Genomic DNA, 57,671 nt, shown 5'->3' on the forward strand with positions numbered 1-57,671 from the left:
ACCTATGACCAATTGGTTAAAAGCCAACTGCTCTACCGACTGAGCTAACGACCCACAACTCACTGACAATATAAACCATAGTTTAAAATCAGCAAGTTAGGAAAGTTGAATTGGTGGGTCGTATAGGATTCGAACCTATGACCAATTGGTTAAAAGCCAACTGCTCTACCGACTGAGCTAACGACCCATTCAACTTGGGGCGCATTATACGCAGCTTTTCAGGATGCGCAACCCCTTTTTTTAAACTCTTTTTCGTTTTTTATCAGAAACTTAATTCGAACGCTGGTTCTTATTTACGTTACGAATTGCACGGGTCTTTTTACGCTGTCGTTCGATACGGTCTCGGTTATCGATACTGTCGCGCACACGGCGCTTTTCCAGTCCCGCCATCTCAGACAGCTGATCAATTTCCTGCTGCGTCAGCTCGATCCACTCACCGGCACGGGCACGCTTATCCAGGAAGATACTGCCATAACGCACACGTTTCAGACGGCTTACGGTCAGCCCCTGAGACTCCCACAGACGACGAACCTCACGGTTGCGGCCTTCCATAATCACAACATGGAACCAGGTGTTGATACCTTCTCCGCCGAATTCCTGTACATCGGTGAAGTTCGCCATGCCATCTTCCAGCATCACACCTTCCACCATCGCCTTAACATGCTCAGGTTTCACATCACCCATCACACGTACCGCGTACTCACGCTCAATCTGCTGAGACGGGTGCATCAGGCGGTTCGCCAGTTCACCATCAGTGGTAAACAACAGCAGACCACTGGTGTTGATATCCAGACGACCAATGGAGATCCAACGCTCACCTTTCAGCTTCGGCAGACGATCAAATACGGTACGACGACCCTGCGGATCGTGACGGGTACACAACTCACCTTCCGGTTTGCTGTACATGATCACACGACGCGGTACTTCTTCTTCCGCCACCAGTTTCACCAGACGACCATGAACGGTCACGCGGTCGTTGATAGAAACACGGTCACCCAGTTTCGCCGTCTGGCCATTAATGGCCACTTCACCGGTCTCGATCAGGCGTTCCATTTCACGACGGGAACCCATACCGGTACGGGCCAGAACTTTTTGCAGTTTTTCAGTTTTTACTTCGTTGATATCTTTCACAGAATTAACCTTTTATTCACTATCCGGTATCGGTGGCTGTTCTTCCGCCGATACAACTTGTCTTGTTTCATCATCCGGTGCCGTTTCAGAAACCACACCCGCAGAATTGCTATCTTCGGCCCCTGCAGCATCTGGCACATCGACCTGCCCTGCCTTTTGGTTCATTCGTTCATCAAAACGCTGGCTCAGTTCCGAAAAAGTAAGAATCTCCGGCAGATTATCCAGATCCACATCTGAGCCTTCGCTCTCATCATCGTCATCTTCCTCGTTAGCAGTCAGCCCCTGAGCTTCCATTTCCGCCCGGGCCTCCTCCATCATCTGACGACGCTTCTCTTCCTGAGCGGCCAACATTCGGGCTTCTTCATCAGCAATCGCCTGCTGCTGCTCTTCCTGCATGCGGTCACCCAGTTCCCGAATCTCGTTCAGGGTCGGCAACGCATCCAGTGTTTTCAGATTAAAGTAATCCAGAAAATGTCGGGTGGTGGCGTACATCGCCGGACGACCCGGCACATCGCGGTAGCCCACAACACGCACCCACTCACGCTCCACCAGTGTCTTCATAATAGAACTACTGACACTGACACCACGAATCTCTTCAATATCCCCACGGGTTACCGGCTGGCGATAAGCGATCAGTGCTAAGGTTTCCAGCAGGGCACGGGAATACTTTTGCGGACGCTCCGTCCAGAGACGGGCGATACGTTTGGCATGTTCTTTACGGGCCTGAATACGCCAGCCACTGGCCACTTCAACCAGTTCAATACCACGACCCTGATAATCATCAGCCAGTTGGCGCAGAACATCCTTCAGCACACCTTTGGCAGGACGCTCAAAGTCATCAAACAACTCGGCGATCTGATCCAGCGCCAGCGGCTGATCCGATACCATCAATACCGCTTCAATAACGGGTTTCAGCTGCTCAGTTTTCATCCGTTACCTCTTCAGGGGCAGCGCCTTCAAAGGCGGCTCCATCATCCTCTTCAATATCGTCTTCCGTTTCGGCTTCGCTCTCTGTACCCGCCTCCGTCAGAATTCGGGAGCGGACATGAATCGGGCTGAAGGGTTCGTTCTGAACCAGTTCAATCGAGCGGGCTTTGATCAGTTCCATGATCGCCAGAAAGGTCACCACCACGCCCATGCGCCCCTCGTCCAGGGTAAAGAGACTTTCAAAGGGATAGAACCTGTCTTCGGTGAGCGATTCCAGAATCTGACTCATGCGCTCACGGGTCGACAGCGGCTCCATCTCAATATGGTGATGAGTCTGCAGCTCAGCCCGCTGAACCACCTGCGCCATCGCCATCAGAATCTCCTGAAGATCCACCTCCGGCGGCGCGCGGTACACCTCAAACTCAGGTGCAGCCAGCTGAACTGGGGTCACATCCCGCTCAACACGGGGCAGGGCATCCAGTTTTTCCGAGGCATCCTTTAACTGCTCGTACTCCTGCAGGCGGCGCAACAGCGTAGCCGTAGGATCCTCTTCATCCTCTTCTGTATCCTCATGATGCCGGGGCAACAGACTGCGGGATTTAATCTCCGCCAAAAGCGCGGCCATCACCAGATACTCACCGGCCAGTTCGATCTGTAGCTCGCGCATCAGATCCACATATTCCATGTACTGACGGGTGATCTCCGCAACATTGACACTGAGAATATCCAGATTCTGACGACGGATCAGATACAGCAGCAGATCCAGTGGGCCTTCAAAGGCTTCCAGAAAAACCCGCAGGGCTTCCGGTGGAATATAGAGATCCTGCGGCGGCTCGGTAACGGTTTCATCACCGATACGCGCCCAAAAATCCAGCTGTTCCGGTTCAACGGCTATAGACACAGGCTCAACACTCCCTGTTTAACGTTTACAGCCCTAACCCTCTGATGACAGACGGCAAAAAGCCTCAGCGGCTTAAGCTGATCATCATTCACAGGTGCTGAAAAAAAGTGTCTGTTGCAGTCAACCATCTCGGCCGTCTGTCTCCCGGTGATATGCCGCTTTGTCAGCCGAAGGTCGTTAAGGCTGAAAGGCAGATTGAAGAAGTAAATCTATAAATACGCAGCGCTGCATTCTAGCACACAAAAAGGCTCCGACCAGTTCATGTATTCAGCCTGATAATGAAAAAAACCCGTCACCAAAGATCCGCTGGCACGGGGCTTTTACGCATAAGGGAGATGCAAACCGGATATTTTTTACCAACAACGTCTGCTAACCGTTTGACCCTGCAGGAAAAAGTTTCGATCTATCGGCCAGCCTCAGGATTCAAATACGGTGACATCCCCTTTGCCCACACGGATGATCTCTGGTGGCATTTCACGAACATCCACCACAGAAGTCACTTCCATAGAACAGGCTCCACCATCAATGATCAGGTCCAGCGCGTGTTCCAGTACATCACGAATCTCATAGGGATCGGTCTGGGGATGCTCGTCTTCCGGCAGAATCAGGGTGGTACTCATAATCGGCTCACCCAAATGCTCCAGCAGCGCCAGCGTGATGGCGTGCTCAGGAATACGGACACCGATGGAGCGGCGCTTAGGATGCAGCAGCAGACGCGGTACTTCCGTCGTTGCATGCAGGATAAAGGTATAAGGTCCCGGCGTATGAGACTTCAGCAGCCGGTACAGGGTGTTATCCACCTTGGCATAGGTCGAGATATCTGACAGATCACCGCACACCAGTGTGAAGTTATGCTTCTGATCCAGCTGGCGGATACGCTTGATGCGTTCCACCGCTTTCTTGTCGCCCAGATGGCAACCCAGTGCGTAGCCGGAGTCCGTGGGATAGGCAATCACACCGCCTTTACGAATAATCTCAACCGCCTGACGGATCAGACGTTCCTGAGGATTATCCGGATGAATCTGAAAAAATTGGCTCATGGTCACATCCTCATCAATCGTTTCTTTGCTCTGAACTCTTATGCCTTGCGGGGCTGAACAGGCTCATCCTGCCACAACATCCAGACAGGGTTAACCGTCTCCGGCAGATGATTGGTTTTACCCGGCTTCTGCCACTGGTTCAGAAAATGGAAGTCACTACCAACACTGGCCGCCAGATCATACTCTTTTGCCAGCTGCGCCATATAGTTGGTCTGATCCCGGGACTGCTGAGAGCCGGAGACCACCTCCATCGCATCACCACCTGCGTCTTTAAAGGCTTTCAGCAGCGCGCGGCGTTTCATATTAGTCATTTTGTAGTGCAAAGGATGAGCCACGACAGCAACACCACCAGCGGCTTTAATCCACTCTACAGCTTTTTCCACCGTCGGCCAGAGGCTTTTCACATCGCCTTTCTTTCCGGCACCCAGATACTTCTTAAAGGCTTCCGGCATAGTTTCAACCACACCTTCATCCACCAGCACCTGAGCAAAGTGAGGACGGCCCAGCTCCGCACCTTTCGCCACCGCTTCAGCCTTTTGCAGAAAGTTTTCCACACCTAAAGAACTGAGTTTTTCGGCAATAATCTCCGCTCGTTTCTGACGCGCCGCCTGCTGCTCTTTCAGGCCATCTACCAAAACCGGATTATCGATATCCAGATTCAGACCAACAATATGTACATTGCAGCCACTCCAGGTGGTTGAGATCTCAACACCTGCGATCAGACCGATACCCGCAGCCTCAGCCGCCTGACGGGCTTCAGGAATACCCTGGACCGTATCATGATCCGTCAGCGACAGAGTGTGTACACCTTCGCTGGCAGCCAACTGTACCAGCTCAGTGGGCGATAAGCGCCCGTCAGAGCAGGTAGAATGGCTGTGCAGATCAAATCCGGACCAATATGCGTTCATGGAAAACCTTTTGCAGAAAAAACACTCAAAATATCTCAGTTCTGTCCCAATCTGATTTCCGGCTTATAAAGCACAGCAGGCAGACATCGAACAGACACTTATTTGGGGGCATCGCTGTAAAATAACAGCCCAACATGCGAAGATTGCCCAAACTTAAATCCCCGCGATGTTCTGACAGAACCCGGGAATATCTGCTTAACGTCATAATCGTTAAGCTCAATAACCGAGTATGAAAGACTCCGTCTGATAACACCATGAAATTACTCTTAGATTTTTTCCCGATCGCCATCTTCTTTGGGGTTTACCACTATACCAAGGATATGATTCTGGCTACCGCTGTTCTGATTCCGGCAACGATTATTCAGATCGCTATCTCCTGGTTTAAAACCCGGAAGATTGAAAAGATGCATATCGTCACCCTGGTGCTCATCATTGTCATGGGTGGCGCAACGGTACTACTGCAGGATAAAAGCTTTATTCAGTGGAAACCGACCGTGGTGAACTGGCTGTTTGCCGGTGCCTTTCTGGGCAGCTACGTGATCGGCAAGAAGCCACTGATCCAGCGTATGATGGAAAGCCAGATCAGCCTGCCCTCAGCTCAGTGGAACACCCTGAACGCCTACTGGATCATCTTTTTTCTGGCCATGGGTGGCATCAACATCGCTGTGTTCACCTTCTACAGTGAAGAGACCTGGGTAAACTTTAAGCTGTTCGGCATGCTGGGGCTGACACTGGCATTTATTATTATTCAGGGTATCTGGTTGGCAAAACATATTAAAACCGACGACGATGCTTCGGATAGCACGACTACCGACACCAGCAACAAAGAACTCCCTTAATTATTCTGAGCCGAATCCCAGAGATTCGGCCATCGCAAGAGACTGAGGAATACAATCCATGCTTTACGCATTTATCTGTCAGGACAAAGAAGGCACTCTGACCCAGCGTATGGAAGCCCGTCCGGCACACCTTGAGCGTCTGCAGAAACTGCAGGATGAAGGTCGCCTGATTCTGGCAGGCCCACACCCGGCTATCGACAGTAACGATCCCGGCGAAGCAGGCTTTACCGGTAGCCTTGTGGTCGCTGAGTTTGCATCTCTGGAAGATGCACAAAGCTGGGCTGATGCTGATCCTTACTTTGCGGCTGGTGTTTACGAGAAAGTAACCGTTAAGCCGTTCCGCAAGGTTCTGCCATAAACCGGCAATCGGCGGCTTCGCCTGAGCAGGAAAAAGCCCGTCAAAAAGGCGGTCAAAAATACTTTACAGAAGTCTGTTTTCTAACCGACTGAAAAAGCAGAAAATTCAAAAACGGGTTTGCAATTTGCGCCCGTTTTTGCATTCCGGGCCTTTGTTATAACTGCATGAATTTCTGACGATTTTTGACTTTTCCAACAGTTTCTGTGGATAACTTTGTGGATCTAAGCAGGATACCCAGCGCAAACGGTTGCACGGTATAGCAGAGCCTCAGATTGTCTATTTTTTAACCATTTTTATGATCATCACTTTCTCAGAATAAGCTAGTGTCGCTTTCTCAGGCAGCAGCACAAAATAGTTACTAACGGCACAGTTACCAACAGCGCAAACCTACCACATCCGGATCACACCTCTATGGCTAACAATCACTACCAGACCCTGAACCACGCCGAGCTTAACTGGGATGAAAACCAGCTGCCGATCTCTCAGGCTTTTGATGATGTTTATTTCTCTAAAGCCAGTGGTCTGGATGAAACCCGCTATGTCTTTCTGCAGCACAACCGTCTGACGGAACGCTGGCAGGATGCTGAGTTTAGCCAGCGTCCTTTTGTGATCGCCGAAACCGGATTCGGCACCGGCCTCAACTTCCTCTGCGCCTGGCAGGCGTTTGAACAGTTCGCCCCAAAAGATGCCCGCCTGCACTTTGTTTCTGTGGAAAAGTTTCCCCTGAGCTTTGATGACCTTAAGCAATCCCTCAATCTCTGGCCGGAACTGAAACCGCTGGCGGATCAGCTGATCGAGGCTTATCCCCTGCCGATCCCCGGCAGCCACCGCCGTCACTTTGATAATGGCCGTGTACAGTTGACCTTGCTGCAGGGGGATGCCAGCGAATGTTTTTCTGGCCTTGAAGCGACTATCGATGCCTGGTTTCTGGACGGCTTTGCACCGGCGAAAAACCCGGAGATGTGGACACCGGAGCTGTTTCAGGCGATCCGCCGTTTAAGCGATCACGGCACCACAGTGGCCACCTTTACCGCCGCCGGTATCGTGCGCAACGGTCTGAAAGCAGCCGGTTTTGAAGTGAAAAAGGTGAAGGGCTTTGGCCGCAAACGCCATATGGTTTGCGGTGAGCTGATTCTGGATGCCGAGGGCAACGCGGTGCAAAGCGTTAATCCGGCACCGGATGTGATTCCCGTAGAGCCTTTGCCGCTGGCAACCCCATGGCAGGAGACACCCTGGTTCCGCCTGCCTGAAAACAGCCGTCAGCAGAAGGCGCAACATATCGCCGTGATCGGTGCCGGTATCGCAGGCAGCACCACCGCCTTTGCACTGGCGCAGCAGGGCTTTCAGGTCAGCCTGATCGAACAGCACGACAGCGCAGGACAGGAAGGCTCCGGCAACCGTCAGGGTGTGCTCTATATTAAGCTGGGCACCGAACCCTCTGCCCACAGCCGTTTCTATCTGAGTGGCTTTGAGTTCTCACGCCACTATTTTACGGCCTTACAGAACCGGCTGGCTCAGACCGATTTTAGCCAGCTTATCTGGCAACCCTGTGGCGTGCTGCAGCTGGCTCATACCGAGAAAGAGGTGAAGCGCCAGCAGAGCTTTATGGCGCGTAATCAGTTCCCGGAGCAGCTGCTGCAGGCGGTGACCGCAGAACAGGCGTCTGAACTGAGCGGCACCACCCTGCACCAGAGCGGCCTCTGGTTTCCACAGGCAGGCTGGGCACGACCGAACCTAATCTGCCAGCATTTGAGCCAGCACGACCATATCCGTCTGATCACAGGTCAGTTTGTGGATAAGCTGCAGACGACGGAAACCGGCTGGCAGCTGCTGGATCAGACAGGTAACGAAATCTTAACCGCCGATCAGGTGGTGATCGCCTGTGCCGCCAGCGCCAAACACTTCGATCAGACCGCGTGGCTCCCCACCAAAGCGATTCGCGGCCAGACCACTTATCTGGCCACGCAACCCGAAACACCGGAACTGAACACCGTGATATGCCACGAGGGTTATATCGCCCCCGCCATCGACAATACCCTGTGTCTGGGTGCCAGCTTTAACCTGAAGGATGAAGAAACCGAACTGCGCGACAGCGACCAGCAGCACAACCTTGAGCTGATGCAGCAGACGATGCCGCAGTTTTCCGACCAGCTGGCCGCAACCGGAGTCGATACCGAAACGCTGAACGGCAAAGTGGGTTTCCGCTGCGCCAGCCCCGACTATGTGCCCCTGACCGGCCCGGTTCCAGTTTATGAGACGATGCTGGAGCGCTTTACCCTGCTGCGCCATGACGCCACGAAAGTGCCTGATGAGCTGCCACAATATTACGACGGTCTCTGGCTCAACACAGGGCACGGCTCCCGAGGCCTTGCCAGTGCGCCGCTGTGCGCTGAAGTGCTGGCCGGTTATATTGCCGGACAACCCATGCCGCTTGAGCGCGAACTGATCAACGCCCTGCAGCCCAGCCGCTTTATTATTCGCGGCCTGATTCGTGGTCGTCTGTAAGACCAAGTTATGACATCAGAAACAGGGACAGTCGCCATACAACTAGGGCTGATTGTTTTAGCCCTCGCCGCTGTACTGAGTATCCTGATCGGCAGCTTACGGGCGGGCATCTCCCCGATGCCCAGCTCCCGCAAAGCCCATAAGGCTGTCTTATCCCTGCTTGAGCAGAACAGAAACGTCGATAACGGACGCGGCCTGACCCTGATCGATTGTGGCTCCGGCTGGGGGCATCTGGTCTTCCAGCTCGCCCGCCGTTATCCCGAGGCGAAAGTGATCGGCTACGAACTCTCCTTTATCCCCTGGCTGGTCAGCCGTCTGCTAGGTCGCTTTTTGCTGTTAGATAACCTGATAATCTACCGGAAGAGTTTTATGGACAGGGATCTGCCGGTGCCTTTAGGTCAGGGTGATCTGCTTTTTACCTATCTCTACCCAAAAGGCATGGCAAAGCTTGCGGATCGTCTTAAGGAGCACGCTGCAAAGCGACCCGAAGCCAACATCCGGTCTCAGCAACTGATCAGCATCTGCTTTGCCCTGCCGGGGGTTGAAGCGGAAGAGCGGCAGATTCTGACGGATCTTTACCGAACTCATATCTACCGCTACGCACTGAATCGTTAGCCCCCGCAACAGGATTCAGCCTCAGACATCAAGAAAACGGATTGGCTTACCTTTTGGTTTACCCATAAGCCGTTCATCCCGAACCACCAGTTCGCCAGCAACAACCGTATGAATAGGCCAACCTGTTACGGTTTTACCATCGTAAGGACTCCAGCCGCTACGACTGGCAATCCAATCATTACGGATCACCCGCCGGGCCTTCAGATCGACCAGAGTCAGATCAGCATCATAACCCAGGGCGATACGCCCCTTACCCTCCATGCCAAAAATTCGGGCAGGTCCGGCACTGGTCAGATCCACCAGACGCTGAAGCGTAAGACGCCCGGCATTCACGTGATCCAACATCACCGGCAGCAAAGTCTGCACACCGGTCATACCACTGGGCGAATCCGGGTAAACACCAGCTTTCTCCTCACGGGTGTGGGGTGCATGATCACTGCCGATTACATCCACTACACCGCTGTTAATCCCTTGCCAGAGTGCATCCTGATGTCTTTTATCCCTGACCGGTGGGTTCATCTGAGCCAAACTACCTAACTGCTGATAACAATCAGGTGCCTGCATCGTCAGGTGATGCGGTGTTACCTCTACCGTAATTCGCCATTTATGATTGGCCAGAAAGGCGATCTCTTCCGCTGTAGACACATGCAGCACATGCAGGCGACGTCCGATATCTTCTGCCAGGGCTACAATACGCTGAGTTGCATGAAGAGCACTGGTGACATCACGCCAAAGCGGGTGAAGGCAAACATCCTGGCTCTCCTCAACAAGGTGTTTTCGTGCTCTGAGTCGGGCCTCATCTTCTGCGTGCACTGCCATTCGCCGACGCCCGTGCGTCAGAATACGGCGCAGAATGGTATCGTCATCGGCTAAAAGGTCACCGAAAGAGCTTCCCATAAAGACCTTAACCCCGGCACATCCCGGCAGGGTTTCCAGCTCGCTCAACTGTTCTGCATTAACCGCGGAGCCCCCAATGTAGAAGGCATAGTTACACCAGGCTTTCTCCTTTGCCGCATCCAGCTTAGCCTGCAGATCCTCCGCCCAAAGCGTCAGAGGATTGGTATTGGGCATCTCGAAAACAGAAGTGACTCCACCCAGCACAGCCCCAAGGGTGCCAGCCTCAATATCTTCTTTATGGGTCAGTCCCGGCTCACGAAAATGTACCTGACTATCCACCACACCCGGCAGCACGTGAAGTCCATCGGCCTGAATGACCGTATCGGCCTGCCACTTACCAGCCAACGGCCCAAGCGCGACGATACGACCATCGCGACAGGCTACATCGATTCGTTCGGCACCATTTGGAGTCATAACGCTGCCGCCACATATCAGAAGATCAGCTGAGCGGATTAGGGTTTCATCAGAAGTATCACAGTTCATTCCAGATCTTCCTGTAACCCTGAACGAGATCATTGTTAGTCCGGGCTACGTCTTCGGAAAACTCACTGGCCGAGACTGAAACCTGAGACAATTGTGAGAGATCGGTTTTAGCGCCGATCTGCATGCAGGACTGCACGTAAAAACCCGGGGGCAAGTGACAGTCATCCACAACAGCGTTGTGGCGGACGACACATTTGTCATCCACGGTGCAGTTAAAAAGCACACTGTTAAAACCGATAAAAACGCCACTGCCAACATTACAGGGGCCGTGAACAATAGCCCGGTGTGCGATAGAGGTACGCTGGCCTATGGTGACCGGAGCACCGGACTTGGAATGAATAACAACACCATCCTGAATATTGGAGTGAGCCCCGATAATAATCGGTTCAATATGCCCTTCGTTGTCCATCTCATCCGCTCTGATCACTGCATAAGGGCCGATAAAGACATTCTCTTCCACCACAACCAAACCACATAAAATAGCGGTCGGGTCCACAAATGAGCTGGGATGAACCACAGGTCGATCACCTCTGGGATTTTTTCGAATCATGAAATCTGTACCTCAGGTCAGGGATAGCAGGAGACTATGCGCTTTTGGTAAAAGCGACGGCATCGTGAGGATGCAGGCTTTCCAGATGCCGGACATGCACGGTCACGCCGGGATAGTCATCACGAAGCGCATGCTGTATGCGTCTGGCAGCATCTTCGACGTACATCAGATTCTGACCATTCAGCAAGGCAAATGCCTGCTCATCAGCCCGCTTCACAGCGGTTTGCACCGGTGTCGCCAGTGCCGCTTCGATGTGATCAATCAACCTCATCAGCCCCAGAGATTCCTGATCAGAAGGAATACCGATCTGAACACGGGCTTCACTGCGCTGGCTATGGGGTGTGGCATAGGTTCCGTGCTCTTCCAACCAGGCCGCTACGGATTCAGGGCTCACCTTACTGCCGGAAAAGGCCTCCCTGAAGTTTCGTGCGATCAGCTGGCGAGCCAGCGCAGCTGAACAGGGACAGGTGGATGAATAGTCCACCTGAACATCGGCTCTGAGGGAAAAAACACCCCGAACCAACAGAGCATTCAGCCTTACCGGATAAGCTTTCCAACCCGCCAGTTCCGGTGTGCTCAGCGCCGTTCTTCTGGCCAGCAGCTTAAACTCGATACCGAGGCGCGCACTGTCTGTGCCGCAATCCTGATGACTGGCGATCATCTGCTGAAGTAGTTGCCGGATTTCCAATGGATTCACCAGTGAGGTCTGAGCAAAAGAATCCAGCATCCGGTAGAGGCGGGACATATGAATTCCCTTAACCGTGACCGCGGGCAAATTAACCTGTGCATCCACTAAAGCGTGAACCGAACCAGCGCAACCGGCTTCTGACAACGCAAGCGGTATATCAATACCGCTCATGCCAACCCATTCCAGAGGTGAGTGAATATTTGATACTTGGTGACGTGCCACATCGGGCAGTTCCTGATTCATGCTATGCCTTAATTTTTCAGAGCAGCTTGTTTCGAACGATTAAAGGAATTCCGGATGATTAACAGCGATTAACGGCACTGTTCGAGGCTGGTCATCAGTCGTCTGAGTAGCTTGGTGTAGTGGCCTGACGCATCGTTAATATCGACACCCAGGGGATCCATGACACCCAGCGTTTTGACCTCTGTATCGCCAAAAATTGTATCCAGCATGCGAGGGTTGTATTGAGGTTCAGTGAAGGCGCAGCTTACATTTAGCGCTGCAACCCTGTTCTGGATTTCCCGGACCCGAGCCGGCCCCGGATCGGTTGCATCCAACAATGAGATCGCTCCTGCAGCAACCAGATTAAAACGACGCTCAAAATACTGGTAGGCATCATGGAAAACGATAAAGTTGATTGTTCCCAGTTTTTCCGCACGGACGGTAAGCTCTTCAATCAGTTGATCCAGCGAGGCCTTCAGTTTTGCCGCATTGGCCAGATACTGTTCGCGGTGATCCGGGTCTACACCGGACAACTCTCGCGCAATAATATCGGCCCAGACTTTCGCATTAACCGGATCTAACCAGGCATGGGGGTCATAGACACCATGATGATGATCGTGGTGATCTTCTGACTTGCCCTCATGATCGCCGGCTTCGTGATGCGCCTGTTCATCATGGTGTTCCTGCTCATCATGGTGCCCCTCATCGTTATGAGGTTCGTTGTCATCATGATGATGAGCTTCAAAGGTGGCCCCTTCTCTGAACCGATGACGAAGCGTCTCAGGCTGCTCCATTAAGGCGACCTTGCGTGCATCCGGAGACAAACTCTCCAGAGAGCCTTCCAGCCAGGGTGTCAGATCTTCACTGATCCAAAAAACCAGATCAGCCTCTGACAATGACCGTGCATCTGAGGGCCGTAGCGAGTAACGATGAGGAGACGCCTCTGGCTGAACCAGAAGCTCAGGTTTTCCGACACCTGCCATAACCTGAGTAACTAAAGAGTGTAAAGGAGCGATATCAGCAACAACTTTTGGGGATGAAGCCCATGAATTGAATGCCAGAAAGCTCAGCACAATGCCGGTATAAACGGATAAATGTCGCATTAACTTTTCCTTTGGAATATTTGGCTTAGACGTGACCTATTAAATGTTATGTTATAACATAACATTTGATTTGAATACCTGCCTGAACCCGGTAGCAGGCAGTTAATTCCAAACAAACATCATCCGCCAAACCTGATAAGGGTGCTTAATGCTGATCGAAGCCCGGAATCTCGACATACAAATTGGCCAGAAAGCTATTCTGCAGGGCATCAACCTGACGATCGAACAAGGCCAGATCATCACGATCATAGGCCCGAATGGTTCTGGAAAGTCCACGCTTCTCAAGGCTCTTATCGGAGCCCTGCCACCATCACAGGGGAAAATTATAAGATCCCCCAACCTGTCCATTGGCTACGTTCCCCAGCGGCTGCATATTGATCAGACACTCCCCTTAACCGTGAAGCGATTTCTGAATTTACCTCTCAAATTCTCCAGCGCACAGACCGAAGACGCAATCAGAGATGCGGGTATAGCGAGCTACATGAATCAGCAGATTCACAGCCTTTCCGGTGGACAGTTGCAGCGTGTTCTGCTCGCCAGGGCACTATTAAACAATCCGAATCTCTTACTGCTTGATGAACCAACACAGGGTCTGGATCGCAAGGGCACTGCCGATTTCTATCGTCGACTGGAGCTTCTGCGACAGAAATTAAACTGCGCCATCATCCTGGTGAGCCATGACTTGCTGGTGGTCATGCGTCAGTCAGATCGGGTGATCTGTATTAATGGACATATCTGCTGTCAGGGCGCACCGGAAGAGGTCGGCAGCTCGGAAGCATTTCGTGAACTCTTCGGCATTGAGGATGATGTCGATTCCCTTGCGCTCTACAAACACCATCCCTTAAATCAGACACAGGAAACCCGTCATGCTGGATGATTTTCTGATTCGGGCAGCTCTGGCAGGTATCGGAGTATCACTGGCAGCAGCCCCTCTGGGTTGCTTCATTGTATGGCGACGTATGGCGTACTTTGGCGATGCCACCGCACATGCCGCCATGCTGGGTGTGGCTTTGTCCCTGACCTTCTCCACCCCCATTTTTTCAGGCGTGCTTCTGGTCGCTCTTCTGATGGCGGTCAGCGTCTCACTTTTAAGTGGCCGAAGTTATGCCATGGATACTCTGTTGGGTGTCATGGCACACTCCGCGCTGGCCGTGGGACTGGTGGCCGTTTCTTTTTTGGATGGCATACGCATTGATTTAATGGCGTATCTGTTCGGCGATATTCTAGCGGTTGGTAAAACAGATCTGATCATTATCTGGGGCGGCGCTCTTCTCGTGCTACTCATGGTGGGCTACCGCTGGTCTTCAATTCTTCTGGCAACGCTTAACCCGGATCTGGCATTGGCAAGCGGCATTTCTCCCCGCCGGGAGCAACTGGTGCTGACACTCTCCCTGGCCATTGTGGTGGCTGTCGCGATCAAAGTGGTCGGTATTCTTTTAATCGCTTCACTGCTGATTATTCCTGCAGCGACCGCCCGCCCCTTCAGCCGAAACCCTGAAACCATGGCGATACTGGCCTGCGTCTTTGGCGTGATTGCCAATATCAGCGGCCTGGTATTTTCCTATCAGGCAGATTCCCCTACCGGGCCAACCATTGTGTGCGTGCTTGCTTTGCTATTCCTGACGTTGAACGCCCTGCCGCCACTGGGCAGTAAAATAGGCACGCTTTGGAGGCAACGTTCCTCCGGTCTGCAAACAACCCTCAGCTCTGAACCCCGCGGCAAGGACTCTCCTTCACCATGATTATCAAAGCAGCCCGGCACGTCACCCCAGCCCACAAAGCGCTCGCGCTTCTTGCCAGCCTGATCTTAGTACTTGGCACACTGCTGCCGACGGATCAGCCTCCGTCGCCCCGTATTCTGAGCACTGCAGGTTCTTCATTTGCCGACACCGTCAGCCAGACTCAAAAAGCCGATGTCCGAAATCCTCAGAACCCGACTATCTGGAAGGTCGAACCCGGGGATAATCTGACCTATATCTTTAAGAAAAACGATATTCCGGAAACGGAGCTGCAGAATATGATGCTGGCAGACACCCAGTTTCTGGACCTGGAAACTCTCCAACCGGGCATGGAGATCGGGCTGGACTTTAATGACAACGGCAAATTTTCCCGGCTAATCCTCTTTCGGGACCCCGCCAGAAGAATCATCTATACCCGTCAGGCAGACGGAAGCTACCAGCATCAGTCGGAAACGGAGAACACATACTGGGTATCAGAAGTTCATCGGGGAAGCATCAAAGGAAGCTTTTACCAGTCCGCACAGCAATCCGGTCTGAATGATGCGCAGATTGCAGATATCAGCCATCTGCTGAGTTACCAGCTTAATTTCAGAAGAGATCTTCGGGCCGGTGATCGTTTTAATATTGTAATAGCTCGCGAAATGATCAGTCAGCAATTCACGGGGAAAACAAAAATCGAAGCGATCTCATTAAAACGTCGCCACCAAACCCATTACGCTTTTCAGTTTAAAGATCACTTTTACGACAGGCAGGGGCTTAGCGTAACGCCCGCGTTTCTCCGGTGGCCAACCTTAAAACGCTACAGAATCAGCTCCCCGTTCAATAAAAACCGCTTACACCCCGTGACGGGTCGACGCGCGCCCCATAACGGTGTTGATCTGGCAACCCCGGTTGGCACCCCCATTGTGAGCACAGGGGATGGTGTTATCCGGCGCATTGGTAACCATCCGTTTGCCGGAAAGTACATCGATATCGACCATGGCGGAACACACACAACCCGATATTTGCACCTGCATCGCATCCTGGTAAAACGAGGCGCACGGGTAAAACGTGGGCAAAAAATTGCCCTATCGGGCAACACCGGTCGCAGTACCGGTCCTCATCTTCACTACGAGTTCCATATCAAGGGTCTTCCCGTAGACCCTGTCCGGGCTAAAATCCCGACAGCCGCCTCCGTCAAACAGCAGGACCGGCCTCTGTTTACACAGCAAGTTGAACAGCAAATGGCCGTACTGGAACACGCCTCAGATGTATCCGAGCTTCTGGCGCTGAAAACTGAGCAGTAATTTTAACGCAGCCCCCCAAATCCCGACGCTCTGGCAGGCCAGGATCTGCTGGCCCGCTTTTTGCTATTTGATAACCTGACGATCAACCGAAAGCGTTTTATGGGCAGGGATCTGCCGGTACCTCTTTAGGTCAGGATGAAATGACAGGCGACCGATTAATCCGTATCATCCTCCGCTTTGTTTTCGTTTCAGATAATACGTTTCAGTTTTTAGCGTCAGATTGATTCGTTCCAGAATCAAGTAACCGAACCTCAGTGTTCTCATAGACAAAACGCCAAGTCACCGGCAAGGATATTGACCCGTTATGAGCCATAAAAAAACACGTTTATTCATTGCCCGACACAATATTCTAATCGCAGTAGCTGCTCTGATGATCGCACTGGCCGCCCTGATTCCTTCCGGTAACGATACCGAACTGACACTACCCATTCTGACCTTCAGCAGTGACCGCAGCAATAATGCCACTGACAGCGATACCCCCTCAGCGCCAACAGCAGAACTCAATGACAATCTTTGGCAGGTCGAGCCCGGTGATAACCTCAGCTATATCTTCAAACAGAAGGGTGTTCCGGCAACCGAACTGCACCAGATTATGCTGACCGATACCGAGTACCTGGATCTGGAAACCCTGCGCCCCGGTATGCGTCTGGGCTTAGAATTTGCTGACAACGGTGATTTTCACCAGCTGACCCTGTATCAGGATGTCGCCCGTCAGATCACCTACACCCGTCAGGACGATGGCAGCTATCAGCATCAGGCTCAGACTGCCGAAACCTACTGGATCTCTGAGGTGCATCGTGGCCGTATCGAAGGCAGCTTTTACCTTTCCGCCCGTGAAGCCGGTCTGAGTGAAGGCCAGATCGCCCTCAGCAGCCAGCTACTGGGCTATAAACTGGATTTCCGTCGTGATCTGCGTGCCGGTGATCAGTTCACCGCAGTGATCAGCCGTGAAATGACCGGCAATGAGATTACCGGGCAAACCCGTGTTGAATCCCTGTCACTGAAACGCCGCAACAAGACCCATTACGCCTTCCGCTTTAAAGGTCATTACTACGACGAAAAAGGCAAAAGCGTGACACCAGCCTTTTTACGCTGGCCAACCCAAAAGCGTTATCGGATCAGCTCCTCATTTAATAAAAACCGTCTGCACCCGATTACCAAGCGCCGCCGACCTCACCACGGCGTCGATTTTGCCGTGATCACAGGCACCCCTGTGATCAGTACCGGTGACGGTATCGTGCGTCGGGTCGGTAACCACCCTTATGCGGGTAAATATATCGAGATCGACCACGGCGGCAGCTATACCACCCGTTATCTGCACCTGCATAAGATTCTGGCCAAGCGTGGCAGTCGGGTCAGCCGGGGTCAGAAGATCGCTCTGTCCGGTAATACCGGCCGCAGTACCGGCGCGCATCTGCACTTTGAACTGCATATCGATGGCAATCCGGTAAACCCGGTAACGGCGGATATCCCGACCGATGCCGCCGTGAAACGTAAGGATCTCGCCAGCTTTAACGACTGGCGGGAACATCAGTTAGCGGTGATGCGTGATGCCGCCAGTACTTCAGGCCTGCAGACGGCGCAGAACACCCGGCAGTTTTGATACCGGCCAGCGGGCAAAGATCATCACGTTGCCCAGCACCACCAGCCCAAAGCCCACCAGCGATAGCTCTGTCCACTGATAACCTTCATAGAAGGTGGAGATGGTCAGAGCAACCGCCGGGAACAGCACCGTACTGTAAGCGGCTTTATCCGCACCGATCCGCCCTACCAATATCAGATACGCGGTAAAACCGATCACCGTACCCGGAATCGCCAGATAGAGCAGCGAGCCGATATAGCGGGCTTCCCAGCTGAAGGTTAGCGGTACGCCCTGCACAAGAATAATCACAGTCATCATCAGCACGCCGTAAAACATACTCCAGGCGTTGGTCGTGGTGGTTTTCAGTCCCTTTTTCTGATGCCGTACCGAGACCATATTACCGCTGGAGAAGAACCAGGTGCCCAGCGCCGCAAGCCCCATCCCCAGAAGCACATCGGTATTCATCACGCCATCGGTCAGACCATCCGCTTCCAGCTCCGGCCAGAACAGCGCAGCCACACCGGCAAGCCCTAACAGAGAACCCAATACCGTGCGCAACGCCGGACGCAGGCCAAACCAGAGCCGGTTGTTAACCACATTCATCACCGTTGCCATGGAAAAGATCACAGATGCCAGACCACTGCTGATATAACCAGTGGCGGTGTAGATACAGAAGAAGTTAAAGCAGAACAGGCAGCAGCCCTGAATAAAGCAGAACAGATGATCGCTGCGCTCAATCTTCTGCAGACGGCGGCTTAACAGCAGCACCGCAAACAGCACCAGCGCCGCCAATGAAAAGCGGTAAAGAATCGAGGCCTGAACCGCCACCTCGCCCAGTTGTAGCTTGATCGCAATCCAGGTAGTGCCCCAGATCAGAACCGTCAGCAGATATAAGCCTGTGTTTACCATTAGAATTTACCCAAACAGGTGCGCACCAGTTGTTAAAGTGGCTAAGGTTGTAAAAGTGGTTAAGGGTGTTAAAGCGCGAGTATCTGCGATAAGACGGGCGGAAAATTGCAGATTGCTGCGCTTTTGTCAGATACTTGCGTTTTTTTATCGCAATACTGCGATTTTGCCGCAACAAGCCCTACCCAAGGCTTGCCTGCCCCTGGGGCCGCGAGTAGCATGTCCTGCCAGCAATCAGTTTTTTATAGGCTTTTTGTGTCCGACAAAATCACTCCAGACATGCTTTCTGCATCACAACCCGTCTTCCAGTGCCTGTCCAATACTCAGGCGCAACTGGAAAATCATACCGAGCTGAACAACGGTGCCAGTGCTGCCATCTGGCGTCGGGAAGAAAGTGATCTCACCCGCTATCAGCACCCCGGTCATCACACCCTGAGTTGTTATCTGGGTGGCGGTCATGCCATTCGTCGTTTATATGCCAACCGCACACAGGGCGGTGGTGGCCCCGGCCGTATCTGTCTGATGCCCGGAGACGGTGATTCCCACTGGGATGTAAACGGCCCGATCCACTTTATGCACCTCTACTTTTCAGAGCAGCAGCTGAAGGATCTGGCGGGTAGAATTCAGGACAGGGGCAGCGATCATCTGCAGCTGCAGGATATGACTTTTATGGAAGACAGCTGGATCAGCAGTCTGTGCCAGCAGGTGATACGCCCGCTGAACTGGCAGGACAACGCTGACCGCCTCGCCCTGAGCAGCGCCAGCGATATGCTGATGGTGCATCTGTTGAAGAACTATTGCGGGGATTATTCCACCCTGCCGGAGAGCAAGGGCGGCCTGTCACCGTATCTGCAGCGACAGCTATTGGAGTATATCGAACAGCATCTGGATCAGCCCCTGACACTGGAGGAGCTGGCGGCTTTTGCTCAACTGAGCGAATACCATTTTGCCCGTATGTTTAAGGTGAGCTTCGGGCAGGCACCGCATCAGTATGTGACTGAGCGGCGGTTAAACCGCGCTGCCGATCTGATACGGGACAAGCGTCTATCACTGGCAGAGATCGCCCTGCGCTGTGGATTCTCCAGCCAGAGCCATTTCAGTCAGCGATTTAAACAGTTTTATCATGTGACACCAGCTCAGTATCGGAAGGGGCATTGAGGATAGTCAGTTCTTTAAAAGAGGACTGATTAGCTTCAAGCAAATTCAGAGCAAGAGATAAGGAAATTCAAATGAAAACAGAACCCAGTGGCCGTATTTGGGAGGCTGCAGAACGATTCTTCAAGGCTGCTGAAGCTATCAGATGCAATGAGAAGATCAGTATCGAAGAACTCGCTTACCCTTTAATTGTTAACTACGCCTTCTTGTGTGAACTGAGCCTAAAAGCCGCTGAGTCAAAGATTAAACCTTCAGCTACCAATACCGAATCTGCAGTCCACGGGCATCAGCTAAAAACACTCTTTCATAATTTAAAACCTGATACTCAAAATTTTATTCAAACTGAATTTGAAAGTACTTCAGGCAGAGAATTACAGCCGCTACTTGATGAGTGTTCACGGTATTTCATCACTGGCCGCTACGAATTTGAGCAATCAGGTGGTTCCTACAACTTCTCTGGCATAAGAATATTAGCTAAATATCTATTATCAGCCGTCTTTGTTTATGGCCAGGGCAGATAACAAAGCAGGTCAATAATGATACCTAAGCTGTGCAATCATCAGCGCATCATCGGTAACTTTATAGATCATCCGGTGCTCATCAGTAAGGCGGCGTGACCAGTAGCCACCAAGAGCATGCTTTAATGGTTCCGGCTTACCGACACCGGCAAAAGGCTCCCGCTGAGTTTCTTTAATCAGCTTATTGATGCGGGCCAGCAGTTTTTTATCGGTTTTCTGCCAGTAGAGATAATCTTCCCAGCCCCTCTCTGAGAATAAGAGCTTCATTCCAAAAGCTCCCGTTCCTGACCTCCACCCTGTTCCAGCTCTGCAATAGATTCCAGCAGGCGACGGGCGTTATTGGGTGAGCGCAGCAGATAAGCCGTTTCCTGTAGGGATTCATAATCTTCCAGAGAAAGCATAACAACAGATTGAGCTTTGCTGCGGGTGATAATCACCGGCGAATGGTCTTCACAGACCGCATCCATTGTTTTTGCCAGATTAGATCGGGCAGAGGTGTAGCTGATAGCATCCATAATGATACTCCTGTACAGGATATTGACCCTGCACAGGATAGCGTACAGGTAAAATTTAAACAATCACCCCCGCTTCCAGCGGTGATACTTCTCCACCCATGCCAGCAGTTTCTCTGGTGCGTGGGCTTTCTTCCACTCCCCGGCGGCAAACTTATTGGCTTCCGCCAATGTCGGGTAGGTATGTATGGTGCCGAGGATCTTGTTCAGCCCCAAGCCATGCTTCATCGCCAGCACATACTCCGCCAGCAGATCACCGGCATGGGTGCCGACGATGGTAACGCCGAGGATTTTGTCTTTTCCCGGCACCGTCAGTACCTTCACAAAACCCTCGTTGCTGCTGTCGGCGATGGCGCGATCCAGATCATCAATACCATAACGAGTGACTTCAAAGGCGATGCCGCGCTCGCGGGCTTCCGTTTCCGACAGGCCAACCCGTGCCACTTCAGGATCGATAAAAGTCGTCCACGGGATTACCGAGTAGTCCGCCTTAAAGGCTTTCCACTCACCAAACAGGGCATTCACAGCGGCATACCACGCCTGATGGGCGGCAGTGTGGGTAAACTGAAACGGCCCCGCCACATCACCGGCGGCATAGATATTCGGATACAGGGTCTCCAAATACTCGTTGGTGACGACAGTTCTGTCGGTCTGAATGCCCAGATCCTCCAGCCCGTAACCGGTCAGGCGGGCGGTACGACCCACGGCACAGATCAGGCGGTCAAACTCGATCACCTCTTCAACACCTTCGCTGTTTTTCACGATCAGGCGTTTTTCACTGTCGACATCATCATCCAGCAATTCGCAGCGAACCGCCTCGTAACCTGTCATCAGGCGCACGCCGCTTTTGCGCAGAGCGCTAGCGGCCAGCTCAGAGACTTCAGGATCTTCCCTCATCATCACCCGCTCATTGCGCTCCACCTGCATCACCTCAGAACCAAGACGGGCAAAACTCTGCGCCAGCTCACAACCGATCGGGCCACCGCCCAGCAGCACCATACGCGGCGGAATCTCATCCTCTTTCGCCAGTTCATGCCATAGGGTGTCGCTGGTGAGATAACCCACCTGCTCCAGCCCCGGAATATCCGGCACAAAGGGTTTGGCACCGGCGGCAATGACAATACTGCGTGCAGTCAGCTTCTGAGAGCCGCCGTCATTGAGCTGAATCTCCACCGTCCACGGGTCGATAATTTTGGCGTAACCCTGCAGCACCTCAACGCCGAGGCCGGTATAACGCTCGACACTGTCATGGGGTTCGATGGCGGCAATCACATCATGGATACGCTGCATCACCTTTTTAAAGCTGAAGGTAGGCGTTGCTCCTTCCAGCCCGTAGCGGTCGGCGTGGCGCATCTGATCTGCCACCTTGGCACTTTTAATCAGCGCCTTACTGGGCACACAGCCATAGTTGAGGCAGTCACCGCCCATCTTGTTGGCTTCAACCAGCGTCACCTTGGCCTTTACCGCAGCAGCGATGTAGGCACTTACCAAACCGGCAGCACCACCACCGATCACAATCAGATTACGGTCGAATTTGGCAGGTTTGTTAAAGCCTTTGTAGACCCGGCGCTTTTTCACCACCGCGACGATCTTCTTGGCAATTAACGGGAAGATACCCAAGAGAGCAAAGGAGAGCAGAATCTGAGGCGAGACAATACCGGACAGAGAATCCAGCTGCCCCAGCTGAGTCCCGGCGTTCACATAAACCAGAGTGCCCGGCAGCATGCCGATCTGGCTCACCCAGTAGAAGGTACGGGCTTTCAGCGGCGTTAAGCCCATCAGCAGGTTAATCAGGAAAAACGGAAACACCGGCACCAAACGCAGGGTAAAGAGATAAAACGCTCCTTCCCGCTCCACACCCTGATTAAAAGCGGTCAGGCGATCACCAAAGCGCTGCTGTAAGCTGTCCCGCAGGACAAAACGCGCCACCAGAAAGGCCAGCGTAGCCCCTATCGTCGAGGCAAAACTCACCAGAATCAGACCTTCCACCAGCCCGTAAACGGCACCAATCGCCAGCGTCATAATGGTGGCTCCCGGCAGAGACAACGCCGTGACCGCCACATAGATCAGGAAGAAAGCCCCCGCCGTGACCAAGGGGCTGTGATCCCGCCAATCAGCCAGCTGATCCTGACTGTTTTTCAGGCTGTCCAGCGTCAGGTACTGGTTCAGGTCAAAGGCGAAAAAGACGGCAATCAGTGCCGCGATGGCACCCAACAAAACAAGTTTTTTCATGGGTAGGCTTTTATCCTGACGGTCTTAAAAAGTGGCTCAAAAATGATCTCTCGTACCGATATACGCACCTATCCGTGAATAGGATTCAGGCTATTACTATCCCTCTCTATTCGGCAACAAGGTAATGTCGATACTCAATCGTAAGGCGTCAATTAAAGGCTAGTCGCTCTTTGCTAAAGCTTAAAGAGAAAGCCCCGAATCTGACGATCCAGGACTTTTCGATTACCTAGCTTCAAGAACTTTGAAAAAGCTCTTCGCTATTTTCTGAGCCATCAAAGGAGGAACAGCGTTCCCTACTTGCTTGGCCCTGTCTACAAGGCTTCCACGAAACCTATATGAGCGAGGAAAAGTCTGCAAACACGCAGCTTCACGAAGCGACAGCGCTCTATCTTGTTCTGGATGACCAAAGCGTCCATTCGAAAGGCTAATACAGCGAGTCGTCAAGCCACTTGCAGGGCGCTTCCAATGAAGTCGACCATACACATCCGTATGTCCTTTATGCTTCTTGTGACAATCGAGAAGCAAATGTTCAGGCCAAGAATCCCGACTCCCCCCTTCAGGAGTCGACCTAATCCTCTCAAGATTTAAAGCTGAAAGTTTAGCCGCTTGATGATCAGGATCAGACTCGCAGACCTCGCCTGCAGCTATTTCAGGTAAATCTTTGATCCACTCTTCGACCGTCGAATATGGTTGCTCAGCTTCTGGGCCATGGGTGAATTCAGGGAAAGAAATTGAACCCAGTCGTGACGCGAGTAGAACTAGACGCTCCCTTTTTTGCGGTACACCAAAACCTCTTGCCGGGACCACATTGAAGTCGAACGAGTATCCAAACTTGTGGAGCATTTGAGTAAAGCTCTCAAATGCACCTCCCATGTTTACTTTCTGAATTCCGGGAACATTCTCGATCATCACAAACTCCGGTAGCCAGTGCTCGATAAAACGAGAAAACTCACTAAGAAGGTTTCGTCTAGGGTCTTCTGCAGACTTATTACCATTCTGTTTTGAGAACGGCTGACAGGGGGCGCATCCACAAAACAACAGAGGACTTTGCTTTCTATCCCGCATTTCGACGAGTGAAGATAAAATTGAGGGTTCAGTTGCACAGATATCGCGAGCGACGCTCTCCACTTCTGGAAAGTTCGTTTTATAGGTCTCGATTGCCACAGGATCATTATCTAAGGCAAACACAATATCCATTCCGGCATTGTGTAACCCTAAACTTGTCCCACCACAACCTGAAAAAAAATCAAAAACCCGTATACTCACTACTGTTTACCTAAAAATTCATCTATCGAGTTGATAACTGGATCAAAAAAATCAGAATTCAGCTTAGCCAAATATCCTTTCTGGACACTTAAAATTTCCCCAGAGCTGACATCCTCAAAAACTTCTTTTCCTAGATCAAGCTTAGCTAATTGTCTAAACCTTTCCTTAGCATCCCCTTTGGGGTTAACCTGATGAACCTCAAAAGGGTCTTCTCCTAAATTCTCCAGGATAAAGTCTTCAGGAGTGCCATTACCAGGCAAAAAGGAAACGTATTCTAAGAAAAATTCACAAAATTGCCTCTTATTTTTGATTAGTTTTTTCTCAATATCAGGATCTTTGCCACCATCCTTAGGAAACTTGATTAGCTGGCCATTAGACAAATCCTGAATCACTTGGTCGAGCTGATTATCAGGAATATCCAGCATTCCACTCTGACATATTTTCGTTCTTGATCTTTCATCTCCGTCCAAAATGAAAAGCGATCGACTGCCATTTGAAAGCGCCTCAGGAAGTATGAATGACTGCCGAAGGTCAGCAACACCGCCCGGCATAAAAACAACCTCAAACAACTTAAATGTGGCTTCTCCTTTCAAGCGGAGCGCCCTAAGCACAAATTCAGCCGCAAGAGCATCCTCTACAAAAATGCGATATTTCGCGTCCGAAGAACTGCCTAAATGAAAGAAAGCTTCGTCAGCATAAGTCTCATGTATGGCTCTAACTTCATTTATTGAAGGGTCATTAAACAGAGTTTTTATCGCTTGCTTCGGTAGCTGCCCAATAATGAATGGCGAATGACTACCTATTACAACTTGATGTCTATGAGCTTTAATTTCCTGAATAAGAAAGTTAACCAAGCGAATTTGTGCACCAGGATGTAACGACACTTCCGGCTCATCCAAAATAATTAGAGATGCTTCTTTCGCAGACAGAACCTTATGCACCAGCATTACAACGGCAAACTCACCACTTCCAGCGAATGCCTCACTGTATTTCAGATCATTTGATTCAAGAATCACAGAGCTACCGTTCATATCAAAAAAGCGATGCTCTACCAACCTGATTCTTGTGTAATCTCGACCAAGAATCGCTGAAATTACGTGACGCTCACTGTCTGAAAGTAATTTATTCGCTTGAACGTGCTCTTTCTGTCCTCTAAATAACTTTTTAGAGGACAGTTCTTCGTCAACTACTTCCTTCAAAAAGCCAGATCTTCTCCTAATAAAGTCTTGCTTAGATTTGTAACTTGTGCGCTTACTTAAATCGCCGTGATAAAAAAACTTATCATACGAACTGATTTCACTCCTGAAGTCCAAAAAAACAACATCTTTGCTTATTAAGTTCCAACGGCTTTTTGTCCTTCCGAGTAACTTTTCCCCATCTTTAAGCTCTGGCATATCCTCCATACCATCACTTTTCAAAGGTCTGGAAGGCTCCCAATAATCAGGGTTTACTTTTTGCGAACCACTATAATTTCTTTGGATTCTGGTCTTAATAACTTCTACGTTTCTTTTTGCCTGAGGCTGAAAGTACCCGTATATATATCTTGGCCTCTTATTTCCTTCACCAATAATTGGATCCAAATCCGTAGAAAACCAAAAGTTCCCTAAACTGTAACCTTCGGGGCAACCTTGGATAGCACGCAAGATTGAGCTCTTGTTAGTACCATTTTGACCAACAATTACGGTGAGCGGAAAGTCGAAATCAATCTGGGTATTGAGCTCTAGGTTTTTAAAACACGGGAAACGTATGTAGTTGATATATGGCTCTAACTTTTTGTTTTTCTTCAACTGCTCCAAGGCAGCAATATCCTTTGCCTGCATGCAAAATCCTTATCAATATTAATTACAGATCAGCTTCCTGTACACGTGCTCTGTACTCCTGCTTGGTAAGAATCGTCACCGACTCAGTTACAGGATCAAATACAATGGTCAGCTCGCCTTTAACCAGCTGCTGACGCACCTGCTGTACCCAGTCTTCAAGACCCACATCAACCTCTGTGGTGTCGTAGCCCTGACGGGTGACAAAATCTTCCAGCAATCCCTGCAGCGCATCCGGTGAAATATCCCGATAGGGAACATCGATCATAAGGTCTCTCTTTTTCGGTTGTCTCTTTCAGGAGCAGGCGTTTATCCGATGCTTATCCGGTTTTGCCTGAAATCAGAACACCCACCAGCTGGCACCACGATTAAGAGTTGCCCGGCAACCTTCCAGCTGTTTGTGGTATTGAATAGCCCGATTGGCGACCTTGGTGGAAACATCCTTCAGCCAGGATTTGTTCTTCCAGGTTTTGTTGGCATAACCACCGTGCCCTTCGTGATAGGCGATATACATATAGTAGGTATTGTTACGCTCGATGCCGTTTCTCAGGTAGCCCTGGTAGTTGTACCAACCGATAAAATCCACTGCATCATGGAAGCTGCCACGACTGGCATAGCGGTTTCCGGTTTTTTCCTGATACTCCTGCCAGGTGCTGTCCAGTGCCTGGGTGTAGCCATAGGAAGAGGACTTTCGCGGTCCGGGAATAAATCCCAGAAAGGTGGAGCGCTCCGGCTGAGCATCCGGCTTGAAAGAAGATTCCTGATGGATAAACGCCAGCAGGATAGGTACAGCCGTACCCCACTTCTCTTCCGCTTGTTTAGCGGATATATACCAGTCCGGATACTGGCGGAAAATATCACAGGCACTGTCAGGCTTTTGCGGTGGCGCCACCGCACAGCCGGTTATTAGCAGACTCATTGCCATGGCGACCAAACCGACTCCCTGTCGTTTTAATCCCCCGAAGCGTTTGAACAGATGTGTACGCGCGTTATCCATTTTGCTCATCAGTATCACTATCGGTTGCGGTTCTTCTTACTAAACAAGGCCGTTACTCAGGGGCCATCCACATTCGGCAAGTATACCCTTATATAATCTAAAGCTTGCCATGTTCACGCAGCAGCGCGAGCAGGCCCTCTTCATCCGTCACCTCAACCCCCAGATCCTGGGCTTTGGTCAGCTTGGAACCGGCAGCTTCACCGGCGATCACCAGATCGGTTTTCTTTGATACACTACCGGACACCTTGGCACCCAACGCTTCAAGAGCAGCCTTGGCGTCATTACGCTTCAGCTGATTCAGAGTACCGGTCAGAACCAGAGTCTGTCCCGCTAAAGGCAGCTCTTCCGCTGGTGGACGTGCTTCAATGGCCGGCCACTCAATACCTTCTGCCAACAGAGCATCCAGAGTTTCCAGGTTATGCGGCTGACGGAAGAAGGTAACGATATGATGCGCCACAATCGGGCCGACATCCGGCACTTCCAGCAGTTCTTCTTCAGTGGCGTTACGAATGTTATCCAGCTCGCAAAAATGCTGCGCCAACTGTTTGGCGGTGGTCTCACCCACTTCACGAATACCCAACGCGTAGATAAAACGTGGCAGGGTGGTTTGCTTAGATTTCTGCAGGGCATCCAGCAAGTTCTGAGCAGACTTTGGCCCCATGCGTTCAAGAGCCGCTACATCTTCTGCCTGCAGATGAAACAGATCAGTCAGATTGGTGACCAGTCCTTTATCCACCAATATCTCAACCAGTTTATCGCCAAGACCATCCACATCCAACGCTTTACGGGAGGCAAAGTGTTTGATGCCCTCTTTGCGCTGGGCGGCACATACCAGACCACCAGAGCAACGCACGACAGCTTCGCCTTCGGCTCGCTCGGTTTCTGAACCACATACCGGACAGGCGTCCGGGAAGAGGACATCACGGGCATCAGCGGGTCGCTTTTCTGCAACAACTGAAACAATCTGCGGGATAACATCACCGGCACGACGCACGATCACGGTATCACCGATCTTCACACCCAGACGCTCAATCTCATCAGCGTTATGCAGTGTTGCATTGGACACGGTGACACCGCCGACATACACCGGCTCAAGACGCGCGACTGGCGTAATGGCACCGGTACGCCCCACCTGAAACTCCACCTCTTTCAACAGGGTCATCTCTTCCTGAGCCGGGAATTTATATGCGATCGCCCAGCGAGGCGCGCGTGAGACAAAGCCGAGCTCTGCCTGCAGCTCCAGTCGATTGGTTTTAAAGACAATGCCGTCAATCTCAAAGGCCAGCTGATCACGGCGCTCGCCTAAGTCTCGATAATAATCCAGACAGCCCTGAACACCGGTCACGACCTTAAGCTCAGGGTTAAGACGGAAGCCCAGACCGCTCAGTTTCTGCAACACGTCGCTGTGGCGCTCCGGCATAAAACCATCACTGACTTCACCGACACTGTAGGCACAGAACTCCAGCGGGCGCTTGGCGGTAATACGACTGTCCAGCTGACGCAGACTACCGGCGGCAGCATTGCGCGGGTTAACAAAAACTTTCTCGCCAGCTTCTGCCGCAGCCTTATTCAGCTTCTCAAAGCCCGCCTTCGGCATATAAACCTCACCGCGAACTTCCAGTACCTCCAGCAGTTCACCATCAAGGTCATCAGCGGACAAACGCAGAGGCACGGAGCCGATGGTTTTGACGTTCTGGGTGATATCCTCACCGGTAGTACCATCACCCCGGGTCGCGGCCTGAACCAGTAACCCCTTCTCATAACGAATGCTCAGAGCGATGCCATCCAGCTTAGGTTCGCAGGCGTATTCGATCTCGTCTTCGGTATTAAGACGCTCCTTCACCCGCTGGTTAAAGCGGTTGAACTCGTCATCATCAAAGGCGTTATCCAGCGACAACATTGGAATGCTATGGGTCACCTGAGTGAACGCAGACAACGGCATAGCGCCCACACGCTGAGACGGTGAATCCGGCGACTGCAGTTCCGGGTGAGCCTCTTCCAGCGCCTGTAGCTGCCGCATCAGGCGGTCATATTCTGCATCCGGAATACTGGGTGCATCCTGTACGTAGTAACGGTAGTTATGTTCGTTCAGCTGCTGTCGCAGGCTTTCAATCTGCTGGGCGGGCGTCTGCTCAACATTGGAAGTCGCAGAACGGGATTCAGGTGACGAACCGGACAATAGAGGCATAGAAATCTCGAAACTAATGTAGAAAGTAAACCCGTCTTGGCTAAACCCTGATGGGTGAAAATCCCTGGTGAGTAAAAGTGCTGTCGTCATCACTTTTACCCTGAAAACTAAATCTTAACCTGAGGGCAGCAACAGGTCTGCAGTGATTATAAATGCCGGAAACAACAAAACCACCCAAAGGTGGTTTTGTTGTGTAGACTCTTAGTAAATCTGAGCCAATACAGGTATTAACGCATGCGCGCCAGCTGCTTACGACGCTCAAACTCCTGAATACGTTGTTTGTAATGCTCGATGGTCTGAGGCGTCATAACACTGCGATTTTCATCACGCAGCTCGCCACTCAGATGACGTACGATCACCTTGGCCGTTTCCAGCATCATGGTGAAACATTCCTGACTGCTACCGGGTGCAGGCAAGCCCATCACAAAGGAAACACTCGGAATGTATAGTTCATCGATCTCATCAATATCAAACACACCCGGCTCCACAGAACTCAGCATAGAGAACTGAATCTGCGGGCCATCTTCAGTTTTAGCAAAACGATGAAACATCTGCATATCACCAAATTGCATGCCGCACTGCATCACCACGTGCAACAAAGCTGCTCCGTGGAATCCTCGCTCATCTTTACACTTAACATGCATTACCAGAAGCTCATCGGCCCCAGAAATTTGATCTCGTTCCTCATCAGCGGTCATTAGAGGTTTACGGGTTACAGAACGCTCTTTAAAGGTCGTTCTTTTTTTCTGAAACAGGGGGTCCTGTTCAGCCTGAGGAGCACTTTGTTCTGCTTTTCCCTGCTCCTGCTTAAGCTGTTCTTCCTGGCTGAACTCTTGCGCTGTATGCTGAGCTTCATTGAGTTTTAGAGCCTGAGCCTTTTTAGCAGCTTCTTGCTGCTGAATATATTGACGCTCCGCCAGACTCATCTCATCATCAGTTTTCTGTACCTTTATTCGCTCTGATGGCCGGGGCCCCGTATGCTTACCCTGAATTCGGCGAGCTGCAGCTTTTACCGGATCAAGCTCTTCAAGAGCCTGAGCTTCTGCCTCGGCTTCGGCCTGTTTCTGTCGGGCATGACGTTCCTCCTCCTCAAGACGGCGTGCCTTCGCAGCCGCAAAGCGCTGCTCTAAAGGCTCCAGGGGTTCCAGATCATCCATGCTGCTATCAACAGTTTCAAATTCCGTGATGTGCAACCGATCTTCTTCGGGTTCGATATGTTCTTCAGGACCCAAAAGAGCTTCCAATGGCTCTGAATAAGCAGCGGAGTCATGTGATTCAGCAAGATCTGAGGACTCATCCTGAGCACTAAGCTCTGCCATCATCTGATCCTCTGACAAGTGCAACTCAGGATCTACAGCAGAGTCAAATTCGGATTCCTGCAAATATACAGCGTCTGACTCCTCCGATTCGGGCTGAAAAGTACGACTCTGGTAAATTGTTTCATCTTGCTCTACTTCAGCAAAAGTCGGTTCCCCTCCAACTTCCAGAAAGTCAGAATATTGTTCATCATCAAGCGGAAACTCTTCAGACTGCAGGGACTGAGCTAACGCTTCAGACGCATGGGAACTAAGTGATGAGGCTGGCGGGTGTTCTGCTGAAGGGATCTCAACTTCGTGACGCAGAACCGGAATAGGGTCATCATCAAAGACCTCTACGTCGTGGCTTTTTACGACCCGAGCACTTCCAGAAGGCAATTCGCGCCGAATCTGTTCCTGACGAGCAAGTTCATCCTCATCCATCTGCTCATTCTGGCCGACTTTGCGCATACGCCGGATGCCATCGGCTATGATCAATAACAAAATCAGGCTACCAAGAATTATTAGCCACTCACGTAAGCCCATGCAGTGTAAACCTTGTAAATAAATAATTAATTGTTGACTCAGATTAATTGACTTGACTATTTTACGCTACAAAACCAAATAATTATACGTCTACAAGTGCCGTTGCTTCATCAATGTCAACCGCCACAATACGGGATACTCCCGGTTCCTGCATAGTAACACCCATCAGGTGATCCGCCATCTCCATGGCGATTTTGTTGTGACTGATGTAGATAAACTGAAGATGCTCTGACATCTCCTTAACGATATTGGCATATCGACCAACATTAGCATCATCCAGAGGCGCATCCACTTCATCCAGCATACAGAAAGGAGCCGGATTGAGCTGGAAAATCGAGAAAACCAGCGCGATAGCCGTCAGTGCTTTTTCACCACCGGACAACAGGTGAATAGTGCTGTTCTTTTTACCCGGTGGGCGCGCCATGATAGAAACACCGGTTTCCAGCAGATCATCACCGGTCAGCGCCAGCCAGGCACTACCGCCGCCAAAGACTTTCGGGAACAGACGCTGCAGCCAGCCGTTCACCTCATCAAAGGTCTGTTTGAAGCGCTGACGGGTCTCTTTGTCGATCTTACGAATCGCACTTTCCAGCATACCCAGCGCCTGAGTCAGCTCATCATGCTGAGCATCCAGATACTGTTTACGCTCCAGCTGAGCCTCGTACTCTTCGATTGCGGCAAGGTTAATCGCCCCAAGGCGTTTGATCTTTTCACTGACCTCGTTCTGCTGTTCCTGCCAGCTGTTGGCTGTGGCATCTTCCGGCAGGCCGTTGAGCAGATCATCCAGATCCCCACCGATCTCATCCAGCTGTTCGTTAATACCTTCACGCTGCACCGACAGCGCCTGCTGCTGCATACGCATTTTTTCCAGTTCGGTACGCACCCGTTCCAGATCACGTTCGTGTTCGGTACGGCTTTTCTCCAGCTGACGCATGGCATCATTCAGCTGATGAGCTTTTTCACGCACGCCCATCAGTTTCTGTTCCTCTTCCGCCTTACGTTCGATCAGCTCGTCCAGTAAGAGTTCGCTGTCTTCCTTCGGCTCCTGCACATCTTCCAGGTGCATCAGCAGGTCTTCGCGTTTTTCCCGCAGGCGTTCGAGCTGCTGTTCAATACGTTCGATACCTTTCTCTGCCAGCTGCTTCTGGCCGGAAAGCTCCTGACGACGCAGCGCCAGCTGGTGCAGCTTGTCCCGCTCCAGACGCACGGCCTGACGCTTCTGTTCGTAAACCTCTTTTGTCCGGTTACGATCCGCCTGCAGATGATCACGCTCTTCGGAGAACTGCTCCACCTGTTCCAGTGCCAGCTGCCAGTTTTCGCGGGCCTCTTCCAGCAGGTTTTGCTCTTCCTCTTCCCGGGCCTGAATCTGCGCCAGCTCTTCGTTCAGGTGGCGCTGACGTTCGTTGAACTGTTCCTGCTTCAACTGGCGGGTACGGATCTGACCGTCCCATTCACTTTTCTGGCGCTGAACCGACATACGCTGATCACCAATCTGACCGGCGCGGTTCTCCAGTTCCTGCTGACGGTTCTTCAGCTGATCCAGTGTTTCATCCAGCTCCGCCAGACGCTCACGACCGGCTTTAAGATCCAGCTCCAGTTGTTCAATGTCACGGGCTCGGTTCAGTACACCGGCGGCCTGAGTATTACCTTTGTGATAACGCAGCCAACCGTGACCGAGCCAGACGCCCTCCTCAGTAATCACCGAGTATCCCAGTGGCAACTGAGCCAGTCGCTGTACACCCGCTTCCACGGAGTCAACGATGATCACCTGCAGCAAACGCTCCGGCAGCTGTCCCTGACTGATGGTCACCTGAGCAGCCAGCGTCTCGTTTTCGCTAACGCTACCTGCCAGTTGTGGCTGTGGATAATCGGAAGCGATAAAGGTGAAATCCGCTTTGTCCTGCTGAGCCAGACCATTCGCCAGCTCCGGCAGTTGCAGCTGCTTGCAGGTTAAACCCTGCAGCTGGGCTTCCAGCACGGTTTCCACCGCCTGCGCCCAGCGGGGTGCGACCTCAAGATGTTCGGCCAGTTTTGCCGCTTCGGATAATCCCTGACTGGCCAACCAACGCTGCTGAGCCGGATCATCATCCGCCAATGCAGCCTCCTGCAGTGCCTGAAGAGAGGCCAGGCGACCGGAGTTAATCTGCTGCTGTCCCTGAAGCTGTTCCCGCCCCTTCTGCCCCTCGCTGAGTTGTTCACGGCAGGTTTGCAGCGCTTCTTTCTGAGACTCGGCTTCCTCTTCCAGAGATTCCAGCTGAAGCTCGAACTCCAGCGCGGTCTCCTGCATCAGTTCGAGTTCTTCATCATCCTCTTCCGGTGCTTCCAGACCATTAAGCTGATCGTGCACGCGGGCATGGCGCTGCTTCAGGTCATGCAAGGAGCGCTCATGCTGCTGAATATTCGATTGTGCCAGCTCCGCATCGCGGCGGTACTGCTGGTCTTTCTGGTTGAAGCTGTCCCAACGGTGCTGCCACTGCTGCACGTTTTCTTCCGCTTCTTCCAGCGCCATCTCCAGGGCTTCACTGGCTTCCTGCTGCATCTCAAACTCAGGTTCCAGCTCATCCAGCAGCAACATCACATCCTGCAGACGCTCTTTGTCCTGTTGCTGCTCCTGATGGTTTTCCTGAATCTGACGATCGACATCCAAGAGGTCAGTATGCAGCTGCTGCCCACGCTGTTTCTGGTGAGTCATCTGCTGTTCAAGACGGGAGATCTGGTTGCCCAGTTCATAGAAGCTGGCCTGAAACTGCTCCAACTGCTCGTTGGCTTCCTGATGTTTCTGGCGGCTCTCTTCGATCTCACTTTCTGCCCGGCGCAGGGTAAAGAGGTGTTTCTCGGAACGGATCTCAAGATCGCTGATCACGGCAGCGTACTGGCGAATCTGCACATCCAGATCGCGCCAGCGGATCGCCCTAAGCTGACCCTTTAAGCGGCGTTCCTGTGCTTTCAGTTCGCGGTAGCGGTGCGCGGCTTCTGCCTGACGCTGCAGACGTTGCAGCTGGCGTTCCAGCTCGTCACGGATATCCTGCAGGCGCTCAAGGTTTTCATTGGTGCGGCGCATGCGGTTTTCGGTTTCCCGACGGCGCTCTTTGTACTTGGAGATACCGGCAGCTTCTTCGATGGTATTACGCAGCTCTTCCGGTTTGGCTTCGATCAGACGGGAGATCATACCCTGTTCGATAATGGCGTAACTGCGGGAACCAAGACCGGTACCGAGAAAGATCTCGGTGATATCTTTGCGGCGACATTTGGTGCCGTTCAGGTAGTAACTGGACTGGCCTTCGCGGGTGACCTGACGTTTCAGGGCGATCTCGGCGTACTGGCCATACTGACCTTTCAGGGTGCCATCGCTGTTATCAAACACCAGCTCGATAGAAGCCTGCCCGACAGGTTTACGGGCGGTGGAACCGTTGAAGATAACGTCGGTCATGGACTCACCGCGCAGGTGTTTGGCGGAGCTTTCACCCATCACCCAGCGCACGGCATCAATAATGTTGGATTTACCGCAGCCGTTAGGGCCAACCACACAAGTCATGTTTTTAGTGAAGGGCACAGTGGTGGGGTCGACAAAGGATTTGAACCCTGCCAGACGAATACATTTTAGCCGCATAACCTGCCGTTACCTGAGTCCCTGTTACATCTTTTTCCGGGTACAAAACAAAGCAGGGCTAAATAGCCCTGCTTTGTATCATGCTGTTTGGTTGCTGCCGGACAGGCGTTAGTTCTGTCTGAAGGGAGTGCTGTCCGGCCGCTTAGATTACTGAATCTGGTCGGTGATGACCAGCTTCACAACCTCTTTGTGACTGACCGGATACGGACCACTCATGCCCTGCCAGTCACCGGACTGTGGCTCAGGTGTTCCGCCCTTGGCGATACGGGCAGTCAGGTTGACCTGCTCAGCGCTGGACAGGCGCGCCATGGGAGCAACCGCCATGGAATCATCCAGCGTTACCACCACCGGCAGATCCGCAACGGTCAGACGGGCTGCTGCCAGCGGCATTGGCGGGCCACCCTGAGGGGCGCGGGCAAAGATAAAGACAGTATCCGTTGGACTGGCAGCTGCTTTGGCTGCAGAACTCAGATCCACTTCCACTTTAATCGACGGGCCCGCAACAGCAATATCGACGGTTTCGCCCTGAGCTTCCAGACGGCGAACCGCTTCACTGACACCGGCGCGGATCGCATTAGCGCTGTTCGGGTCACCGATAAACTTAAGGGCTTTCTGCCAGTAATCGATCGCCTCGCGGTATTCACCGGCTTCAAAGGAGGAGATACCACGCAGACCCAGTGCCGCTGCTTCATTCGGGTCAGCCTGCAATGCTTCATCCAACAAAGCATCAATTTGAGGTGTCATCACATTCTGATTGGCGAAATAAAGCGCCTGAGCGTATTGCGCCAGTGCCACAGCGGTACGACCTTCGATACGGATCACTTCTTTAACCGCAGCTGCTGCGTCTGCAAAGCGGCCCAGGTTCATATAGGTACGCGCCAACAGATACCAGCCTTCAGCACTATCCGGGTTCTGTTTCAGACTCTGCTCAAGTCGGCTGACCAACTCTTCTACAGAAGGCATCTGACCACTTTGACGCTCCATAGCCAGAGCAACACCACCACTGTTTCCTTTGATGAAATACCAACCCACAGCCCCCACCAAAACAAGGGCAATCAGAACCAGACTGAGCACGATCCCCGGACGGGTCGATCGCAAGACCGGAACATCTTTGTCACCCACATCATCCAGCAGGGTCTGTTCCAGCTCAGACTTCATCTGTTCGAACTGTTCCGGCAGCAGGTTACCCTGCTCCAGTTCGTTATTCAGTTCCTGCAGACGCTGGCGAAACATTGCCACGTTGTGTTCAGTTAACTCTTCTTCCGTCAGGCTTTTAACCTGATTGCGGTTTTGTACTAATGGCAGCAACACAAAGATGGCTGCCAGTGCAGACAGGGCTGCAATACCGATCCAGAGAGGTGTCATATCTCTTAAACTCAACTATCGGTGAATCCAACGCCAGCGTACCGGCGACCGTGATGTTCTTAAAACTCAAATACTGCTGAGATCAGTCCTGATGCTTGTTTAACAGCTTATTCAGCCGCTCTCGATCACCAGATGAGATCTGCTGAGCATCTTTCGCTGCTTTGCGGTTGCCACGCAGTAGCAGAAAGACAACCAGTCCAGCCAGAAGCAGTAGTGCAAATGGGCCGAACCAGAGCAAATAGGTCAGAGAGTTTACCGGTGGCTCGTACAGCACAAAGTTGCCATAGCGGGCGACCATAAAGTCCAGAATCTCTTCGTCGGTATAGCCTTCATTCAACAAACGATAAACCTGCTGACGCAGATCGGCCGCGATACCGGCATCAGAGTCGATGATGTTCTGATTCTGACATTTTGGACAACGCAGAACCGCTGCTAACTCCTGATAACGGGTACGCAGCTCATCATTTTTAAATTCGAAGGCATCGATGGTCGCCTGAGCAGCCGGAGCATAGGAAAACGCAGCGACTGTGGACAGAGCAACCAGAATAGCCAGCCACAGAGCTTTTATCTTGTTCAGCGTCATGTGTTCACCTATCTCCATTTGTTAACTTCCGGCAGTAGTTCGTTAAGCCAGGTCTGACGGTCAATCACGCCGACAAAGCGGTAACGCACGATGCCATCTTTATCAACGATATAGGTTTCCGGTGCGCCGTAAACGCCCAGATCCAGGCCAACACGGCCATCTTCATCAAAGAGGCTGAACTGGTAAGGGTCCATATATTCATCCAGCCAGCGGATCGCTTCCGGACGGGTATCCTTGTAGTTCAGGCCAAAGATTTTCAGACCACTCTCTTTAGCGATACGCACCAGCTCCGGATGCTCCTGACGACAGGACACACACCAGGTCGCCCAGACATTGACCAGCGAGACGTCACCTTTCAGGGCATCTTCAGTGATCGAAGCGTTCTCATCTTTCACAGTGCTCAGATTGAAAGCAGGGAACGGCTTACCAACCAAAGCAGAGGGGAGTTCTCGGGGGTCCAGTTTCAGTCCCTGCCAGAGGAAAATCCCCATGATAAAAAAGATCACCAGCGGGATAAAAAACATCAGACGACGCTTCATACGGTAGCTCCTTCTGCGGATGAAGCGTTGTTTTTCGCTTCAGGATGAGCAATATCTTGCTTGGCTTTTACTTCACGGGCAGCCATACGACGGTAACGCTTGTCCAGAGCAGCCAACAAACCACCTAACGTCATAATCACACCACCGATCCATAACCAGCGAACATAGGGTTTGTGCTGAACTCGCATCGCCCAGGCATCACCTTCCAACGGTTCGCCCATAGCAACGTAGATATCCCGGAAGATTCCCCAGTCGATCGCCGCTTCAGTCATTACCTGGTTACGGGCGATATAACGACGCTTCTGCGGGTACATCACCGCTTCCAGATCATCATCCAGATAAACACGAATCTCAGCCTGATCAGCAGTCCAGTTCGGACCATCAACGTGTTTCACTTCTACCATCTCAAAACGGTAGTCACCGGCTTCGGCACTGCCGCCCGGCACCAGACGCACATCGCGCTCCAGAGTGTAGTTAGATACCATTGCCATACCGACAACCGTAATAGCCGCACCGATATGACCTAAGACCATGCCCCAGTAGCTGCGGCCCAGACCTTTCAGACCTGCATAGTTCCAGCCTTTGTTTTTCAGCTTCTCGTTCATATCACGCAGCTGAGTAAAGGTGATCCAGAACGCCAGCGTCATACCGATAAAGACGTAGATGTTCCATTCGCCACCGGCGATAAAGGGCAGAGCCGCACCTAAAACCAGACTCAGCACACCGGCCAGCCAGATGCGCTGCTTCAGTACTGGCCAGCCAATATCCTTCCAGCGGGATGCCGGGCCAAGGCCCATAAAGATACCCAGTACACTCATCAGAGGCACAAACACCGCATTAAAGTACGGAGGACCAACGGAAATCTTGCCCAGACCCAGTGCATCCAACAGCAGTGGATACAGCGTACCCAGCAGTACGGTCACCATCACGATAACCAACAGGATATTGTTCATCAGCAGGAAAAACTCGCGGGACATCCAGCTAAAGCCGATTTTGGCTTTTACTTCCGGTGCGCGCAGAGCATAAAGCACAAAAGAGCCACCGATACAGATCGCTAACAGCGCCAGAATGTAATAGCCGCGCTCAGGATCGGTTGCAAAAGCGTGTACCGAGGTCAGAACACCGGAACGTACCAGGAAGGTACCCAACAGACTCAGGGAGAAGGCGATAATCGCCAGCAGTACGGTCCAGTTCTTAAACACACCGCGCTTTTCGGTCACCGCCAGCGAGTGCATCAGAGCAGTGCCCACCAGCCATGGCATAAAGGAGGCGTTCTCTACCGGATCCCAGAACCACCAGCCGCCCCAGCCAAGCTCGTAGTAAGCCCACCAGCTACCCAGCGCGATACCCAGCGTCAGGAATGCCCAGGCAACCGAGGTCCATGGACGGGACCAGCGTGCCCATGCCGTATCCAGACGCCCACCAATCAAGGCAGCAATGGCAAAGGCAAATGCCACTGAGAAGCCCACATACCCCATATAGAGCATTGGCGGGTGAACAATCAGGCCAAAATCCTGCAACAGTGGGTTAAGATCACCACCATCCGACGGAAAGCTTGGCAGAAAACGATCAAAAGGGTTTGAAGTCAACAGAACAAAGGAGATAAAACCAACACTGATCATCCCCAGAACAGAGATCACCCGCGCCAGCATATCGTCGGGTAAGCTGCGACTGAAAATGGTCACCGCAAAGCTCCAGGCCGCCAGAATCCAGACCCAAAGCAGCAGGGAGCCTTCATGCCCCCCCCAGACCGCACTGATCTTATAGGCCGTTGGCAAAGCACTGTTAGAGTTATTAGCCACATAGGCTACGGAGAAGTCATCGGTGACAAAGGCATAAGCCAAAATGACCAGAGCCAGCGAGACAAAGAAAAATTGTCCCCAGACCATCGGGGAGCCGTAACTCATCCAGCCGGTCATTCTCAGCTGAGCACCTAACAAAGGAACAACAGACTGAACCAGCGCCATAACAAGCGCGAGAATCAGCGCATAGTGCCCCAGTTCAGGGAACATTAGTGCGGTCATAGTAACCTCGGTGATTTAAAAGGGTATTCTTTGCTGCTGCCGGTCCGTTACGGGAGGACTCAGGCAGATTTCAGATAGAACAAGGCCCGAATCAATCGGGCCCGCTCATTATTGCGTTATTGTGCCAGCGCAGTATTCTCGCCAGAAGCCGTTTTACCGCTGGCTTTCAGCGCTGCTTCCACTTCCGGTGGCATATAGTTTTCATCATGCTTAGCCAGAACCTCAGACGCTTCAAACTGTCCTTCGGCATTCATAGAACCCATGGTGACAATACCCTGCCCCTCACGGAACAGATCCGGCAGGATACCGCTGTATTTAACAACGACGTCATGTTTGAAATCTGTCACTGCAAACTCAACATCCAGACTATCGGGAGCACGAACGACACTGCCTTCCACGACCATGCCACCGGCGCGGATGCGCTGTCCTACAGGAGCTTCGCCCTCTGCGATCTGCGTAGGGGTGTAGAAAAGATTGATGTTTTCTGACAACGCGAATAACACCAGTCCAACAGCAACCGCTACAGCAGCAACCATAGAACTTAACAGGACCAGTTTCTTTTTACGCTTTGGATTCATGATGTTTTTTGCTCCCGGCGCAACTTACGCGCCTGCTCTTTAACCAGCTGACGTTTGTGCATAATAGGTAGCACAACATTAACCACCAGCAGTACAGCACTTAACCCATAGGCCATCCAGACATACAGTCCGTGACCACCCATATTTAAAAACTCAGAAAAAGACTCAAAATACATAACGTTTCTCAACAGATTCTTTATGAGCCGCTGCACACTGCCTCTATTCGACAAGCGGACGGCTCAGGGTTCAATCACGTTTCAATTATTCATCAGCCCTTATTGCTGAGTAATCCCTGAACCCACTGGGTACGCTTCTCACGCTCCAGAATCTCATTACGGGTACGCATCATCAGAATCACAGCAAAGAAACAGTAAAAACCGATCACCATCACCAGAAGCGGCATCCACATTTCCGCAGGCATTGCCGGTTTTTCCGTCAGTTTGAACGTGGCTGGCTGATGGAGAGTATTCCACCACTCAACGGAATACTTGATGATCGGGATATTCACCACCCCTACCAGCGACAGAATGGCACTGGCACGCGCCGCAGATTGCTTGCTGTCAAACGCGGACTGCAGAGCGATTACACCAAAATAAAGAAATAGCAGAATCAGCATTGAGGTCAGACGGGCATCCCATACCCACCAGGCTCCCCAGGTCGGCTTCCCCCACACAGCACCGGTAAAAAGAGCGATGAAGGTCATAGTAGCGCCAACAGGAGCACAAGACTTAGCAACCATATCGGCCACCTTCATCTTCCAGATCAGACCGATACCACCGGCTATCGCCATGGCAAAGAAGATAGACTGCGCCAGAATTGCCGCAGGGACATGAATATAGATAATCCGGAAACTATTTCCCTGCTGGTAATCAGCCGGAGCAAAAGCCAGCCCCCAGATAGTTCCGATCGTAATCAGAAGAACAGCGGCAGCGGCAAACCAGGGAATCCAGCGACCGGTAATCTCATAAAACCACTTTGGTGAGCCCATTCGGTGAAACCAGGCGACAAATGTTTTCCACATGATGCTTACTCAAACTCTCTTCTTTCGATTAACCATTCAGGCTGATACGCAATGCCGCACCGGCAGCCAAAGGTGCCAGAACCAGCGCTGTCATAAACATTGCGCCCATAATAGCCAGGTGACCGGCCACTGCCATTCCGTTTACCGCCGCAATAACAGAGCCGGTACCAAAGATCAGAACAGGAATATACAGCGGTAAAATCAACAAAGTCATCAGTACTCCGGTACGACGCAGCCCCACCGTTAGTGCTGCTCCGATAGCACCGACTAAACTCAGCGTAGGTGTCCCCAGCAACAGACTCAGAAACAGAATGCCAAAACCATCATCTGGCAGAAACATCATCACGCCCAGCAAGGGTGCCAGCAAGGTCAGAGGAAGGCCTGTTACCAACCAGTGGACCAGTACCTTAGACAAAACCATAACAGCTAATGGATGAGGACTGATCACTAACTGCTCCAGAGAACCATCAGCCATATCCTGCTGAAACAAACTATCCAAAGACAGCAGTGTTGCCAGTAACGCAGCAACCCAGAGTACACCAGCGGCAATCTGTGCCAGAAAGTCTGACTCAGGACTGATCCCCAACGGAAAAAGGGTCACCGCGATGGTAAAAAACAGCAAAGGATTCACGATATCTGAACGGCGACGAAACACCAGCAACAGATCCCGCTTCAGCGTGCCGGTAAACGCGCGCCAACTACTGGTCTGCACACCCTCTTCACGTCGCAAAACGCGCTGTTTTTCCTGAGCAAGTTGAGGGTTGATATCATTCGCCATCAGACTTGCTCCGTTTCAGATTGGTGACTCTGACCTAATTGAATCACGTTAAGTTCCGTCGGCAGCGAAAGATTGTGATGGGTCGTCAGAATAACCCCACCGCCCTGCTGAGCATGATCAGCAAGCAACTGCTCAATCTCCCTCACACCACCCTGATCGATCGCTGTAAATGGCTCATCCAGAATCCATAAAGGTGCCGCATGAAGAAAAAGGCGAGCAAGTGCGACCCGGCGATGCTGTCCTGCTGACAGCGTATAGCAGGGTACATCCTCAAAGCCGGTGAGTTTGACCTGAGCCAGAGCATGATAGATCTGATCGGTATCCGCAGGATGATAAAGCGACTGATACCAACGCAGGTTCTCTTCCGGGGTAAGATTATGTTTGATACCCGGCTGATGTCCGATAAAGAGCAGGTTTTCACGAAAACGATCGGGGTCATCAGAAACGCGGTGACCTTGAAAAAAAAGCTCGCCATCATAGTCTGGCAGCAAGCCAGCAAGGATACGCAGTAAGGATGTTTTGCCGGTCCCATTAGGCCCTGCAATCTGCAACACATCTCCGCAATGCAGCTTAAAATCGAGATCACTGAACAGCAACCGGTCATCCCGCTCACATGCCAGTCCCTGCCCTGATAGCAATTCTTGCACGTATCTAACCTTTTTGATGGACCTGCCGATAAAGCTTCTGTTCCCTTTCAGAGTTTGGCTATATGTTTTGGGGCAAAACATTGGTGACCCCGATGGCAAACTCAGCCTAGACTGGAACAGACCGACGAAATTTGCTGGATTGCTCTATTAGGCTATAGCCCTAGAAACCCACAAAGGTGCGCACTTTACTACGATTCAGACAGTTGCGCTACAGACCTGAATCAAGGTCTGATTCGTCATAAGCACTCATAAATATGCTGAAAAACAGGTTGTTATGCTAGAAAACGTCGCACAGACACGGATAGATCAACAGATGGCTGCACTGATGGGAGCGATCCGGGCAGCCGTCAGTGGTAATACCGGCCTGAGTCAGGGACAGACAGCACTGGCAGTTGTTCAGGTGCCCCAGAATGCAGCAGCCCAAAACCAGAACTCTGGTGGTGCTCAGCAGAACTCTGGCGGCCAGACCTCATCCGGCCAAACGGCTCAAGGCCAGGCATCTCAGCAGGGACAGGCAGGCTCTGGTCAGCCGACGACGCAAACAGCGTCTTCCCAGCCAGGTTCTGCCCAGGTTTCTGCCTCACAGTCGACTCAAACCGCGGCAACCCAAGCTTCAGCTCAGGCAACAGCCAACCAGCTGGCTGCCCTGACTCAAACCGCCCAGGCTCAAAACACCCAGTCTGCAGCTCAGGCGCTGGTTAATCAGGTTAAAGCTCAAACCGCTGCAACTATGGCTGCTGCCGTTGCCAGCGCTACATCCGCCCTGAAACCGGCAGCAAGCACCTCAATGCAAGTCAGTCCCTCCATACTTAATATAAGAACTACCGCGTCTACTCCGAATAACTCAGACTCCCAGTCCGGCACACAAGCAACATCAACTATCAAAAACGGCTCCGTCGTTCAGAGCCAAGGCCAGGCTCAGGTTCGCACTCCGCAGCAAACCCAAGCAGGCCAACAACAAGCACAATCGGGTACACAGACAGGTATTCAGCAGCAGGCTCAAATAGCTCAGCAGACAACCACAACAACCCTTAATCAGCTCCTGAACCAAACAGGCGTATCAAATAATCCAGTAAGGGTGCTGATTCCACAAACAGGGCAAAGTGTAGAGCTACCACAGCTCAAACCCTTGCCTGCCGGAACCCAGATTACACTTCGCCAGGCGGGTAGTGCTCAGGTCGACATTATTAAAGTACAGCTACCCCAGAATCAGTCTGTCGCTCAAAACCAGCAAACGACTCAGAATCCGGCGGTACAATCCAATAGCACTATCGCTAATCAGGCTGCACAGAAAGCAGCCCTTCAACAAACAGCAATGGCAGCGCTCAGAGAATCTCTCCCGGTGCAACAACCAGTGTCAGAAACACTGGGCAAAATTCAGGCCCTGCTACCGCAGCTTAGCACTGCTGTCAGGGACAATCCTGTACTGCAGCAGGCGATGCAGATTATCGACAAGACAACACTTAAACTATCTGCCGAGACCGCACCTACCGGACAGGCTGTTAAACAAAGCATCCAACGCAGCGGTGTCTTTCACGAGGCGGTTATGATGCAGGCTCTGCAACAGGCTTCAATCCCTGGCAGTGGTACACCACTTACTCCGGTGGGTGATGATCTTAAAGGGGCTTTTTTCCAGATTTTCCGTCAACTCACCCGTAGCGGCAATCAGACTGAAGGCAGCTCAGATCGGGCAACAACGAACAATGCAAAAGTCAGCGCTGAAGCTACAGCAGATGGCAAGCAAACAGTACAAAATCAGCTGGCAAGAACATTACAGGAAGGTCTTGCAAGAATCAGAAGCAATCAACTACAAAGTAGCCCCGCTACCCGAGGAGCAGAGCCTGCAACAGGTACCGCTATCCAAACAGATATTCCAATTGCTCTTAATGGGCAACTTTCCGAAGTTAAGGTCAAAATAGATCAGGAGATCTGGCCGGAAGAACAGGATCTTCAGCCCGGAGAAGAATACAAACGTCGCTGGGTGATCGATCTAAGCTTCTCGCCACCTGAATTGGGCAACCTTCACGCCCGTCTTCTGTATCAGAACGAGAAGCTGAAAACCCATCTCTGGGTTGAACAGGATGAACAATTACCCGGTGTCAGTAAGAAGCTCCATGAACTTAAAGAGCGTTTGACAGCATTAGGTATTGAGATTGAAGAGGTTCGTTGTCAGGCAGGAACACCGCAACAGCAACCTAAACCCGGCGTTCTGAACTTGAAAGCATGAGCAGACAAAATTCCATTGTGAACCCCAGATCCCAAGGCAGCAAAAAAGCCGTTGCACTGCAATATGAAGGCTATAGCACCCCTAGGGTAACCGCTAAAGGCGAGCACTTGGTCGCTGATCAGATCGTGCAGCTGGCCAGAGAACATAATATCCCCGTATACGAGGATAATAGCTTAGTTCAGGCCCTGGCTCAGGTAGAGCTTGGCGAAGAAATCCCTGAACTTCTCTATATGGCCATTGCAGAGATTATTGCTTTTATCTATCAGCTTGAACGATCCAAGGGTGGGGCTGAGAAAGTACGCAAAGAAGTACTGACCCGTCGTGATATGCTAAAAAACCGATATCAGTCATAACCAGAGTGAACAGAATCAGAACTCTTTAGCTAAAAACCAAAAAGCACCCTAGATGGGTGCTTTTGTATGGTAGGAGTGTTCGTGTGTTCTTTCCAGCAAAGTGGCAGCGTCAGAAAGTCTCCAGACTGGCGTCTGATCTCTGGCGATTCCGAAGCTCACTATGTACTAAAGCGATCAGATCCGCTTCAACACGGGCAAGACCACAGTTCTCCACAAGGTCATCAGATGTCGCTCCCATCTCAACCAAGCGAATAGCGTAGTTGTATGGCAGGCTGCCAACATCCTTCTGCTCAAGATCGGTCTGACGCTCCATCGTGTGATTGAGCTTTTTTTCAACATCCAGAAGACGCTGTCCTACACCAATAGAGCCACTGCCCATCGCATGGGTTTCATTTCGAAGCGACTGAACTAACATCTGAGTCTCGTGCTTATTGCGATCCAACAAGCGACGAAGTGTCAATACCTGCATTACGCTATAGACTGAGACCAGTATAGCGATAATAACAACAGCCCAAAGAATGAGATTTGCCAAAGAATCCTGCATAAAACACTCAAAAGCCGCAGATTAAAGCGCTGCGACTTCTGCCCACTCCTCATCACTCATCAGCTTGTTAAGCTCAACCAGAATAAGCAGCTGGTTATTCTTATTACAAACACCCTGAATAAACTTGGCGCTCTCTTCGTTACCCACATTAGGTGTTGTTTCAATCTCGGACTGACGGAGATAAACCACTTCGGATACCGAATCAACCATAATACCAACAACCTGCTGGTCAACTTCGATAATAACAATACGAGTTGAATCCGTTGTCTCAGCGGTCATCAAACCAAAGCGCTGACGGGTATCAATGACCGTGACCACGTTACCACGCAGGTTAATGATACCCAAGACATATGAAGGTGCACCCGGAACCGGTGCAATCTCTGTATAGCGAAGAACCTCCTGAACCTGCATCACATTGATGCCGTATGTTTCATCCGCCAGACGGAAGGTTACGTACTGCAGAATCGGATCATCAGATCCCGCTGCATTTTTAGCTTGAACAACATTTGCCATGCGAATGCTCCATCTAAATCGTTAGTTTTGCTTCGTCAAAACTAAGCTCTGTTCATAACCGTTTAACGGTCAATTATTCTTCATCAGCCATCAGTGCCTGCAGATCAACAGGTACTTTATCGCTATCCAGTAATCGGGCAAAAGCCGCAACATCAATCAGTGCACACATATGATCAACGACAGTACCTGCCAACCAAGGTCTTCTCCCCAGAGAAGTGCGCCACTTAACTTCGCTGGGGTCCAGTGAAATAGCTTCTGCCACCTCATGGCATGCCAAGCCCCACTCGCTATTATGGATGCGGATAGCAAAGCGGAAATCCGGCTTGTGATCATCATTAATATGTTCAGACATCACCCACTGGGCAGTATCCACCAAACCAACATTCATATTGTTAGTCCTGACAATGCCCAAGAACCAGCCCGGCTGACCAAACAGCGGCGTTGGTTCTTTTTCAAGTTTGTGTATACCACCTAATTCTGCGAGTGGAACAGCAAGTTTCAGACCTTTAACAACAAACAGCAGACACTCAAAGCGCCCCTGAGCCCAATCAGGGCGACCGTCAGTCCAGCCTTCATTTTCTTTTACTTCCAGACCTGTTTCTTCAGCAATCCGGTTATCTTGTTCAATCTCTGTCTGAATATCAGCAATAGGATCTGCAGCTGAAATCTCTGGCTCTGCGATCTCAACCTGCGGCTCCGGAGCTACCGTTTGAGGTTCTGACTCAACTTTTTCTTCAACAATCGCTTCGGTTTTAGTCTCAATTTCAGGCTCAGCAACCTTAAGCTCCGGCATAACAATAGCAGGTGCGTCCTGGAAAGCGACATCAACCTTGGGTTGATCTACCGCTGTGGACTGTTGTCTTTGGCGAATCTGAGCCGCTGCCTCTCGGGCATACTCACGAGCAGAAGGCGGAGCAAATACACGCGTACCCTCTTCGTCAGGAAAGGTACTTACTGCACCGGACTCATCAACAGCTACTTCTTCAGAAGAAGATACAGGAATCTCAATCTCTATTTGCTCTGTCTGCTCAGGGCTGGCTTTATGGGGAGCAGGTTCAGAAGACTCATCTATACTGCTCGCTTCAGGTTCGTCGTATTCGGCAACGTCCTGCAGCAACGCCTCAAGGTAGCCTTCAATCGCTTCCTGAGGAGATGAAAAGTCTTGGGAGTCGTGAGCCATTCTATTGAGCCCCCGGTTTTTGTCTGTGGTCGGTTTGCTTCTCTAAGAGGTGTTTTAGTAACACATTGTAAGCATGTACACCTCGACTCTGGGAATCCAGCATTGAAGGCGGCATTCCCGCCATGCTGGCATCCCTGAATTTGGTATCAACCGGAATCATAGAGTTCCAGATATTTTCTGGATAAGTGTTTCTCAAAAGTCGCAGACTCTGCACGGAAGCTTGCGTTCTTCGGTCATAAAGCGTTGGGACTACTGTATAAGGTAATTCATTTTTACGGGCACGAGTGACCATACTCAGCGTCCGCATCATACGCTCCAAACCTTTGATAGCCAGAAACTCAGTCTGCACAGGGATAATCAGATGCTGGGCTGATGCCAAAGCATTAATCATTAGCAGACCAAGTACAGGCGGACTATCAATCAAAACATAATCAAAACGGTTCCAAAGCAGCGCTAAAGCCCTTGAGATAACCAGCCCCATTCCCCCCTGAGCACTTACCTGGCGCTCAAGTGTAGCCAAGGCCGTCGATGCAGGTATCAACTTTAAACGATCGTGGCCGGTATCCATCAGAAGGCTTTCGGGAAGCTCTTCAGGAATATTCTTGCCCTGTTGAAAAAGATCGTAGGCACTTTTCTGCAGACCATCAGGGTCGTACTTAAAATAACTGGTCAGAGACCCATGCGGATCCAGATCAAGCAGCAGCACCTGATGCCCCTGGTCTGCCAAAAGGCCTCCAAGGGTTACGGTTGATGTTGTTTTACCAACGCCACCTTTCTGATTGGCTACTGCCCAAACATGCATGAAAGTATCCCTTATTTGCCAGTTATTATTGCTTTATCGTTTTCTACTTTAACGGGAAACATCTGTCGACAATCGGTATCCGATGTCATTCAGACTTAAAACTTCATCAGACAATCCGGCCTTTGCCACAGCCATTGGCATGCCATAAATAACCGAGCTGTCCTCATCCTGGGACCAGATAGTAGCACCATGCTCTTTCAGCATACGACATCCATCCCGGCCATCAGCACCCATACCTGTCATTATCACGCCCAGAATGTTGCCTTTAATAGCATTTGCAGCAGAGCCAAAGGTCACATCCACACATGGCTTATAGTTTAAACGTTCATCACCAGCCAAAATTCGCACACAGTTGCCACGCTTATCGACAACCATTTGCTTACCACCGGGCGCCAGCAATGCCAACCCAGGTTTTAACAGATCACCATCCTGAGCTTCTTTAACTTGGATTTTGCAAAGGCCATTCAAGCGCTCAGCAAATGCACCGGTAAATGCCGCCGGCATATGCTGAACGAGAAGCAATGGGGCAGGGAAACTTGCAGGTAATTGAGTCAGTACATTCTGAAGAGCCATAGGCCCTCCGGTAGACGTCCCAATAGCGACCAAATCAAAATGTCGTGGCTGAGGTTTACTTGGCTTAGCCGTTAAAACAGGCTTTGCGACAGAATCTTTCTTCACACCACCAGTCACGGGCGGTGACACGGGAACAGCCGGCCTATTGGCTATAGGTCGGCGAGGCTCTTGTGCACGCACTGAAGAACGACTTGCAGATGCCAATGCACCGCGGCGGCTTCGGGAAACTTCAATGACTTTTTCGCAGAGAGCTTTGGCCAATTCATCAGGCCGGCGAGAAATATCCTCGAAGTTTTTGGGTAAATAATCCACTGCACCGGCTTCCAATGCCCCAAGAGTCACACGGGCACCTTCATGTGTCAGTGAAGAAAACATTAGTACAGGCACAGGCGCCTTTTGCATAATCTCACGGACAGCAGAGATGCCATCGAGTACTGGCATCTCATAATCCATCGTGATGACATCAGGCTTAAGCTCGATCGCTTTTTCTACAGCTTCGCGACCATTACTTGCAGTACCGATTGGCTTGATACGAGCATCGGTGCTTAATAGCTCGCAAACCCGACGACGGAAAAAACCAGAATCATCGACTACTAAAACCGTAATTGGCATATCAGGTCCTTAAAACCCTATCGCGAGCTTCTGGCGTAATGTTTCAGCATACCCGGAATATCCAGAATCAGGGCTATTCGGCCATCACCAGTAATTGTCGCGCCCGCCATACCTGGCGTTCCATGCAACATCTCACCTAATGGTTTAATAACAACCTCTTCCTGACCGATTAGCTGGTCCACTACAAAGCCCACTTTTTGTGTTCCGACAGAAACAACCACAACATGAGCATTTTTCAGTTCTCGACTGACATCAGATCCATGCACCAGCCATTCTTTGAGATAGAAAAGAGGCAGTGTTTTCTCACGAATAACTAAAACTTCCTGGCCGTCAACGATGTTAGCCCGCGAAATATCAAGTTGAAAAATTTCGTTAACATTCACCAAAGGCAAAGCAAAAGTCTGCTGTCCCAACATAACCATCAGTGTAGGCATAATAGCCAGAGTCAGGGGCACCTTGATGATAATCTTGGAACCCTTACCCTCTTCTGACCAAACGTTAATGGTACCGTTCAATTGTGAAATTTTTGTTTTCACAACATCCATACCCACACCACGACCAGACACGTCTGAGATCTCTTCTTTTGTCGATAAACCCGCTGCAAAAATCAGATTGAATGCTTCCTGATCCGTAAGGCGATCGGCAGCATCCTGATCCAGCTGTCCTTTCTCCACAGCCTTATTACGCAGAACCTGAGGGTTCATCCCTGCACCATCATCACTGATAGTCAAAAGGATATGATCACCTTCCTGTTCAGCAGACAGAACAACCTCACCAACACGTGGCTTACCCTTTTGTTCACGTATTTCAGGACCTTCAATGCCATGATCAACGGCATTCCTCACCAAGTGAATCAATGGATCAGCCAAGGCTTCAACAAGGTTCTTATCCAAGTCAGTATCTTCACCGATAAGGCGCAGATTAATCTCTTTCTTCAGTTTTCGGGACAGATCCCTAACAACCCGAGGAAAACGGCCAAATACTTTTTTGATTGGCTGCATTCGGGTCTTCATAACTGATGTCTGAAGATCGGCAGTTACAACATCTAGATTTGAAACAGCCTTTGCAACCTCAGGGTCAGAGCTCTGACCACCAAGACGAACCAGTCGGTTACGAACTAAAACCAGCTCGCCAACCATATTCATGATGTCATCGAGTCGACTGGTATCAACACGGACCGTTGTCTCAGCAGCAGGAGCCGTTTCTTTCTTTGGAGCGACTTTCTTATCTGCAGCTGGGGCTGCAGGAGCTGATGCTGCTGCTTTTGCTGACACAGCAGGCTTTGAAACTGCTTGAGGAGCTTGCTCAGTTTGCTTAGCAGGTTCTTTTGAAGCTACAGTATCAGGACTAACAGGAGCCCCACCTTTACCATGCAGTTCATCCAGAAGTGCTTCAAACTCATCATCAGTAATCAGGTCATCACTACCGGAATTTGTCGTTGGAGCAGACTCCTGCTTAGGCGTATTTTCAGCGGCCGCCGGAGATGCAGGTGTTGGTGGTTGACCTGAACCATGTAACTGGTCCAGAAGTGCCTCAAACTCTTCTTCAGTAATCTCATCACTACCTGAAGCAGCATCGGTAACAGGATCACTCTTCGGTTCTGATGGGGTCGGGGCCGCTGTCGGCGCACCACCATCATGCAAAGCATCGAGTAGGGATTCAAACTCAGCATCAGTAATATCACCTTCGGCATCCTGCACCGCTGCGGCCGGAGGCTCTACAGGAGCTTCAACAGCAGGTTCAGTTGCGGGCTCGACAGGAGCCTCAACAACAGGTTCAGGCGCTGGCTCTGCAGGAGGCACGGCTTCAGACTCAGGCTGTGCAAAAAACTCAAGCTGACTAATCAATTGAGGGTCGGCACTATCCGGCATTTGGCCGGAACGAACCTCTTCAAACATCTCGTTAACCGTATCCAGTGCACTCAGTACGGTATCCATCAACTCAGGTGTTACCGAACGCTGATGTTTTCTCAACGTGTCAAAGACATTCTCAGCAACATGGCAGCAATCCACTAGCGGCGTGAGCTGGAGGAACCCCGCACCACCTTTAACCGTGTGAAAGCCACGAAAAATTGCATTCAGGAGATCAGGATCATCAGGAGACTGCTCCAGATCGACTAACTGCTCAGACAGCAATTCAAGGATTTCACCTGCTTCAATTAAGAAGTCCTGCAAAATATCCTGATCGACTTCAAAGCTCATCCATACTTCTCCTTAAAAGCCGAGACTCGATAGCAGGTCATCAACTTCATCCTGCCCGGAAACAACATCTTTCCGCTGTTCTGCATTAACAATCGGCCCCTCAGGAGCATGCGCTTCCTCAGCAACCCGATCACTGGTGTCGTGCTGAATCCCCGTAATCTGATCCACCTGACCAGCCATACAAACCAGATTTACGAGGTTTTCTTCAATTTCCTGAACAAGGGTGATCACTTTAATCAAGACCTGGCCAGTCAAATCCTGATATCCCTGAGCGAGCAGGATATCGTTAAAATTGCTGGAAAGTGTTCCTGCCTGATCTTCAGTTTCCTTCAGGAAATCATCAATTTTTCGATAAAGGTCTCTGAACTCGTCCGGTTTCATTTCCCGTCGAACCAAGCGCGCCCAATCCTGTCGCAAAGACGTTGCCTGCTCACGTAGGTGTTCAGCAACTGGAGCGCTTTCATCAACTTTATCCATCGTTTGATTGGCCGCATCCTGTGTCATTTTTATGACATAATTCAGTCGATCTGTCGCATTTGCCATTTGCGACATCTCTTCCGAAACAGGATTACCAGCACCAACATCAATATGGAAATTGGTTATAGCATCATGCAAAGCACGAGTCAGACGCCCTACTTCCAGGTACAAGTTTCGGTTTCGCTCATCATTGATACGTTGGATAAGGTTAACGGCATCGCTCAGATTACCGTTTTCCACTTTTTCCATCAGCTCAGAGGTACTTTCTTTGAGTATCTGCTCGAACTCGGTTGTTTGCTGTCCACCCGGGCTTTTCAGAGCCATAACCTGAGACCTTTATCTTAATGAATGACTTGACTGGCCAAAATTCCCAGCAGCCAATTACTGCTGTTCAATTCGTTCAAAAATCTTTTCGATTTTTTCCTTGAGAACGGCAGCCGTGAAAGGCTTAACAATATAGCCATTTACACCAGCCTGAGCCGCTGCAACAATCTGCTCACGTTTGGCCTCTGCTGTAACCATCAGAATAGGCAAATCTTTCAGTTTAGGATCAGCACGACAAGTCTTAAGCAGGTCAAAACCTGTCATACCTGGCATATTCCAATCCGTTACCAGAAAGTCAAAGTTGCCTGTTTCCAATAAAGGGATGGCGGTCAGACCGTCATCAGCCTCATGCGTATTAGTAAAACCCAAGTCACGAAGCAGGTTTTTGACGATCCGTCTCATGGTGGAAAAATCATCCACAATGAGAATCTTCATATTCTTATCCAAGGCAACCTCCACTCACCCAATTTGCCACTACTAGAATACTACAATTATTCATTTATCAAATATATATAATGTAATTACTTCCACTCAGATAAACGAGACCTTAGCCTTAAGGCTGCCTGGCTGTGTATCTGACTGACTCTTGACTCACTTACATCGAGAACCGAACCAATCTCTTTCAGATTCAAACCCTCAGTGTAATAAAGTGCCAAAACCATTTGTTCCCTCTCAGGAAGCCCAGCGATGGCATCTGCCAAAGCCCTTTGAAACGCACCACCTTCAACAGCCTCATCAGGCTCTGCCGATGTTTCATCCGCCACCTCGAAGCTACTGTCTTCGTTATCGGTTATTTCATCAAAACTGAACAGCTTAGTTCCGGCAGTGTCGCGCACATAGTGATTATACTCTTCGGCAGTAACCCCCATTTCGGCTGCTATTTCACTATCACGGGCATCACGGCCCGTCCTAGCCTCAACCTGTTTAATCGCCTCGGAAACCCTTCGGCTATTTCTGTGAACAGAGCGAGGAGCCCAATCATACCTGCGAACCTCATCAAGCATTGCACCCCGAATACGAATCGAAGCATATGTTTCAAAACTCGCACCTTTCGAGCCATCAAACTTTTGAGAGGCTTCAATAAGACCTATCATCCCCGCCTGGATCAGATCATCAAGCATAACGGTTTGGGGCAGCCGGCTTAGAAGATGCTGAGCAACTTTCTTGACCAAAGGAGCATGCTCGTCAACCAGACTGCTTGTCACTGTTTTGCCGGAATAGTACATACCTGAACTCATTACCAGAGCCATAGATAGCGACCTCCCGTCTCTATCGTTCCGGATTTTGGTTAGTTTCGTTCTTTTCAAGCAGCTCCAGAGCGTTACTCACAAGTACGCCTGAATCTCCTAGCCTCAAATCATCCGGAATCTTTTGGCCACTGGCCAAATATGCAAGAGGCAGCCTGTTATCAGCTATAAGACTGATCACCTCACCTGCACTTGTTGCTTCATCCAGCTTAGTAACAACACACCCATTCAAACCGTGTCGCCTATAGGCCTCATATGTCGATTGCAAAACCTGTTGCTGGCTGATTGCACTCAACACTAAATATTTACGAATTCTAACTGAAGCGGTCTCTAATAAGGAAAACTGCTCCCTCATATTTGGATCCTGAACACTAAGGCCAGCAGTATCAATTAAAATAAGCGCCTTGGTCTTCAATGATTTAAGCGTAGCATCCAGCGAATTTTTCTCATCGACAACGCGAACAGGAACCCCAAGAATACGACCGAAGGTCCTGAGCTGCTCATAGGCAGCAACCCGATAACAATCAGTAGTCACCAACGCCATGCTATCGGGGCCATATTTTAAAACATATCGGGCAGCCAGCTTTCCAATGCAGGTTGTTTTTCCTACACCAGTTGGCCCCATAAGAGCCACAATCCCGCCCTGATCAATAACATCTGAGCCTGTAGTCAACACTTGCGCTCGAATCTGGTCGACAGACTTTTCCCAAGCAGCCGAAAACTCAACATCATCAGCTAATGAAGCACTTTCAATAATTCTTACAGCAAAATGCTCAGAAAGCCCCATTCGACGTAGACGCTTATAAAGCATAGCCTCAACAGGCTTTCTCTCAGACATCGTCTCCTTCATTTGCTCTCGAAGAAGTTCTCTCAACCCTTGGATCTCAGACTGCATCGCTCTAATAGCTGCATCTTCTGGGCTTTTTCTGCGCCCCCGAGCCTCAAGCGTGTCAACCATAGCCTCGGCCTGATCAAACTGGCGCTCTTTTGCCTTCACCTGAAAAGCATTCTCAAGACGATCCGGTGATTGCTCACCCGACGCATTTTCAATTACATCCTTAGCTTTAGCTAACGCATCAGCCAGAGAATCGGTCAGCGCATCACTATTTTCAGGATCGATACGTTCACTGGGTTCACGAAGAATACTGGCGTCATAATCAACAGCCGTAACAATTTCAACGCCGCCAGCCACTTTGTTATTGGACAAAATAGCAGCGTCAGAACCAAACTCATCCCGAACCAACTTCATGGCTTGACGCATATCAGGAGCAAAGAAACGTTTTACTTTCATAAATACCCATATCCTTCGTTATTCCGGCAGCCATGGTGAAAGCCCCAACCAACCATACAAAATATAAGTTTATTGCTGTCCTACAGTAGCCACAATAGTAATCTGTTTATTATCAGGAATCTCCTGATACGAGAGAACATGTACCGACTGAGCACTATAGCGAACAAATCTGGCAAGAACTTGCCGTATTGGCGCCGCTACTACCAATACTGCCGGATTACCCATCATCTCCTGCTGTTGAGATACTTCTGCCAAGGACTGCTGCAATCGCTCAGCCATTGCGGGCTCAAGAATAAGATTGTCATCAACATTAGATTGAGCAGCCTGCTGAACAGATTGAAGCAAAATTTGTTCCAACTGAGGCTCCAAGGTAATAACCGGAAGGTCTGTACCCGGACCACAAATCGACTGCACGATAGAACGGGACAAAGCAATGCGCACCGCAGAGGTCATCTGACCTATATCCCGGGTAGATTGAGCAGTCTCAATTAAAGACTGCGCAATTGTGCGGAAGTCACGTATAGAAACACTCTCCTGCAGCAAACTCTGAATAATCTTCAGCAATTGATTCAAGCTTAAACAATCGGGAACCAGCTGCTCTGCCAGTTTCGGCGAATGACTTGAAAGAGCATCCATAAGATGCTGAATATCATCATGGCCAATCAATTCATGGGCATAATTCTGCATAATCTGGTTTAACTGGGTCGCGATAACCGTACTGGAGTCAACTACAGTGTAACCCAACGCCTGCGCCTCATCCCGGTCCTGTGCCTCTACCCATACGGCATCCAATCCAAATGCTGGATCTTTACCCTCAATCCCTGAAATTTCACCAAATACCTGCCCCGGGTTAATCGCCATTTCGCGGTCCGGGTAAACTTCAGCCTCGGCGACTACAACGCCTTTCAACAGAATACGATAAATAGTTGGCGACAACTCCAGATTATCCCGAATATGCACAGAAGGAACCAAAAAACCCAACTCCTGGGATAATTTTTTACGAATCCCTTTGATTCGCCCAAGCAACTGCCCACCTTGGTTTTTGTCAACCAAAGGAATCAGCCGGTAACCCACTTCAAGACCCAACAGGTCAATCATAGGCACATCACTCCACCCCAGCTCTTTTTGGTTTACTGCAGACTCATCAGGCAAAGGCATATCCGGAGCTTTTTGTTTCTGCGCCAATTCCTGCGCCACCTTTTTCTCGGTGTAGTATTTAATGGCATACGCCCCCAAACCTGCAGCAGCCGCTAAACCCAGAAAAGCTAAATGAGGCATACCAGGGATAATACCCATCAGCGCAAGAATAACAGCCGTAATTGTAAGAGCCTGAGGGGTAGCGAACATCTGCCCGCCAACCTGCTGACCAATGCTCTGATCACTATTAACACGAGTAACCATAATTGCTGCAGCAACAGAGAGAAGCAGAGAAGGAATCTGCGCCACAAGACCATCACCGATGGTAAGCAACACGTATTTCTCCAAAGCATCGGCAAACTCCAAGTCATGCTGCATGATACCGATGCCAAGACCACCGATAACATTGATCACCAAAATCAGAATACCAGCAACCGCATCACCACGAACAAACTTACTGGCACCATCCATCGCACCATAAAAATCGGCTTCATTTGCAACATCAGCACGACGCTGTTTGGCTTCCTCCTGATTAATCAAGCCCGCATTCAAGTCAGCATCAATCGCCATCTGCTTGCCCGGCATGGCATCAAGGGTAAAACGTGCACTTACTTCCGAAATACGGCCTGCACCCTTGGTGATAACCACAAAGTTGATAATCATCAGAATCAGGAAAACAACAAGACCGACGACATAATTCCCGCCAATCAGTACAGCACCAAATGCTTCGATGACTTTACCAGCAGCATCTCCACCTTCGTGCCCGTTCAGCAAAACGATACGTGTTGAAGCCACGTTCAGCGCCAGCCGGAGAAGTGTAGCAACGAGTAGAATTGTCGGGAAAACAGCAAAATCCAGAGGACGCAAGGAATACACTGCAACCAGAAGGATAATGATAGACAAGGCGATATTGAAGGTGAAAAGCATATCCAGCAGCAACACGGGCACTGGGAGCGTCATCATCCCTAGCAAAACAAGGATCAGGACAGGAATACCCAGCCCTGTTAACGGCAAACTCTTCAACCTGTTTATTATTTGAGTACGTTCCATCATTACCCTTGTTTGCTGGCATTCAAAAAAATAAAATTTTGGCTATGCTACCAACAATACTATAACAGGCAAAGCGTTAAGCAACTGCTTAAATTTCTTTACTTTTTGTACTCTGCCGGGATTTCAGGAGATGGCGTTTTCCCTGGGTGACTGGCCTTACCACTCTTCGACTGATTAAGCTGATACACATAAGCCAAGACCTGCGCTACAGCCATGTATAATCCTTCCGGAATAATGTCCCCTATCTCAGTGCTGTAATAGATAGCTCGGGATAAAGGCGGGATCTGCAAAATAGGGATATCATTTGCTTCCGCAATTTCACGAATTTTCATCGCCAACTCGTCACCACCTTTAGCCAGAAGCTCCGGTGCGCCAAATTCTCCGCTTTCATCATACTTTAGCGCCACAGCATAATGCGTCGGGTTGGTGATAATCACATCAGCCTTGGGGACATCAGACATCATCCTGCGATTAGCCATTTCGCGTTGCAACTGACGGATTCGCCCCTTCACTTCAGGCTTACCCTCAGTATTTTTCATCTCATCCTTTACTTCCTGAAGCGTCATTTTCATCTTCTCGTTGTACTGATGAAGCTGAAAAGGAACATCAATAAGCACAATCAGGATAAGTGAAGAACTAATCCAAATAGCTACCCAGGCAAGGATCTCAACCATACGCCCGAAAGCATATTCCGGAGCCATCCATGCCAAGTAGGGCAACTCCATCCGATAGGCAAGAAAAACGAGCACTGCGGAAACACCCACCACGGCAACTTTAGCAATGGACTTT

At 50.8% G+C, this 57,671-nt stretch carries 53 protein-coding genes and 2 tRNA genes (2 of these 55 cut by a window edge); 12 read left to right on the forward strand and 43 right to left on the reverse strand.

All coding sequences use genetic code 11. The annotated features are described in order from the left end of the window. From AC4GL5_RS02470 to AC4GL5_RS02500, 7 genes are all read right to left on the reverse strand, one after another. Positions 1 to 54: transfer RNA gene (locus AC4GL5_RS02470), tRNA-Lys, on the reverse strand; it reaches 122 nt to the left of the window's first position. 57 nt (positions 55 to 111) lie between these two features. Then, a tRNA-Lys gene (locus AC4GL5_RS02475) sits at positions 112 to 187 on the reverse strand. A gap of 83 nt (positions 188 to 270) precedes the next feature. Then, entirely contained in the window at positions 271 to 1,071 is an 801-nt protein-coding gene (rluB, locus tag AC4GL5_RS02480) for a 23S rRNA pseudouridine(2605) synthase RluB (protein ID WP_490381272.1), read from the reverse strand. A gap of 72 nt (positions 1,072 to 1,143) precedes the next feature. Further along, positions 1,144 to 2,061, reverse strand: a complete 918-nt coding sequence (gene scpB / locus AC4GL5_RS02485; RefSeq protein ID WP_490381204.1) for an SMC-Scp complex subunit ScpB — start codon at positions 2,059 to 2,061, stop codon at positions 1,144 to 1,146. Beyond that, positions 2,051 to 2,959 (reverse strand): segregation and condensation protein A, encoded by a 909-nt coding sequence (locus AC4GL5_RS02490; protein ID WP_490381205.1) that lies wholly within the window; start codon positions 2,957 to 2,959, stop codon positions 2,051 to 2,053. Before AC4GL5_RS02490 ends, scpB begins: the two co-directional genes overlap by 11 nt. A gap of 416 nt (positions 2,960 to 3,375) precedes the next feature. After that, positions 3,376 to 3,999, reverse strand: coding sequence for an L-threonylcarbamoyladenylate synthase (locus tag AC4GL5_RS02495; protein WP_490381206.1), 624 nt, complete (start codon positions 3,997 to 3,999; stop codon positions 3,376 to 3,378). Positions 4,000 to 4,037: 38 nt separating this feature from the next. Beyond that, complete coding sequence (locus AC4GL5_RS02500) at positions 4,038 to 4,907, reverse strand: PHP domain-containing protein (protein WP_490381207.1); 870 nt, start codon at positions 4,905 to 4,907, stop codon at positions 4,038 to 4,040. A gap of 254 nt (positions 4,908 to 5,161) precedes the next feature. Here AC4GL5_RS02500 and AC4GL5_RS02505 point away from each other — a divergent pair, with 254 nt between their 5' ends. From AC4GL5_RS02505 to AC4GL5_RS02520, 4 genes are all read left to right on the forward strand, one after another. Beyond that, positions 5,162 to 5,746, forward strand: coding sequence for a septation protein A (locus AC4GL5_RS02505; RefSeq protein ID WP_490381208.1), 585 nt, complete (start codon positions 5,162 to 5,164; stop codon positions 5,744 to 5,746). A 58-nt stretch (positions 5,747 to 5,804) separates the two neighbouring features. Beyond that, positions 5,805 to 6,104 carry a YciI family protein gene (locus AC4GL5_RS02510; RefSeq protein ID WP_490381209.1) on the forward strand — a complete coding sequence of 100 codons (300 nt, stop codon included), beginning with the start codon at positions 5,805 to 5,807 and terminating at the stop codon, positions 6,102 to 6,104. Positions 6,105 to 6,515: 411 nt separating this feature from the next. Next, a complete protein-coding gene (gene mnmC, locus AC4GL5_RS02515) occupies positions 6,516 to 8,609 on the forward strand; it encodes a bifunctional tRNA (5-methylaminomethyl-2-thiouridine)(34)-methyltransferase MnmC2/FAD-dependent 5-carboxymethylaminomethyl-2-thiouridine(34) oxidoreductase MnmC1 (RefSeq protein ID WP_490381210.1) in 2,094 nt (697 codons plus the stop codon). Positions 8,610 to 8,618: 9 nt separating this feature from the next. Beyond that, a complete protein-coding gene (locus AC4GL5_RS02520) occupies positions 8,619 to 9,224 on the forward strand; it encodes a hypothetical protein (RefSeq protein ID WP_490381211.1) in 606 nt (201 codons plus the stop codon). A gap of 21 nt (positions 9,225 to 9,245) precedes the next feature. Here the strand turns inward: AC4GL5_RS02520 and AC4GL5_RS02525 are convergent, their stop codons facing one another. The 4 genes from AC4GL5_RS02525 to AC4GL5_RS02540 all read right to left on the reverse strand — a co-directional run bounded on the left by AC4GL5_RS02525 (position 9,246) and on the right by AC4GL5_RS02540 (position 13,167). Further along, positions 9,246 to 10,604: a dihydroorotase gene (locus AC4GL5_RS02525; protein ID WP_490381212.1), complete on the reverse strand. Its 1,359-nt coding sequence runs from the start codon at positions 10,602 to 10,604 to the stop codon at positions 9,246 to 9,248. Then, positions 10,594 to 11,154, reverse strand: a complete 561-nt coding sequence (locus tag AC4GL5_RS02530; protein WP_490381213.1) for a gamma carbonic anhydrase family protein — start codon at positions 11,152 to 11,154, stop codon at positions 10,594 to 10,596. The genes AC4GL5_RS02525 and AC4GL5_RS02530 overlap by 11 nt, the downstream gene beginning before the upstream one ends. Positions 11,155 to 11,188: 34 nt before the next feature. Continuing rightward, positions 11,189 to 12,085 (reverse strand): GTP cyclohydrolase FolE2, encoded by an 897-nt coding sequence (gene folE2, locus AC4GL5_RS02535; RefSeq protein WP_490381214.1) that lies wholly within the window; start codon positions 12,083 to 12,085, stop codon positions 11,189 to 11,191. 68 nt (positions 12,086 to 12,153) lie between these two features. After that, complete coding sequence (locus AC4GL5_RS02540) at positions 12,154 to 13,167, reverse strand: zinc ABC transporter substrate-binding protein (RefSeq protein ID WP_490381215.1); 1,014 nt, start codon at positions 13,165 to 13,167, stop codon at positions 12,154 to 12,156. 148 nt (positions 13,168 to 13,315) lie between these two features. Here AC4GL5_RS02540 and AC4GL5_RS02545 point away from each other — a divergent pair, with 148 nt between their 5' ends. The 4 genes from AC4GL5_RS02545 to AC4GL5_RS02560 all read left to right on the forward strand — a co-directional run bounded on the left by AC4GL5_RS02545 (position 13,316) and on the right by AC4GL5_RS02560 (position 17,795). Next, a complete protein-coding gene (locus AC4GL5_RS02545) occupies positions 13,316 to 14,044 on the forward strand; it encodes a metal ABC transporter ATP-binding protein (RefSeq protein WP_490381216.1) in 729 nt (242 codons plus the stop codon). Continuing rightward, positions 14,034 to 14,909: a metal ABC transporter permease gene (locus tag AC4GL5_RS02550; RefSeq protein WP_490381217.1), complete on the forward strand. Its 876-nt coding sequence runs from the start codon at positions 14,034 to 14,036 to the stop codon at positions 14,907 to 14,909. Before AC4GL5_RS02545 ends, AC4GL5_RS02550 begins: the two co-directional genes overlap by 11 nt. Beyond that, positions 14,906 to 16,192: a peptidoglycan DD-metalloendopeptidase family protein gene (locus AC4GL5_RS02555; RefSeq protein ID WP_490381218.1), complete on the forward strand. Its 1,287-nt coding sequence runs from the start codon at positions 14,906 to 14,908 to the stop codon at positions 16,190 to 16,192. Before AC4GL5_RS02550 ends, AC4GL5_RS02555 begins: the two co-directional genes overlap by 4 nt. 304 nt (positions 16,193 to 16,496) lie before the next feature. Then, the gene (locus tag AC4GL5_RS02560; RefSeq protein ID WP_490381219.1) at positions 16,497 to 17,795 is read left to right on the forward strand and encodes a peptidoglycan DD-metalloendopeptidase family protein; all 1,299 of its coding nucleotides are present in this window, start codon (positions 16,497 to 16,499) and stop codon (positions 17,793 to 17,795) included. On the opposite strand, the gene AC4GL5_RS02565 is transcribed toward AC4GL5_RS02560, so the two are convergent. Beyond that, positions 17,757 to 18,683, reverse strand: coding sequence for a DMT family transporter (locus tag AC4GL5_RS02565; RefSeq protein ID WP_490381220.1), 927 nt, complete (start codon positions 18,681 to 18,683; stop codon positions 17,757 to 17,759). The two genes, AC4GL5_RS02560 and AC4GL5_RS02565, sit on opposite strands and share 39 nt — an antisense overlap. A gap of 252 nt (positions 18,684 to 18,935) precedes the next feature. Here AC4GL5_RS02565 and AC4GL5_RS02570 point away from each other — a divergent pair, with 252 nt between their 5' ends. Beyond that, on the forward strand, positions 18,936 to 19,838 hold the full coding sequence (locus AC4GL5_RS02570) for an AraC family transcriptional regulator (RefSeq protein WP_490381221.1): 903 nt from the start codon (positions 18,936 to 18,938) through the stop codon (positions 19,836 to 19,838). 71 nt (positions 19,839 to 19,909) lie between these two features. Continuing rightward, on the forward strand, positions 19,910 to 20,356 hold the full coding sequence (locus AC4GL5_RS02575) for a HEPN domain-containing protein (RefSeq protein WP_490381222.1): 447 nt from the start codon (positions 19,910 to 19,912) through the stop codon (positions 20,354 to 20,356). Between the two features lie 9 nt (positions 20,357 to 20,365). Here the strand turns inward: AC4GL5_RS02575 and AC4GL5_RS02580 are convergent, their stop codons facing one another. From AC4GL5_RS02580 to ccmA, 19 genes are all read right to left on the reverse strand, one after another. Then, positions 20,366 to 20,620, reverse strand: a complete 255-nt coding sequence (locus AC4GL5_RS02580; RefSeq protein WP_028304809.1) for a Txe/YoeB family addiction module toxin — start codon at positions 20,618 to 20,620, stop codon at positions 20,366 to 20,368. Then, entirely contained in the window at positions 20,617 to 20,868 is a 252-nt protein-coding gene (locus AC4GL5_RS02585) for a type II toxin-antitoxin system Phd/YefM family antitoxin (RefSeq protein ID WP_028304808.1), read from the reverse strand. The genes AC4GL5_RS02580 and AC4GL5_RS02585 overlap by 4 nt, the downstream gene beginning before the upstream one ends. A gap of 63 nt (positions 20,869 to 20,931) precedes the next feature. Continuing rightward, on the reverse strand, positions 20,932 to 23,097 hold the full coding sequence (locus AC4GL5_RS02590; RefSeq protein ID WP_490381223.1) for a dihydrolipoyl dehydrogenase family protein: 2,166 nt from the start codon (positions 23,095 to 23,097) through the stop codon (positions 20,932 to 20,934). A 222-nt stretch (positions 23,098 to 23,319) separates the two neighbouring features. Then, on the reverse strand, positions 23,320 to 24,363 hold the full coding sequence (locus AC4GL5_RS02595) for a DNA cytosine methyltransferase (RefSeq protein ID WP_490381224.1): 1,044 nt from the start codon (positions 24,361 to 24,363) through the stop codon (positions 23,320 to 23,322). Next, entirely contained in the window at positions 24,363 to 26,183 is a 1,821-nt protein-coding gene (locus AC4GL5_RS02600) for an AAA family ATPase (RefSeq protein ID WP_490381225.1), read from the reverse strand. The genes AC4GL5_RS02595 and AC4GL5_RS02600 overlap by 1 nt, the downstream gene beginning before the upstream one ends. Before the next feature lie 22 nt (positions 26,184 to 26,205). Beyond that, a complete protein-coding gene (locus tag AC4GL5_RS02605; protein ID WP_490381226.1) occupies positions 26,206 to 26,448 on the reverse strand; it encodes a YheU family protein in 243 nt (80 codons plus the stop codon). Positions 26,449 to 26,520: 72 nt separating this feature from the next. After that, positions 26,521 to 27,186 carry a transglycosylase SLT domain-containing protein gene (locus AC4GL5_RS02610; RefSeq protein ID WP_490381227.1) on the reverse strand — a complete coding sequence of 222 codons (666 nt, stop codon included), beginning with the start codon at positions 27,184 to 27,186 and terminating at the stop codon, positions 26,521 to 26,523. An 88-nt stretch (positions 27,187 to 27,274) separates the two neighbouring features. Continuing rightward, entirely contained in the window at positions 27,275 to 29,365 is a 2,091-nt protein-coding gene (gene ligA, locus AC4GL5_RS02615) for an NAD-dependent DNA ligase LigA (protein ID WP_490381228.1), read from the reverse strand. A gap of 227 nt (positions 29,366 to 29,592) precedes the next feature. After that, positions 29,593 to 31,206: a cell division protein ZipA gene (gene zipA / locus AC4GL5_RS02620; RefSeq protein ID WP_490381229.1), complete on the reverse strand. Its 1,614-nt coding sequence runs from the start codon at positions 31,204 to 31,206 to the stop codon at positions 29,593 to 29,595. Between the two features lie 82 nt (positions 31,207 to 31,288). Then, positions 31,289 to 34,816: a chromosome segregation protein SMC gene (gene smc, locus AC4GL5_RS02625; protein ID WP_490381230.1), complete on the reverse strand. Its 3,528-nt coding sequence runs from the start codon at positions 34,814 to 34,816 to the stop codon at positions 31,289 to 31,291. Between the two features lie 147 nt (positions 34,817 to 34,963). Beyond that, positions 34,964 to 36,196, reverse strand: a complete 1,233-nt coding sequence (gene ccmI / locus AC4GL5_RS02630; RefSeq protein ID WP_490381231.1) for a c-type cytochrome biogenesis protein CcmI — start codon at positions 36,194 to 36,196, stop codon at positions 34,964 to 34,966. A 67-nt stretch (positions 36,197 to 36,263) separates the two neighbouring features. Further along, positions 36,264 to 36,764, reverse strand: a complete 501-nt coding sequence (locus AC4GL5_RS02635) for a cytochrome c-type biogenesis protein (protein ID WP_490381232.1) — start codon at positions 36,762 to 36,764, stop codon at positions 36,264 to 36,266. Positions 36,765 to 36,772: 8 nt separating this feature from the next. Next, complete coding sequence (locus AC4GL5_RS02640; protein WP_490381233.1) at positions 36,773 to 37,303, reverse strand: DsbE family thiol:disulfide interchange protein; 531 nt, start codon at positions 37,301 to 37,303, stop codon at positions 36,773 to 36,775. After that, on the reverse strand, positions 37,300 to 39,315 hold the full coding sequence (locus AC4GL5_RS02645; RefSeq protein WP_490381273.1) for a heme lyase CcmF/NrfE family subunit: 2,016 nt from the start codon (positions 39,313 to 39,315) through the stop codon (positions 37,300 to 37,302). Before AC4GL5_RS02645 ends, AC4GL5_RS02640 begins: the two co-directional genes overlap by 4 nt. A gap of 128 nt (positions 39,316 to 39,443) precedes the next feature. Then, positions 39,444 to 39,905: a cytochrome c maturation protein CcmE gene (ccmE, locus tag AC4GL5_RS02650; protein WP_490381234.1), complete on the reverse strand. Its 462-nt coding sequence runs from the start codon at positions 39,903 to 39,905 to the stop codon at positions 39,444 to 39,446. After that, the gene (gene ccmD / locus AC4GL5_RS02655) at positions 39,902 to 40,081 is read right to left on the reverse strand and encodes a heme exporter protein CcmD (protein WP_490381235.1); all 180 of its coding nucleotides are present in this window, start codon (positions 40,079 to 40,081) and stop codon (positions 39,902 to 39,904) included. The genes ccmE and ccmD overlap by 4 nt, the downstream gene beginning before the upstream one ends. 92 nt (positions 40,082 to 40,173) lie before the next feature. Continuing rightward, positions 40,174 to 40,926 carry a heme ABC transporter permease gene (locus tag AC4GL5_RS02660; protein WP_490381236.1) on the reverse strand — a complete coding sequence of 251 codons (753 nt, stop codon included), beginning with the start codon at positions 40,924 to 40,926 and terminating at the stop codon, positions 40,174 to 40,176. A 28-nt stretch (positions 40,927 to 40,954) separates the two neighbouring features. Further along, positions 40,955 to 41,704 (reverse strand): heme exporter protein CcmB, encoded by a 750-nt coding sequence (ccmB, locus tag AC4GL5_RS02665; RefSeq protein ID WP_490381237.1) that lies wholly within the window; start codon positions 41,702 to 41,704, stop codon positions 40,955 to 40,957. Beyond that, positions 41,704 to 42,351, reverse strand: coding sequence for a cytochrome c biogenesis heme-transporting ATPase CcmA (gene ccmA, locus AC4GL5_RS02670; RefSeq protein ID WP_490381238.1), 648 nt, complete (start codon positions 42,349 to 42,351; stop codon positions 41,704 to 41,706). Before ccmA ends, ccmB begins: the two co-directional genes overlap by 1 nt. Positions 42,352 to 42,664: 313 nt before the next feature. On the opposite strand from ccmA, the gene fliK reads away from it, so the two are divergent. Together fliK and AC4GL5_RS02680 are read left to right on the forward strand one after the other, a co-directional pair. Then, complete coding sequence (gene fliK / locus AC4GL5_RS02675; protein ID WP_490381239.1) at positions 42,665 to 44,578, forward strand: flagellar hook-length control protein FliK; 1,914 nt, start codon at positions 42,665 to 42,667, stop codon at positions 44,576 to 44,578. Then, positions 44,575 to 44,931: an EscU/YscU/HrcU family type III secretion system export apparatus switch protein gene (locus AC4GL5_RS02680; protein WP_490381240.1), complete on the forward strand. Its 357-nt coding sequence runs from the start codon at positions 44,575 to 44,577 to the stop codon at positions 44,929 to 44,931. The genes fliK and AC4GL5_RS02680 overlap by 4 nt, the downstream gene beginning before the upstream one ends. Positions 44,932 to 45,040: 109 nt before the next feature. Here AC4GL5_RS02680 and AC4GL5_RS02685 read toward each other — a convergent pair whose 3' ends face one another. From AC4GL5_RS02685 to flhB, 12 genes are all read right to left on the reverse strand, one after another. Next, positions 45,041 to 45,475: a DUF2802 domain-containing protein gene (locus AC4GL5_RS02685; protein WP_490381241.1), complete on the reverse strand. Its 435-nt coding sequence runs from the start codon at positions 45,473 to 45,475 to the stop codon at positions 45,041 to 45,043. Positions 45,476 to 45,496: 21 nt separating this feature from the next. Continuing rightward, positions 45,497 to 45,988: a chemotaxis protein CheW gene (locus AC4GL5_RS02690; protein ID WP_417596810.1), complete on the reverse strand. Its 492-nt coding sequence runs from the start codon at positions 45,986 to 45,988 to the stop codon at positions 45,497 to 45,499. 73 nt (positions 45,989 to 46,061) lie between these two features. Next, positions 46,062 to 47,168 (reverse strand): chemotaxis protein CheW, encoded by a 1,107-nt coding sequence (locus AC4GL5_RS02695; protein WP_490381242.1) that lies wholly within the window; start codon positions 47,166 to 47,168, stop codon positions 46,062 to 46,064. Between the two features lies 1 nt (position 47,169). Continuing rightward, positions 47,170 to 47,970 carry a ParA family protein gene (locus tag AC4GL5_RS02700; protein WP_490381243.1) on the reverse strand — a complete coding sequence of 267 codons (801 nt, stop codon included), beginning with the start codon at positions 47,968 to 47,970 and terminating at the stop codon, positions 47,170 to 47,172. Between the two features lie 48 nt (positions 47,971 to 48,018). After that, on the reverse strand, positions 48,019 to 49,155 hold the full coding sequence (locus AC4GL5_RS02705; RefSeq protein WP_490381244.1) for a protein-glutamate methylesterase/protein-glutamine glutaminase: 1,137 nt from the start codon (positions 49,153 to 49,155) through the stop codon (positions 48,019 to 48,021). A 17-nt stretch (positions 49,156 to 49,172) separates the two neighbouring features. Beyond that, a complete protein-coding gene (locus AC4GL5_RS02710; RefSeq protein WP_490381245.1) occupies positions 49,173 to 51,356 on the reverse strand; it encodes a chemotaxis protein CheA in 2,184 nt (727 codons plus the stop codon). A 12-nt stretch (positions 51,357 to 51,368) separates the two neighbouring features. Then, positions 51,369 to 52,157 carry a protein phosphatase CheZ gene (locus tag AC4GL5_RS02715; RefSeq protein WP_490381246.1) on the reverse strand — a complete coding sequence of 263 codons (789 nt, stop codon included), beginning with the start codon at positions 52,155 to 52,157 and terminating at the stop codon, positions 51,369 to 51,371. Positions 52,158 to 52,214: 57 nt separating this feature from the next. Beyond that, a complete protein-coding gene (locus tag AC4GL5_RS02720; RefSeq protein ID WP_202931181.1) occupies positions 52,215 to 52,592 on the reverse strand; it encodes a chemotaxis response regulator CheY in 378 nt (125 codons plus the stop codon). Between the two features lie 86 nt (positions 52,593 to 52,678). Beyond that, positions 52,679 to 53,407 (reverse strand): RNA polymerase sigma factor FliA, encoded by a 729-nt coding sequence (locus AC4GL5_RS02725; RefSeq protein WP_490381247.1) that lies wholly within the window; start codon positions 53,405 to 53,407, stop codon positions 52,679 to 52,681. 19 nt (positions 53,408 to 53,426) lie between these two features. Further along, positions 53,427 to 54,695 carry a flagellar biosynthesis GTPase FlhF gene (gene flhF / locus AC4GL5_RS02730; RefSeq protein ID WP_490381248.1) on the reverse strand — a complete coding sequence of 423 codons (1,269 nt, stop codon included), beginning with the start codon at positions 54,693 to 54,695 and terminating at the stop codon, positions 53,427 to 53,429. 69 nt (positions 54,696 to 54,764) lie between these two features. Beyond that, a complete protein-coding gene (gene flhA, locus AC4GL5_RS02735; RefSeq protein ID WP_490381274.1) occupies positions 54,765 to 56,882 on the reverse strand; it encodes a flagellar biosynthesis protein FlhA in 2,118 nt (705 codons plus the stop codon). Positions 56,883 to 56,980: 98 nt separating this feature from the next. Then, on the reverse strand, positions 56,981 to 57,671 hold the 3' portion of the coding sequence (gene flhB, locus AC4GL5_RS02740; protein WP_490381249.1) for a flagellar biosynthesis protein FlhB. Its footprint extends 446 nt past the window's final position; only the last 691 of its 1,137 coding nucleotides appear in the window; its start codon lies off the right edge, out of view; its stop codon occupies positions 56,981 to 56,983.

It is taken from the genome of Oceanospirillum sp., assembly GCF_982874595.1.

Coding starts and splice junctions, on each gene's coding strand:
- AC4GL5_RS02720 (WP_202931181.1), bottom strand. CDS start 52,592: ATGAAGATTCTCATTGTGGATGATTTTTCCACCATGAGACGGATCGTC.
- rluB (WP_490381272.1), bottom strand. CDS start 1,071: ATGGGTTCCCGTCGTGAAATGGAACGCCTGATCGAGACCGGTGAAGTG.
- flhF (WP_490381248.1), bottom strand. CDS start 54,695: ATGAAAGTAAAACGTTTCTTTGCTCCTGATATGCGTCAAGCCATGAAG.
- AC4GL5_RS02635 (WP_490381232.1), bottom strand. CDS start 36,764: ATGACGCTGAACAAGATAAAAGCTCTGTGGCTGGCTATTCTGGTTGCT.
- AC4GL5_RS02715 (WP_490381246.1), bottom strand. CDS start 52,157: ATGGCTCTGAAAAGCCCGGGTGGACAGCAAACAACCGAGTTCGAGCAG.
- AC4GL5_RS02575 (WP_490381222.1), top strand. CDS start 19,910: ATGAAAACAGAACCCAGTGGCCGTATTTGGGAGGCTGCAGAACGATTC.
- AC4GL5_RS02685 (WP_490381241.1), bottom strand. CDS start 45,475: ATGCAGGATTCTTTGGCAAATCTCATTCTTTGGGCTGTTGTTATTATC.
- mnmC (WP_490381210.1), top strand. CDS start 6,516: ATGGCTAACAATCACTACCAGACCCTGAACCACGCCGAGCTTAACTGG.
- AC4GL5_RS02520 (WP_490381211.1), top strand. CDS start 8,619: ATGACATCAGAAACAGGGACAGTCGCCATACAACTAGGGCTGATTGTT.
- ligA (WP_490381228.1), bottom strand. CDS start 29,365: ATGCCTCTATTGTCCGGTTCGTCACCTGAATCCCGTTCTGCGACTTCC.
- AC4GL5_RS02600 (WP_490381225.1), bottom strand. CDS start 26,183: ATGCAGGCAAAGGATATTGCTGCCTTGGAGCAGTTGAAGAAAAACAAA.
- AC4GL5_RS02580 (WP_028304809.1), bottom strand. CDS start 20,620: ATGAAGCTCTTATTCTCAGAGAGGGGCTGGGAAGATTATCTCTACTGG.
- AC4GL5_RS02725 (WP_490381247.1), bottom strand. CDS start 53,407: ATGGCTCTGGTAATGAGTTCAGGTATGTACTATTCCGGCAAAACAGTG.
- AC4GL5_RS02710 (WP_490381245.1), bottom strand. CDS start 51,356: ATGAGCTTTGAAGTCGATCAGGATATTTTGCAGGACTTCTTAATTGAA.
- scpB (WP_490381204.1), bottom strand. CDS start 2,061: ATGAAAACTGAGCAGCTGAAACCCGTTATTGAAGCGGTATTGATGGTA.
- AC4GL5_RS02565 (WP_490381220.1), bottom strand. CDS start 18,683: ATGGTAAACACAGGCTTATATCTGCTGACGGTTCTGATCTGGGGCACT.
- AC4GL5_RS02660 (WP_490381236.1), bottom strand. CDS start 40,926: ATGTGGAAAACATTTGTCGCCTGGTTTCACCGAATGGGCTCACCAAAG.
- AC4GL5_RS02640 (WP_490381233.1), bottom strand. CDS start 37,303: ATGAAGCGTCGTCTGATGTTTTTTATCCCGCTGGTGATCTTTTTTATC.
- ccmE (WP_490381234.1), bottom strand. CDS start 39,905: ATGAATCCAAAGCGTAAAAAGAAACTGGTCCTGTTAAGTTCTATGGTT.
- AC4GL5_RS02560 (WP_490381219.1), top strand. CDS start 16,497: ATGAGCCATAAAAAAACACGTTTATTCATTGCCCGACACAATATTCTA.
- AC4GL5_RS02540 (WP_490381215.1), bottom strand. CDS start 13,167: ATGCGACATTTATCCGTTTATACCGGCATTGTGCTGAGCTTTCTGGCA.
- zipA (WP_490381229.1), bottom strand. CDS start 31,206: ATGGGCTTACGTGAGTGGCTAATAATTCTTGGTAGCCTGATTTTGTTA.
- AC4GL5_RS02555 (WP_490381218.1), top strand. CDS start 14,906: ATGATTATCAAAGCAGCCCGGCACGTCACCCCAGCCCACAAAGCGCTC.
- AC4GL5_RS02545 (WP_490381216.1), top strand. CDS start 13,316: ATGCTGATCGAAGCCCGGAATCTCGACATACAAATTGGCCAGAAAGCT.
- AC4GL5_RS02695 (WP_490381242.1), bottom strand. CDS start 47,168: ATGGCTCACGACTCCCAAGACTTTTCATCTCCTCAGGAAGCGATTGAA.
- AC4GL5_RS02680 (WP_490381240.1), top strand. CDS start 44,575: ATGAGCAGACAAAATTCCATTGTGAACCCCAGATCCCAAGGCAGCAAA.
- AC4GL5_RS02550 (WP_490381217.1), top strand. CDS start 14,034: ATGCTGGATGATTTTCTGATTCGGGCAGCTCTGGCAGGTATCGGAGTA.
- flhA (WP_490381274.1), bottom strand. CDS start 56,882: ATGGAACGTACTCAAATAATAAACAGGTTGAAGAGTTTGCCGTTAACA.
- AC4GL5_RS02605 (WP_490381226.1), bottom strand. CDS start 26,448: ATGATCGATGTTCCCTATCGGGATATTTCACCGGATGCGCTGCAGGGA.
- AC4GL5_RS02610 (WP_490381227.1), bottom strand. CDS start 27,186: ATGAGCAAAATGGATAACGCGCGTACACATCTGTTCAAACGCTTCGGG.
- AC4GL5_RS02500 (WP_490381207.1), bottom strand. CDS start 4,907: ATGAACGCATATTGGTCCGGATTTGATCTGCACAGCCATTCTACCTGC.
- AC4GL5_RS02585 (WP_028304808.1), bottom strand. CDS start 20,868: ATGGATGCTATCAGCTACACCTCTGCCCGATCTAATCTGGCAAAAACA.
- smc (WP_490381230.1), bottom strand. CDS start 34,816: ATGCGGCTAAAATGTATTCGTCTGGCAGGGTTCAAATCCTTTGTCGAC.
- AC4GL5_RS02525 (WP_490381212.1), bottom strand. CDS start 10,604: ATGAACTGTGATACTTCTGATGAAACCCTAATCCGCTCAGCTGATCTT.
- AC4GL5_RS02705 (WP_490381244.1), bottom strand. CDS start 49,155: ATGCCAATTACGGTTTTAGTAGTCGATGATTCTGGTTTTTTCCGTCGT.
- AC4GL5_RS02690 (WP_417596810.1), bottom strand. CDS start 45,988: ATGGCAAATGTTGTTCAAGCTAAAAATGCAGCGGGATCTGATGATCCG.
- AC4GL5_RS02700 (WP_490381243.1), bottom strand. CDS start 47,970: ATGCATGTTTGGGCAGTAGCCAATCAGAAAGGTGGCGTTGGTAAAACA.
- AC4GL5_RS02645 (WP_490381273.1), bottom strand. CDS start 39,315: ATGTTCCCTGAACTGGGGCACTATGCGCTGATTCTCGCGCTTGTTATG.
- ccmB (WP_490381237.1), bottom strand. CDS start 41,704: ATGGCGAATGATATCAACCCTCAACTTGCTCAGGAAAAACAGCGCGTT.
- AC4GL5_RS02530 (WP_490381213.1), bottom strand. CDS start 11,154: ATGATTCGAAAAAATCCCAGAGGTGATCGACCTGTGGTTCATCCCAGC.
- AC4GL5_RS02590 (WP_490381223.1), bottom strand. CDS start 23,097: ATGAAAAAACTTGTTTTGTTGGGTGCCATCGCGGCACTGATTGCCGTC.
- ccmD (WP_490381235.1), bottom strand. CDS start 40,081: ATGTATTTTGAGTCTTTTTCTGAGTTTTTAAATATGGGTGGTCACGGA.
- AC4GL5_RS02505 (WP_490381208.1), top strand. CDS start 5,162: ATGAAATTACTCTTAGATTTTTTCCCGATCGCCATCTTCTTTGGGGTT.
- AC4GL5_RS02510 (WP_490381209.1), top strand. CDS start 5,805: ATGCTTTACGCATTTATCTGTCAGGACAAAGAAGGCACTCTGACCCAG.
- folE2 (WP_490381214.1), bottom strand. CDS start 12,085: ATGAATCAGGAACTGCCCGATGTGGCACGTCACCAAGTATCAAATATT.
- fliK (WP_490381239.1), top strand. CDS start 42,665: ATGGCTGCACTGATGGGAGCGATCCGGGCAGCCGTCAGTGGTAATACC.
- AC4GL5_RS02495 (WP_490381206.1), bottom strand. CDS start 3,999: ATGAGCCAATTTTTTCAGATTCATCCGGATAATCCTCAGGAACGTCTG.